Origin of the sequence: Leisingera sp. UBA4491 (assembly GCF_002388965.1) — a bacterium.
Classification (GTDB): domain Bacteria; phylum Pseudomonadota; class Alphaproteobacteria; order Rhodobacterales; family Rhodobacteraceae; genus Leisingera; species Leisingera aquaemixtae.
On the sequence record NZ_DGNN01000028.1, the window covers coordinates 1 to 54,803 of the forward strand.

The 54,803-nt window shown below is 65.5% G+C and carries 54 protein-coding genes and 1 tRNA gene (1 of these 55 running past the window's edge); 30 read left to right on the top strand and 25 right to left on the bottom strand.

All coding sequences use genetic code 11. The features are described 5' to 3' along the window. Positions 1-70: 70 nt before the first annotated feature. From B2P87_RS16330 to B2P87_RS16340, 3 genes are all read right to left on the bottom strand, one after another. Positions 71-147 (bottom strand) — tRNA-Arg (locus tag B2P87_RS16330). Between the two features lie 35 nt (positions 148-182). Continuing rightward, complete coding sequence (locus tag B2P87_RS16335) at positions 183-707, bottom strand: GNAT family N-acetyltransferase (RefSeq protein ID WP_141889520.1); 525 nt, start codon at positions 705-707, stop codon at positions 183-185. A 200-nt stretch (positions 708-907) separates the two neighbouring features. Next, complete coding sequence (locus B2P87_RS16340) at positions 908-1,846, bottom strand: PhzF family phenazine biosynthesis protein (RefSeq protein WP_141889519.1); 939 nt, start codon at positions 1,844-1,846, stop codon at positions 908-910. Positions 1,847-1,929: 83 nt separating this feature from the next. Here B2P87_RS16340 and B2P87_RS16345 point away from each other — a divergent pair, with 83 nt between their 5' ends. Next, the gene (locus B2P87_RS16345) at positions 1,930-2,868 is read left to right on the top strand and encodes a LysR family transcriptional regulator (RefSeq protein WP_141889518.1); all 939 of its coding nucleotides are present in this window, start codon (positions 1,930-1,932) and stop codon (positions 2,866-2,868) included. 31 nt (positions 2,869-2,899) lie between these two features. On the opposite strand, the gene B2P87_RS16350 is transcribed toward B2P87_RS16345, so the two are convergent. Together B2P87_RS16350 and B2P87_RS16355 are read right to left on the bottom strand one after the other, a co-directional pair. After that, complete coding sequence (locus tag B2P87_RS16350; RefSeq protein ID WP_141889517.1) at positions 2,900-3,541, bottom strand: alpha/beta fold hydrolase; 642 nt, start codon at positions 3,539-3,541, stop codon at positions 2,900-2,902. Positions 3,542-3,643: 102 nt separating this feature from the next. Then, positions 3,644-3,955, bottom strand: coding sequence for an ETC complex I subunit (locus tag B2P87_RS16355; RefSeq protein ID WP_058286387.1), 312 nt, complete (start codon positions 3,953-3,955; stop codon positions 3,644-3,646). 206 nt (positions 3,956-4,161) lie between these two features. On the opposite strand from B2P87_RS16355, the gene uvrB reads away from it, so the two are divergent. Continuing rightward, complete coding sequence (gene uvrB / locus B2P87_RS16360) at positions 4,162-6,360, top strand: excinuclease ABC subunit UvrB (protein ID WP_141889516.1); 2,199 nt, start codon at positions 4,162-4,164, stop codon at positions 6,358-6,360. Positions 6,361-6,389: 29 nt separating this feature from the next. Here the strand turns inward: uvrB and B2P87_RS16365 are convergent, their stop codons facing one another. After that, complete coding sequence (locus B2P87_RS16365; RefSeq protein ID WP_286852946.1) at positions 6,390-7,172, bottom strand: hypothetical protein; 783 nt, start codon at positions 7,170-7,172, stop codon at positions 6,390-6,392. Between the two features lie 480 nt (positions 7,173-7,652). Here B2P87_RS16365 and B2P87_RS16370 point away from each other — a divergent pair, with 480 nt between their 5' ends. Continuing rightward, positions 7,653-8,267: a nicotinate-nucleotide adenylyltransferase gene (locus B2P87_RS16370; protein ID WP_244940770.1), complete on the top strand. Its 615-nt coding sequence runs from the start codon at positions 7,653-7,655 to the stop codon at positions 8,265-8,267. Here the strand turns inward: B2P87_RS16370 and B2P87_RS16375 are convergent. Then, on the bottom strand, positions 8,247-9,074 hold the full coding sequence (locus B2P87_RS16375) for a DMT family transporter (RefSeq protein WP_141889513.1): 828 nt from the start codon (positions 9,072-9,074) through the stop codon (positions 8,247-8,249). The two genes, B2P87_RS16370 and B2P87_RS16375, sit on opposite strands and share 21 nt — an antisense overlap. A gap of 111 nt (positions 9,075-9,185) precedes the next feature. Here B2P87_RS16375 and dacB point away from each other — a divergent pair, with 111 nt between their 5' ends. After that, positions 9,186-10,670, top strand: coding sequence for a D-alanyl-D-alanine carboxypeptidase/D-alanyl-D-alanine endopeptidase (dacB, locus tag B2P87_RS16380; RefSeq protein ID WP_141892018.1), 1,485 nt, complete (start codon positions 9,186-9,188; stop codon positions 10,668-10,670). Positions 10,671-10,794: 124 nt separating this feature from the next. After that, positions 10,795-11,517 carry a GNAT family N-acetyltransferase gene (locus B2P87_RS16385; protein WP_141889512.1) on the top strand — a complete coding sequence of 241 codons (723 nt, stop codon included), beginning with the start codon at positions 10,795-10,797 and terminating at the stop codon, positions 11,515-11,517. A gap of 15 nt (positions 11,518-11,532) precedes the next feature. Here the strand turns inward: B2P87_RS16385 and B2P87_RS16390 are convergent, their stop codons facing one another. Further along, a complete protein-coding gene (locus B2P87_RS16390; protein ID WP_141889511.1) occupies positions 11,533-12,423 on the bottom strand; it encodes a LysR family transcriptional regulator in 891 nt (296 codons plus the stop codon). Between the two features lie 101 nt (positions 12,424-12,524). Between B2P87_RS16390 and B2P87_RS16395 the strand changes: the two genes are divergently transcribed. Further along, positions 12,525-13,022 carry a lactoylglutathione lyase family protein gene (locus B2P87_RS16395; protein WP_058286382.1) on the top strand — a complete coding sequence of 166 codons (498 nt, stop codon included), beginning with the start codon at positions 12,525-12,527 and terminating at the stop codon, positions 13,020-13,022. A 64-nt stretch (positions 13,023-13,086) separates the two neighbouring features. On the opposite strand, the gene B2P87_RS16400 is transcribed toward B2P87_RS16395, so the two are convergent. Beyond that, entirely contained in the window at positions 13,087-13,509 is a 423-nt protein-coding gene (locus B2P87_RS16400; protein WP_058286381.1) for a tellurite resistance TerB family protein, read from the bottom strand. A gap of 252 nt (positions 13,510-13,761) precedes the next feature. On the opposite strand from B2P87_RS16400, the gene B2P87_RS16405 reads away from it, so the two are divergent. From B2P87_RS16405 to B2P87_RS16415, 3 genes are all read left to right on the top strand, one after another. Beyond that, positions 13,762-15,405, top strand: coding sequence for a lysine--tRNA ligase (locus tag B2P87_RS16405; protein WP_141889510.1), 1,644 nt, complete (start codon positions 13,762-13,764; stop codon positions 15,403-15,405). 178 nt (positions 15,406-15,583) lie between these two features. After that, complete coding sequence (locus B2P87_RS16410; protein WP_141889509.1) at positions 15,584-15,940, top strand: DUF4864 domain-containing protein; 357 nt, start codon at positions 15,584-15,586, stop codon at positions 15,938-15,940. Between the two features lie 142 nt (positions 15,941-16,082). After that, entirely contained in the window at positions 16,083-18,368 is a 2,286-nt protein-coding gene (locus tag B2P87_RS16415) for a glycosyl hydrolase family 28-related protein (protein WP_141889508.1), read from the top strand. On the opposite strand, the gene B2P87_RS16420 is transcribed toward B2P87_RS16415, so the two are convergent. Together B2P87_RS16420 and B2P87_RS16425 are read right to left on the bottom strand one after the other, a co-directional pair. After that, on the bottom strand, positions 18,365-18,856 hold the full coding sequence (locus B2P87_RS16420; RefSeq protein ID WP_141889507.1) for a HugZ family protein: 492 nt from the start codon (positions 18,854-18,856) through the stop codon (positions 18,365-18,367). The two genes, B2P87_RS16415 and B2P87_RS16420, sit on opposite strands and share 4 nt — an antisense overlap. A gap of 27 nt (positions 18,857-18,883) precedes the next feature. Continuing rightward, positions 18,884-19,543, bottom strand: a complete 660-nt coding sequence (locus B2P87_RS16425; RefSeq protein ID WP_141889506.1) for a hypothetical protein — start codon at positions 19,541-19,543, stop codon at positions 18,884-18,886. A gap of 155 nt (positions 19,544-19,698) precedes the next feature. Here B2P87_RS16425 and B2P87_RS16430 point away from each other — a divergent pair, with 155 nt between their 5' ends. Then, the gene (locus B2P87_RS16430; RefSeq protein WP_027236446.1) at positions 19,699-20,022 is read left to right on the top strand and encodes an antibiotic biosynthesis monooxygenase family protein; all 324 of its coding nucleotides are present in this window, start codon (positions 19,699-19,701) and stop codon (positions 20,020-20,022) included. A 105-nt stretch (positions 20,023-20,127) separates the two neighbouring features. Continuing rightward, entirely contained in the window at positions 20,128-20,535 is a 408-nt protein-coding gene (locus B2P87_RS16435; RefSeq protein WP_058286377.1) for a universal stress protein, read from the top strand. A gap of 21 nt (positions 20,536-20,556) precedes the next feature. Here B2P87_RS16435 and B2P87_RS16440 read toward each other — a convergent pair whose 3' ends face one another. Beyond that, positions 20,557-21,162, bottom strand: coding sequence for a hypothetical protein (locus tag B2P87_RS16440; RefSeq protein WP_141889505.1), 606 nt, complete (start codon positions 21,160-21,162; stop codon positions 20,557-20,559). Positions 21,163-21,317: 155 nt separating this feature from the next. On the opposite strand from B2P87_RS16440, the gene B2P87_RS16445 reads away from it, so the two are divergent. Further along, entirely contained in the window at positions 21,318-21,578 is a 261-nt protein-coding gene (locus B2P87_RS16445) for a zf-TFIIB domain-containing protein (protein ID WP_141889504.1), read from the top strand. An 82-nt stretch (positions 21,579-21,660) separates the two neighbouring features. On the opposite strand, the gene B2P87_RS16450 is transcribed toward B2P87_RS16445, so the two are convergent. After that, complete coding sequence (locus B2P87_RS16450; RefSeq protein WP_008554365.1) at positions 21,661-22,128, bottom strand: aminoacyl-tRNA deacylase; 468 nt, start codon at positions 22,126-22,128, stop codon at positions 21,661-21,663. A gap of 313 nt (positions 22,129-22,441) precedes the next feature. Between B2P87_RS16450 and ettA the strand changes: the two genes are divergently transcribed. The 4 genes from ettA to B2P87_RS16470 all read left to right on the top strand — a co-directional run bounded on the left by ettA (position 22,442) and on the right by B2P87_RS16470 (position 26,029). Continuing rightward, on the top strand, positions 22,442-24,097 hold the full coding sequence (gene ettA / locus B2P87_RS16455) for an energy-dependent translational throttle protein EttA (RefSeq protein WP_141889503.1): 1,656 nt from the start codon (positions 22,442-22,444) through the stop codon (positions 24,095-24,097). A 283-nt stretch (positions 24,098-24,380) separates the two neighbouring features. Then, positions 24,381-25,217 (top strand): hypothetical protein, encoded by an 837-nt coding sequence (locus B2P87_RS16460; protein ID WP_141889502.1) that lies wholly within the window; start codon positions 24,381-24,383, stop codon positions 25,215-25,217. 183 nt (positions 25,218-25,400) lie between these two features. Further along, a complete protein-coding gene (locus B2P87_RS16465; RefSeq protein WP_141889501.1) occupies positions 25,401-25,622 on the top strand; it encodes a hypothetical protein in 222 nt (73 codons plus the stop codon). A 176-nt stretch (positions 25,623-25,798) separates the two neighbouring features. Further along, complete coding sequence (locus tag B2P87_RS16470) at positions 25,799-26,029, top strand: hypothetical protein (protein WP_141889500.1); 231 nt, start codon at positions 25,799-25,801, stop codon at positions 26,027-26,029. A 29-nt stretch (positions 26,030-26,058) separates the two neighbouring features. Here the strand turns inward: B2P87_RS16470 and B2P87_RS16475 are convergent, their stop codons facing one another. Then, complete coding sequence (locus tag B2P87_RS16475) at positions 26,059-26,484, bottom strand: thioredoxin domain-containing protein (RefSeq protein WP_058286369.1); 426 nt, start codon at positions 26,482-26,484, stop codon at positions 26,059-26,061. A gap of 222 nt (positions 26,485-26,706) precedes the next feature. Between B2P87_RS16475 and B2P87_RS16480 the strand changes: the two genes are divergently transcribed. Continuing rightward, complete coding sequence (locus B2P87_RS16480) at positions 26,707-27,279, top strand: L,D-transpeptidase (RefSeq protein ID WP_141889499.1); 573 nt, start codon at positions 26,707-26,709, stop codon at positions 27,277-27,279. A 208-nt stretch (positions 27,280-27,487) separates the two neighbouring features. Further along, the gene (locus tag B2P87_RS16485; protein WP_008557431.1) at positions 27,488-27,697 is read left to right on the top strand and encodes a cold-shock protein; all 210 of its coding nucleotides are present in this window, start codon (positions 27,488-27,490) and stop codon (positions 27,695-27,697) included. Between the two features lie 59 nt (positions 27,698-27,756). Here B2P87_RS16485 and B2P87_RS16490 read toward each other — a convergent pair whose 3' ends face one another. Beyond that, positions 27,757-28,398, bottom strand: coding sequence for an arylesterase (locus B2P87_RS16490; protein ID WP_058286420.1), 642 nt, complete (start codon positions 28,396-28,398; stop codon positions 27,757-27,759). A gap of 48 nt (positions 28,399-28,446) precedes the next feature. Here B2P87_RS16490 and B2P87_RS16495 point away from each other — a divergent pair, with 48 nt between their 5' ends. Together B2P87_RS16495 and B2P87_RS16500 are read left to right on the top strand one after the other, a co-directional pair. Then, on the top strand, positions 28,447-29,151 hold the full coding sequence (locus tag B2P87_RS16495) for an ABC transporter ATP-binding protein (RefSeq protein WP_141889498.1): 705 nt from the start codon (positions 28,447-28,449) through the stop codon (positions 29,149-29,151). Continuing rightward, positions 29,148-31,673 carry an ABC transporter permease gene (locus B2P87_RS16500; protein WP_141889497.1) on the top strand — a complete coding sequence of 842 codons (2,526 nt, stop codon included), beginning with the start codon at positions 29,148-29,150 and terminating at the stop codon, positions 31,671-31,673. The genes B2P87_RS16495 and B2P87_RS16500 overlap by 4 nt, the downstream gene beginning before the upstream one ends. A 20-nt stretch (positions 31,674-31,693) precedes the next feature. Here B2P87_RS16500 and B2P87_RS16505 read toward each other — a convergent pair whose 3' ends face one another. Continuing rightward, positions 31,694-32,143: an RrF2 family transcriptional regulator gene (locus tag B2P87_RS16505; RefSeq protein ID WP_058286366.1), complete on the bottom strand. Its 450-nt coding sequence runs from the start codon at positions 32,141-32,143 to the stop codon at positions 31,694-31,696. Between the two features lie 100 nt (positions 32,144-32,243). On the opposite strand from B2P87_RS16505, the gene B2P87_RS16510 reads away from it, so the two are divergent. Further along, positions 32,244-32,819, top strand: a complete 576-nt coding sequence (locus B2P87_RS16510; RefSeq protein ID WP_141889496.1) for a gamma-glutamylcyclotransferase family protein — start codon at positions 32,244-32,246, stop codon at positions 32,817-32,819. Next, on the top strand, positions 32,812-34,005 hold the full coding sequence (locus B2P87_RS16515; protein ID WP_141889495.1) for a DUF2254 domain-containing protein: 1,194 nt from the start codon (positions 32,812-32,814) through the stop codon (positions 34,003-34,005). The genes B2P87_RS16510 and B2P87_RS16515 overlap by 8 nt, the downstream gene beginning before the upstream one ends. A gap of 304 nt (positions 34,006-34,309) precedes the next feature. On the opposite strand, the gene gltX is transcribed toward B2P87_RS16515, so the two are convergent. Both gltX and B2P87_RS16525 read right to left on the bottom strand, forming a co-directional pair. Next, positions 34,310-35,635: a glutamate--tRNA ligase gene (gltX, locus tag B2P87_RS16520; RefSeq protein WP_141889494.1), complete on the bottom strand. Its 1,326-nt coding sequence runs from the start codon at positions 35,633-35,635 to the stop codon at positions 34,310-34,312. A gap of 127 nt (positions 35,636-35,762) precedes the next feature. After that, positions 35,763-36,191 carry a DUF1801 domain-containing protein gene (locus B2P87_RS16525; RefSeq protein WP_141889493.1) on the bottom strand — a complete coding sequence of 143 codons (429 nt, stop codon included), beginning with the start codon at positions 36,189-36,191 and terminating at the stop codon, positions 35,763-35,765. Positions 36,192-36,298: 107 nt separating this feature from the next. On the opposite strand from B2P87_RS16525, the gene B2P87_RS16530 reads away from it, so the two are divergent. Next, complete coding sequence (locus B2P87_RS16530) at positions 36,299-37,231, top strand: MBL fold metallo-hydrolase (RefSeq protein ID WP_141889492.1); 933 nt, start codon at positions 36,299-36,301, stop codon at positions 37,229-37,231. A 9-nt stretch (positions 37,232-37,240) separates the two neighbouring features. Here B2P87_RS16530 and B2P87_RS16535 read toward each other — a convergent pair whose 3' ends face one another. Both B2P87_RS16535 and B2P87_RS16540 read right to left on the bottom strand, forming a co-directional pair. Then, positions 37,241-38,572 (bottom strand): NAD(P)/FAD-dependent oxidoreductase, encoded by a 1,332-nt coding sequence (locus B2P87_RS16535; protein WP_141889491.1) that lies wholly within the window; start codon positions 38,570-38,572, stop codon positions 37,241-37,243. Positions 38,573-38,750: 178 nt separating this feature from the next. Further along, positions 38,751-40,409: an NAD+ synthase gene (locus tag B2P87_RS16540; protein ID WP_141889490.1), complete on the bottom strand. Its 1,659-nt coding sequence runs from the start codon at positions 40,407-40,409 to the stop codon at positions 38,751-38,753. Positions 40,410-40,591: 182 nt separating this feature from the next. On the opposite strand from B2P87_RS16540, the gene B2P87_RS16545 reads away from it, so the two are divergent. Continuing rightward, a complete protein-coding gene (locus B2P87_RS16545) occupies positions 40,592-42,013 on the top strand; it encodes an MORN repeat-containing protein (protein WP_141889489.1) in 1,422 nt (473 codons plus the stop codon). A gap of 47 nt (positions 42,014-42,060) precedes the next feature. Here B2P87_RS16545 and B2P87_RS16550 read toward each other — a convergent pair whose 3' ends face one another. Continuing rightward, positions 42,061-42,726, bottom strand: a complete 666-nt coding sequence (locus tag B2P87_RS16550) for a pyridoxamine 5'-phosphate oxidase family protein (protein ID WP_141889488.1) — start codon at positions 42,724-42,726, stop codon at positions 42,061-42,063. Between the two features lie 97 nt (positions 42,727-42,823). On the opposite strand from B2P87_RS16550, the gene B2P87_RS16555 reads away from it, so the two are divergent. Beyond that, positions 42,824-44,200 (top strand): PLP-dependent aminotransferase family protein, encoded by a 1,377-nt coding sequence (locus B2P87_RS16555; protein ID WP_141889487.1) that lies wholly within the window; start codon positions 42,824-42,826, stop codon positions 44,198-44,200. A gap of 90 nt (positions 44,201-44,290) precedes the next feature. Here B2P87_RS16555 and B2P87_RS16560 read toward each other — a convergent pair whose 3' ends face one another. Together B2P87_RS16560 and B2P87_RS16565 are read right to left on the bottom strand one after the other, a co-directional pair. Beyond that, positions 44,291-45,835 (bottom strand): alanine/glycine:cation symporter family protein, encoded by a 1,545-nt coding sequence (locus tag B2P87_RS16560; RefSeq protein ID WP_058286355.1) that lies wholly within the window; start codon positions 45,833-45,835, stop codon positions 44,291-44,293. 21 nt (positions 45,836-45,856) lie between these two features. Then, a complete protein-coding gene (locus B2P87_RS16565) occupies positions 45,857-46,291 on the bottom strand; it encodes a universal stress protein (RefSeq protein WP_141889486.1) in 435 nt (144 codons plus the stop codon). 487 nt (positions 46,292-46,778) lie between these two features. Here B2P87_RS16565 and B2P87_RS16570 point away from each other — a divergent pair, with 487 nt between their 5' ends. Continuing rightward, positions 46,779-48,365, top strand: a complete 1,587-nt coding sequence (locus tag B2P87_RS16570; RefSeq protein ID WP_141889485.1) for a 2-isopropylmalate synthase — start codon at positions 46,779-46,781, stop codon at positions 48,363-48,365. A 57-nt stretch (positions 48,366-48,422) separates the two neighbouring features. Here the strand turns inward: B2P87_RS16570 and B2P87_RS16575 are convergent, their stop codons facing one another. Both B2P87_RS16575 and B2P87_RS16580 read right to left on the bottom strand, forming a co-directional pair. Beyond that, on the bottom strand, positions 48,423-50,156 hold the full coding sequence (locus B2P87_RS16575) for an adenylate/guanylate cyclase domain-containing protein (RefSeq protein ID WP_141889484.1): 1,734 nt from the start codon (positions 50,154-50,156) through the stop codon (positions 48,423-48,425). 208 nt (positions 50,157-50,364) lie between these two features. After that, entirely contained in the window at positions 50,365-51,159 is a 795-nt protein-coding gene (locus B2P87_RS16580; RefSeq protein ID WP_141889483.1) for a 23S rRNA (adenine(2030)-N(6))-methyltransferase RlmJ, read from the bottom strand. A 132-nt stretch (positions 51,160-51,291) separates the two neighbouring features. On the opposite strand from B2P87_RS16580, the gene B2P87_RS16585 reads away from it, so the two are divergent. The 4 genes from B2P87_RS16585 to B2P87_RS16600 all read left to right on the top strand — a co-directional run. Continuing rightward, positions 51,292-52,062 carry a hypothetical protein gene (locus B2P87_RS16585; protein ID WP_208764516.1) on the top strand — a complete coding sequence of 257 codons (771 nt, stop codon included), beginning with the start codon at positions 51,292-51,294 and terminating at the stop codon, positions 52,060-52,062. A gap of 266 nt (positions 52,063-52,328) precedes the next feature. Then, positions 52,329-53,375, top strand: a complete 1,047-nt coding sequence (locus B2P87_RS16590) for a rod shape-determining protein (RefSeq protein WP_008554722.1) — start codon at positions 52,329-52,331, stop codon at positions 53,373-53,375. 65 nt (positions 53,376-53,440) lie between these two features. Continuing rightward, positions 53,441-54,382: a rod shape-determining protein MreC gene (gene mreC / locus B2P87_RS16595; protein ID WP_141889481.1), complete on the top strand. Its 942-nt coding sequence runs from the start codon at positions 53,441-53,443 to the stop codon at positions 54,380-54,382. Continuing rightward, a protein-coding gene (locus B2P87_RS16600) for a hypothetical protein (RefSeq protein WP_058286349.1) crosses the window boundary here: on the top strand, positions 54,375-54,803 show its 5' portion. 108 nt of this gene lie beyond the right edge of the window; only the first 429 of its 537 coding nucleotides appear in the window; it begins with the start codon at positions 54,375-54,377; the stop codon falls past the right edge of the window. Before mreC ends, B2P87_RS16600 begins: the two co-directional genes overlap by 8 nt.

A 54,803-nucleotide genomic window follows, 5' to 3' on the forward strand; every position in this document is an offset into this window, starting at 1 on the left:
ACCAGCGGGGGGCAGGTCACCCCCAAAGCGTGCAAGATTGTGCCTCATTGGCAGCAAAAAACTGTGAAGATGGCGATCCCTGAAGGACTCGAACCCTCAACCTGCTGATTAGAAGTCAGCTGCTCTATCCAGTTGAGCTAAGGGACCGCGTGGCGCCAGTTATGACAGGCTCGTGCCGGGGGTCAAGCCGCGGCGCGCAGGTCCAGGTGCATAAAGACCGACCAGGGATCTTCGCCATAGTCCGCAAACGGCCCGCATTGCACAAAGCCAAAGGATTCATACAGGCGGCGCGACGGCAGGTAGTCGTCCGTGGAGCCGGTTTCCAGATAGATTCCGGTGGCGTTTTCACGGCGGGCCAAGGCCAGCAGGAAATCCAGCATCGCCCGCCCTGCCCCGCTGCCGCGGGCCTCCGCCAGCGTGTGCATCGACTTCAGTTCCCGCGCGCCGCCGCCCAGGGATTTCAGCGCCCCCATGGCAACAGCCTGGCCGTCCCTGCGCGCCAGAAAAAACTGCACCCCGGGCTCTTCCAGCCCGCTGCCGTCAAGCGCATGGCAGCTGTCCTCCGGCGACTGCGCCGCCATTTGCGACAGATGCCGCCGGATCATCGCGGCGGCCTCCGGCTCTGCCGGGCTGGCCGGGCTGATTTCGATACCGGACACCGGAACGCTGGCGCCTTCCGGGCTAATTTGGTGCTGTGGGTCAGCCATTTCGCCTCAACATCTTGACCTGGATCATCGCAAGCAGACGGCGCAGCGCGCGCCAGCCTGACACGAACCCTATCCGCTGTTTACTATCGGGGAAAGAAATTTTCCCGGCGCTTAGCCGCTTAGAAACCGGACCGCCGCGCGGGGCCGCAATGGTCCGGAAAACCTGCGCATGAAACCCGAAAAGGCATCCGCCGCGGGCCTCAGGCCCGCTCTTGCAGGCTGATCTCCAGTTCCTGCATCACCGCGCCGGACCCGCCCGCCATCAGGCCGGTGATCCGCCCGGCCTCCAGCCCCAGCTCAACGGTGATTTCACTGGGGGACGCCGGCACCATGAAGTGGCCCTGCTCGATCATCAGCCTGGGCTTGCGAACGCCAAGATGATCATAAAGCGCGCAGGCCAGCGGCCCGGCGGCCATGCCGGTGGCCGACTCCTCAGCAATGCCATAGCGAGGCGCGAACATGCGCGTTGTGGCATCGGCAGCGGTTGCCGCGGGATCCGTTGTGAACACGTAAAACCCGATCAGATCCAGCGCCTCGCTGATCGCCTCGATCTGCGGCAGCCGGGGCCGGATGGCCGCCAGAACAGCGGCGTCCCTGACCGCCACCAGCACAAAACTGTTGCCGGTATTTGCAAGCACCGGGGCAAACCGCGGGTCCAGGCTGTCCTCGTCCAGACCAAGCGCGGCCAGCACATCCTCCGCCCGGACGCCGCGGTCTGCCCAATCGGCGGCCGCCTCATACCGCGGCGCCAGCTGCTCCATATAGGCCGCGCCATCGCGGATGATGATCTTGCGCGGGCCGTCGACGGTTTCCTTCGAGGTTTCCCCCTCCGCCACCCGGCCGAGTTCGGCCAGATAGCTGAAGGCTGCGATGGTCGCGTGGCCGCAATGGGCGATGCGCCGGGCCGGGGTAAAGAAATCCAGCTTGAAGCCTTCGCTGCGGGAGCGCGAGACAAAGGCGGTCTCCGACAGCCCGACCTTCTGCGCGATCTCAAGCATCTGCGCGCCGCTGAGGCCATCGGCGTCCAGAACAACCCCGGCCGGATTGCCGCCGGTTGCCTGCACGTGCGCGCCGGTGCCGCGGCGGGTGACAAAGCCATTGACGATACGGGCGGTGACGGATGCGGTATTGCGGGTCATGCTGCGAACTCCTTTTCATGAACTCTCATCAGCATGATCGAACTCTTGTGCCTGTTATACTGATATAACTATGATCAGTATTCATGAATGACCCTGACAGCCTTCTCCCCAGACTGCTGCAAAGCGCCCCCCTGCTGGAGGCCATTGCGGAAGAACAGAACTTCACCCGGGCTGCCCAGCGGCTGGGGGTGGAGCAATCCGCGGTCAGCCACCGGATCAAGGCGCTGGAGGCGGCCCTTGGGGTGCCCCTGTTCGACCGCACCACCCGCCGGATCACCCCGACGGAGGCCGGCCGCATCGTCTGCGGCGCGGCGCAGCAAAGCGGCGGGATCTGGCAAGCGGCGCTGTTGCGGCTGCAGGACCTCAAGACCAGCCGCAGCCTGCGGCTGTCGGTGCCGTCGTCGGTTGCCATGAAATGGATCGTGCCCGCCCTGCAGCGCGCGCAGGACAGCGGCCTGGATCTGCTGGTCGACGTGGATGACCGCCTGGCCGACCTGCACGCGGGCGAGGCCAAGGCCGCGATCCGCTATGGCATGGGCCCCTACCCCGGCCTGCATTCAGAGCCGCTGCTGCAGGCTATGCTGCTGCCGGTCTGCCGCCCGGGGTATCTGGGGCCGCAGGCCTTGCAAGACTATTGCCAGCAGCCCGGAGCGCGGCTGCTGGTCGACCGTTCCGGCGAAAGCGACGGCACCGGGTTCAGCTGGCAGGCCTATTTCACCGCCTGCGGCTGGGACTTCGGCTTTGAGCGGTCGATCAATCCCTTTGCCCGCGCCGACCTGGCCATTCAGGCCGCCATCAGCGGCATGGGCATTGCCCTGGGCCGCAGCCTGCTGGTGGAACATGACCTGGAGGCCGGGTTTCTGGAAGCCGCCGGTGCGCCGGTCAAATCCCGCGCCCGCTACTGGCTGGTCACCACACCGGCCAATGCCGCAACCGAGGGGTATCAGGCCTTGCGCGGCTGGCTGCAGGCCGAGATTGCAAAGATGCGCAAACAGCAGGCCGCCTTGTTCAAACTGCCGTAACGGCGCGCGCCCGCGGGCTGGTGCCAGGCGCTCAATCCGCCGCCTTGACCCAGCGGGCAATTTCCTCAGCCGCAGTCTCCAGGTGCTGGTCCTGCGTTAGCCCGGTCACCCTTTTGCGCGGCTTCAGGTCGTGGTCGCCGTCGCTCAGCCAGAAAAACGAGACCGCATCGGACAGGTCATAAGACGCGGCCTCCGCCTGGGTGCCGAACGGGTCGCGGGTGCCCTGGCAGATCAGCGCCGGGGTTTTCAGCCCGGCCAGATGCGCGGTCCTCAGCTGTTCGGGTTTGTTCGGCGGGTGAAACGGGTAGCCAAGGCAGACCAGGCCGCGGATCCGGTTCTGCGCCCAAAGATCATCTGCAATCAGGCTGGCAACCCGGCCGCCCATGGATTTGCCGCCGATGAACAGCGGACCGCCGCAGGCGAGCGCCTCGATGGCAGTGCGGAATTCCTCCTGCAGCAGCTCGATCTTCGGCGGCGGCCGCTTTGGCCCGCCGCTGCGCCGGCCCGCCATATAGGCAAACTCAAACCGGACAACCCGCAGCCCGCGGGCGGCAAGCGCCTCTGCCATCGCGGTCATGAAGGGCGTGTCCATCGCCGCCCCGGCCCCGTGGGCGAGCAGCAGCGTCGCGCCGCCCGGCGCATCACCGTTCAGCAGAAACTTGGGTTCAGACATCGCGCGCGCCCCCGCTGCCCCGAAGAAACAAGACCCACAGTCCCGGGCACCGGCCCAGCGCGTTTCCGCAGCCCGGCAGCCGCTTCAACTGCGGCGCTGGCCTCAGTGGGTCCAGGGGCCGCGGCGGTTGGTGGCGAAATTGTCGCCATAGCCGCCCGGGCGGATGTTGGGCTTGCGCTGCTTGGGCTCGACGACCAGCGCCTCGATGCCATGGTCCTTGGCATATTCCAGCGCCGCTTCCTTGCTGTCAAAGCGCAGCTTGACCTGGCTCTGGGTGTCGCTGGAGGAGGTCCAGCCCATCAGCGGATCCACCTCGCGGGCGCTGGCGGGCGCGAATTCCAGGACCCATCTCCGCGTCTTCGCCATGCCCGAGGTCATGGCATTGCGTGCTGGCCGGTAAATCCGCGCTTGCATGGGCTGTCTCCTGGTGTCTCAACCTGTGAATCTCGAAGTTGCGCATTTATGCGCCGGATATGCGGCTGCAGCAAGGGAGCAAATGCAGCGTATTTCGACGGTTTTGCCCTGCTGCCACAGGCGTTTGGCCGCATCAGGCCCTGATGCCCCCTTGAACAAGAACAAAAACAGACCAAAATCAGCGCGGTCCCAAACGGAGTCGCCCGATGCCCTATGCCCATTCCGACAAGTCCATGCCGATGATGACCCAGCGGGCGCCGCAGCAGCGGCCCAAGCTGGAGGGCGGCAAGCGGTTTGTCATGAACACCACCTTCGATCCGGCAGGCGACCAGCCGGCCGCGATCAAGGAACTGTCGCAGGGCGTCCTGGAGGGCGAGCGCAACCAGGTGCTCCTCGGCGCCACCGGCACCGGCAAGACCTTCACCATGGCCAAGGTGATCGAGGAGACCCAGCGCCCGGCGATCATCCTTGCCCCCAACAAGACGCTGGCGGCGCAATTGTACGGCGAATTCAAGGGCTTCTTCCCGGAGAACTCGGTCGAATACTTCGTCTCCTTCTACGACTACTACCAGCCGGAGGCCTATGTGCCGCGCTCCGACACCTATATCGAGAAGGAAAGCCAGATCAACGAGCAGATCGACCGGATGCGCCACTCCGCCACCCGTGCCCTGCTCGAACGCGATGACGTCATCATCATCGCGTCCGTGTCCTGCATCTACGGCATCGGCTCGGTCGAAACCTACTCCGCCATGACCCAGGACCTGAAAGCGGGCGAAATGTACGACCAGCGCCAGATCATGGCGGATCTGGTCGCCCAGCAGTACAAGCGCAACGACCAGGCCTTCCAGCGGGGCTCCTTCCGGGTCCGCGGCGACACGCTGGAAATCTTCCCCGCCCACCTGGAGGACCGCGCCTGGAAACTCTCCTTCTTTGGCGAGGAGCTGGAGCAGATCACCGAATTCGACCCGCTGACCGGCGAAAAGACCGGCAGCTTCGACCAGATCCGCATCTATGCGAATTCCCACTACGTGACGCCGAAGCCGACGCTGAATCAGGCCATCATCTCGATCAAGCAGGAGCTGAAGATGCGCCTCGACCAGCTGGTCGGCGAGGGCAAGCTGCTGGAAGCGCAGCGGCTGGAACAGCGCTGCAATTTCGACCTGGAGATGCTGGAGGCGACCGGCCATTGCAACGGGATCGAGAACTACTCCCGCTACCTGACGGGCCGCGCCCCCGGCGAGCCGCCCCCGACCCTGTTCGAATTCATCCCCGACAACGCCATCGTGTTCGCCGACGAATCCCACGTCTCCGTCCCCCAGATCGGCGGCATGTACAAGGGCGACCACCGGCGCAAGTTCACCCTCGCCGAACACGGCTTCCGCCTGCCCTCCTGCATGGACAACCGCCCGCTTAAGTTCGAGGAATGGGACGCCATGCGCCCGCAGTCGGTCTTCGTCTCCGCCACCCCGGCGGCGTGGGAATTGGAGCAGGCGGGCGGCGTCTTCACCGAACAGGTGATCCGCCCCACCGGTCTCTTGGACCCGCAGGTCGAAATCCGTCCGGTCTCGATGCAGGTGGATGACCTGCTGGATGAGGTGCGCAAGGTCACCGCCGACGGCTTCCGCACCCTTGTGACCACGCTGACCAAACGCATGGCAGAGGACCTGACCGAATACCTGCACGAACAGGGCATCAAGGTCCGCTACATGCACTCCGACATCGACACGCTGGAGCGGATCGAGATCCTGCGCGACCTGCGCCTTGGCGCCTTCGACGTGCTCATCGGCATCAACCTCCTGCGCGAGGGGCTCGACATCCCCGAATGCGGCCTCGTCGCCATTCTGGATGCGGACAAGGAGGGTTTCCTGCGCTCAGAGACCTCGCTGATCCAGACCATCGGCCGCGCCGCCCGCAACGCCGAGGGCCGCGTCATCATGTATGCCGACAAGATCACCGGCTCGATGGAGCGCGCCCTGGGCGAGACCAACCGCCGCCGGGAAAAGCAGATCGCCTACAACCTCGAACACGGAATCACGCCGGAGACGGTGAAGAAAAACGTCGAAGACGTGCTTGCCGGCCTCTACGAGGGCGACGTGGACATGAACCGCGTCACCGCCCAGATCGGCAAGCCGATGCACGGCGCCAACCTGGAGGCGCATCTGAACGGCCTGCGCGACGAGATGCGCAAGGCGGCGGAGAACCTGGAATTCGAGGAAGCCGCACGCCTGCGCGACGAGATCAAACGGCTGGAGGCGGTGGACCTCGCCATCTCCGACGACCCGCTGGCGCGGCAGTCGGCGGTGGAGGCCGCGTCCGAGGCCGCCGTCAAATCACGGGGGCGGTCAACGGCGGGCAAGGCGGGGACGCGGGCGTACCGGGGCAAATCGCAGAAGAAGTTTTCTTGATTCATTGGGGAGGGAAGAGCACCCTCCCCTCAATCAGGCAACCTTTCATCAGCTGACTGGGCAAATGCTCGCCTTTGAATCGGGAATTGTGTCCCAGCGTTTCCGCGAACTAAGTATTGATCCCCCAACAGCCAGTGGTACAAATTTGCATAGATATAATCCGGATGGATTTTCAAACCCGTTCCTCCAATTTGCCCTCGGCGATTTTGCAGGAACCCTGCTCTAATAGTTTCGAAATGATTGTCTGCATATCGAACTTGCCCAGCCACCATCGATACAGTGATTGCAGCCACTAAGTCTGCACATTGCAGAACTCGTGACAATCTAAATGGAATTGTCACAACATTCATAGCTAAGCTTTCGAAGTCAACGAAGCCCGTGCCATTTCTCCGAAGTTCCACGCAATCCGCCAACAATCTTTCCTCATCAGCGGGCCCTCCAGATGGCTTAGCTACGAACACCACACCATGCTCGTCACCCAAAAATGTGTCAAAGCGTTCAAGTGCGAGGTTCAATGCATCTGTCTCATGATCTTCGGCATTTTCCGTGGCGAATCGCCTTTCTGTTTCAACGACAGCAACCAGAAAGTTTGCCTCTGCTTGAAGACAAAGCTCCAAAGCTGCGTTCACAAATTGTGTTCGGTCGTTACCCTGTAAATTTTCGTACATCCAATCTGTACGGCGTGGAGACCACTTGAAAATTGCTCCATCAGGGAACCCGCTTTCCCTCATAAGTGCTTCTAAATTTGCCTCAAGTGTGCGTAGTGCTTCCGCATCGATTACTACTCCGCCAACACCAATTAGGTCGTTCATACCTTCGCGTGGGCATCGGCGTTGTTTAGTATCATCAAGAAAGAGGAATTTCATAAGCTTGGGCCTTATAATGGTTTTCCCAATGCGTAGCTTCGCTCCCGAAGACCTGCAAGCCAAAGGAGATTAAAAATCTGAAAACTCCCCCGCCGAGAAAGTCCCCAACACCCGCCCAAGGGGCGGGAGAAGCGTGCGCGAAGCGCGGTTTTGCCGTGCGACAGGCTCCACAAAGCCAGGGAAACCGAATTAACCATCTATCAATAAACAAAGTTTCTCAGCGAAACCCCTTTTCATTCACACCTCCAAAACCAAACCCGGCCAAAAGTCCATCCGCGCCTCCTGCGCACCGGAGAATCCGTCTCCGCAGGCCGGTTTAGAATCCGTCTCCGCCGGCCGGTTTCACCCAATCCGCCACCCGCCGCAGGCCCTCTGCACACATCCGGCAATTGAACTCCCCGGAAATTTATGCGCATCAAGCTCCTCATGATTTGCAAGCTGCCGCATATCCGCCCGGGCCAGAGCGTCGGGCTGTTGGGCGGGTCCTTTGACCCGCCGCACCGGGGCCACGCGGCGATTTCCCATGCCGCGCTCAAGCGCTTCGGGCTGGACCACCTGTTCTGGCTGGTCTCCCCGGGCAACCCGCTGAAGGCGCGCCAGCCTGCCCCGCTGGAGCGGCGGATCAGCGCCAGCCGCGGCCTCATACAGCACCCGCGCATCCATGTCAGCGGCATCGAGGCGGACCTCGGCACCCGCTATACCGCCCAGACCCTGCGCCACCTGCGCCGCCGCCATCCCGGCGTGCGCTTCGTCTGGCTGATGGGGGCCGACAATCTCACCCATTTCCACCGCTGGAAGGACTGGCAGCAGATCCTGGACACGGTGCCGGTGGGGGTGCTGGCCCGGCCCGGCGACCGGATCTCGGCCCGGTTTTCGCCCGCGGCCCGGATCTACCGCCACGCGATGCTGAAAGGCAGCGAAAGCCAGCTGCTGGCGCGGGCGGACAGCCCGGCCTGGTGTTTCGTCAACCTGCCGATGGTGGATGTCAGCTCGACCGCCTTGCGCGCCCGCGGCGAATGGTCAGCGGCGCAGCAGGGCTGAGGCCAGACCGGCGCTCAGCACCACCGCCAGCCCGGCCCAGGTCCAGGCATCCGGCAGCTGGCGGAACACCGCCCAGCCCAGCCCGACGGCCGCCACCAGCTGGAAATAGACCATCGGCGCCAGCTTGACCGCCTGCACCCGCCCGTAGGCAAACAGCAGCAGCAGGTTGCCCAGCATCGAAAACGCGGCACTCCCCACCGTCAGCGCCGCAGTCGGGGCTGAGAACTCCGGCAGGCTGGCAAGGCCCAAGGGCAGCATCAGGCAGGCCGACAGCAGCAATTGCGTCAGGCTCAGTTCCAGCGGCGAGCCCACCCCCGCCAGCCAGCGCGAGCTGGTCAGGAACCCGCCGTAGAAACAGCCCGCCAGCACCGCCCACAACAGGTTGACCGACCCGCCGGCCCCCGGCCGCACCACCATCAGCACGCCGAGAAATCCCAGCGCCATCAGCAGGCTGCGCGGCACCGTCGCCTGCTCCCGCAGCAGCAGCACCGACAGCACATAGCTGACCACCGGACCGATGAAGAAGGCGGCAAAGACATTGGCCAGCGGCTCTGTCATCAGCGCCATCTGGATCGAAAAGATGCCGCCGCTCAGCAGCCCGGCCCGCAGCCACAGCCGCCAGTCGCCCAGCAGCGTGAACGCCCGGCGCGGCACAAAGGGCAGGATCAGCGCGGCACCGATCGAAAACCGCGACCAGGCCACAAAAGCCGGCGTCGCCAGCCCGCTGCCGGTCAGCAGCTTCCCGCACAGATCGCCCGCCGGGATCATTGACATGGCCGCAAACATGAGGATGACTGCCTGAAACATGGCTGCCAGCGGTAGCAGGACTTTTGATGGGGCAAAACCCCGGACCTTGCGGCGCAGCGGCGGGGATCGGGTATTGAGGAAGAGCGGGTCCGCACCTTAAATATGAGCACGATGACTTCACGCCGGACGTTCCTTCTTTCCGGGCTTGCCGCACTGGCGGGCTCTTCTGCCCTGGCCAATGCGCCTGCCGTGTCGCTGCGCCCCGTTGCGCGCAAGGTCAGCTCTCTGGCGGCCGGCGCCGACGGGCTGCAGGCGCTGCTGTCTCGGGCCAAACTGCCGGGCCATGCGGTCTGTGCGGTTGCGGATGTGAAAACCGGCAAGCTGCTGGAGGCGTCCGGCAGCGGCGAGGCCCTGCCGCCGGCCAGCGTCGCCAAGGCGCTGACGGCGCTTTATGCGCTGGATGTGCTGGGGGCGGGCCACCGGTTCGACACCCGCCTTCTGGCCACCGGCGGCGTCGCCGGCGGCGTGGTGGGCGGCGATCTGATCCTGGCAGGCGGCGGCGATCCGATGCTGAACACAGACCATCTGGCGCTGCTGGCCAAGGCGCTGAAAACCGCCGGCGTGCGCGAGGTGCGGGGCAGGTTCCTGGTCTGGGACGGCGCGCTGCCGCAGGTGCCCGCCATCGACCCGGAGCAGCCCGATCACGTGGGCTATTCGCCTGCGGTCTCCGGCATTGCGCTGAACTTCAACCGGGTCCATTTCGAGTGGAAACGCGCCGCCAGCGGCTGGGCTGTCACCATGGACGCCCGCACCGAGAAATACCGCCCCGAGGTCGCCACCTCGCAAATGCAGATCGCCTCCCGCGCGGTGCCGGTCTACACCTATGCCGAAAAATCCGGCACCGACCACTGGACCGTGGCCAGCAAGGCCCTGGGCAAGGGCGGCTCGCGCTGGCTGCCGGTGCGCAATCCGGGCGCCTACGCAGGCGACGTGTTCCGCACCCTGGCGCGGGCCAACGGCATCGCCCTGCCCCAGGCGAAACCCGCCAGATCGCTGCCCCAGGCGCAGCTGCTGGCGCAGCATCACAGCCCGCCGATGGACGTGATGCTGAAGGCGATGCTGAAATTCTCCAACAACCTGATGGCCGAGATGATCGGCATGGCCGCCAGCACCGCGCGCAGCGGGCGGCCGGCGTCGCTCAAGGCCTCCGCCGCGGAGATGAACCGCTGGGCGGGGGAAAAATACGGCATGTCCGGCACCCGGCTGGTGGATCACTCCGGCCTGGGTGAAGAGTCCAGGATGACCCCGGCAGACCTCACGGGCGCGCTGGTGGCGGCCTACAAGGCCGGCCATTTGAAACCGCTTCTGAAATCATTCCAGTTGCGCGATGCCAACGGCCGCCCGGTCAAAAACCACCCGATCAAGGTCGCCGCCAAGACCGGCACGCTGAACTTCGTCTCGGGCCTCGGCGGCTTCATGACCGCGGCCGACGGCACCGAACTGGCCTTCACCATCTTCACCGCGGATCTGAAAAAGCGCGCCCGCATCCCCCGCGCCGAGCGCGAACGCCCCCAGGGCGCCCGCGGCTGGAACCGGCGCGCCAAGCAGCTGCAGCAGCAGCTGATCGAGCGCTGGAGCGCCGTTTACGGCAGCTGACAGCCGGAACTGGTCTGGGAAAATTACCCGTTACTGGACGTTCCGCCCAGACCAGCAGCATGGCAGATCCAGGCAAGGCGGCGGTGCGCGGACACCGCGGCAGAGCTTTGCAAAGGACGCCCTGATGACGGATTTCTTCAACGGACACGGCCAGCCCATTGGCGCGCCGCTGCCGAACTGGACCGGTGCCCGCGCGCCCGGACACACCGGCATGGCAGGGCGCTATTGCCGGGTTGAGCCGCTGGAGGCGGACCGCCACAGCGCCGATCTGTTCGCGGCGTTCCGGCAGGACCGCAGCGATGCGGTCTGGACCTATATGCCCTATGGCCCCTTTGCCGGCCCCGAGGCGCTGCTCACTTGGGTCGAGGCCAACAGCGGCGCGGATACGCAGCCCTGCTTTGCCATCGTGAACGGCGCCAGCGGCAAGGCAGAGGGCGTCGCCAGCTATATGCGCCTTCAGCCGGAACACGGCGTCATCGAGGTGGGCGGCATCACCCTCGCCCCACCGCTGCAGCAAACGCGCGCCGCGACCGAGGCGATGTATCTGATGATGGCGCGGGTGTTCAACGACCTGGGCTACCGCCGCTATGAATGGAAATGCGACGCGCTGAACGCCCCCTCCCGCCGCGCGGCGGAGCGGCTTGGCTTCACCTATGAGGGGCTGTTCCGCCAGGCCATCGTCTATAAGGGCCGCAACCGCGACACCGCCTGGTATTCAATTTTGGACAGCGAGTGGCCGCAGCTGGAGGCGGCTTTCACGGCCTGGCTCGATCCCGCAAATTTCGATGCAGACGGCCGGCAGAAGCAGTCTCTGGCCCGGCTCAGGGCGGCGCAGGCCGGGACCTGAGCGGCAAGGGCGCCGCTACCCCAGCGCCGCCGCCACCTCCTGCGCCAGCCGCTGCATCCGCTTCAGCCGCGCGCTCAGCGGGCGGCCTTTGCGGCAGGTAAGCCAAAGCCCGTGACGGCGCGGCCTCTGGAGCGGGACCACCGCCAGCAGGCCCCGCTGCGCATAGGCCTCAACCCCGCTGCGCGGCAGCAGCGTATAGCCGATGCCGCGCGCGACAGGGTCCAGGATCTGGCCGATCTGGTTGACATAGGTCCGCACACGCAGCCGGTCAGCGCCCTGATAGGCCTCCGGAAAGTTCAGCGGCAGCAGCTCATCCGCATGGGCAAAGCCATCGGGATGGGCGACAAAGCCGCGCGCCTCCAAAGCGTCGAACGTGATCTCCGCACCCGCATCCCGGACAGGCAGCACAAGGCAAAGCTCCTCCTCCCCCAGATGCTCCGCCTCCAGCCGGGGGTGGCCCGGGTCGTGGTCCAGAATGCCCAGATCGAACGCCCCCTCCAGAAGACCGCGCTTTATCGCCGCTTGCGGCGCCGCTTCCAGATGCGCGGTGAGGTCCGGCGCGGTCTCCAGCAGCGCCAGGATGCGGGGGTACAGCAGCGTTGCAAAGCTGCCGGAACAGGCGATCCGCACCTCTCCGGCATCGGGGCTGTCGGTGGCGATCGCCTCTCGCAAGCGCCGTTCCTCATCGCGGCGCGCCTGCCCCAGCGCCCGCACCGCCTCCCCCGCCGGGGTCAGCGAAAAGCTTTTGCCGTCTTGTGCAATCAGGCTCTGGCCCAGCTGCGCCTCCAGCTTGCGCAGATGCTGCGAGACACCCGGCTGGGTCATGTTCAGCCGCTGCGCCGCGCGGGTGAAATGGCCGGTCTCAGCCAGCGTCGTGAAGGTTTCGAGCCAGGTGGCGTTCAGCACGGACCATTACGCCATATTATCATTTCCATATGAAATGATAATTTCACAGGAGAGGGGCGAGTGTCTACCTTTCTGTCATCCCAAGCATGAGGAGACCAAAGATGACCACCACGCCCAGAACCTTCTCGCACATCGGCCTGTCGGTGCCGGACCTTGACGCGGCCGTGAAGTTTTACGCGGACGTCATGGGGTTCTACGTGCTGATGCAGCCCAGCGAAGTGACCGAGGACGACAGCGCCATCGGGCAGATGTGCACCGATGTGTTCGGCCCCGGCTGGACCCGCCTGCGCATCGCGCATCTGTCCACCGCGGACGGCATCGGCATCGAACTGTTCGAATTTGACGGCAACGAAGCGCCGCAGGACAACTTCCAGTACCGCAAGCACGGCACCTTTCATTTTGCCGTGCAGGACCCGGACGTCGAAGGGCTGCTGGAAAAGATCGTCGCCGCCGGCGGCAAGCAGCGGATGCCGGTGCGGGAATATTTCCCCGGCGAAAAGCCCTACCGCATGGTCTATGTGGAGGATCCGTTCGGGATCATCTTCGAGCTCTACAGCCACAGCTATGAGCTGACCTATTCAGCCGGCGCCTACAGCTGACGCCACGCATTGCCCGGGTCCCTGCCCCGGGCAACGCCGCTCTGTCTGAAGCCTCAGGCGGCACTCAGACCATATGGCGGGCACGCGCACCGCGCTCGATCGCGGCGGCGTGCAGCCGGTCGATGTTCAGCTCATAGCGGACCTCGGCCAGAAACTCGAGCTCGGTCTCGCCCAGGATGCCATCGGCAGCGGCGACATCGCAGGCCAGCGCATAGGCAGTCTCGAACAGCCGCTCCGGCAGGTCATCGCGGACCAGGCCGAACAGCGCCTCCAGCCCGTCCTCCTGCTCGAACAGGTCCAGCACGGTGCGCGACACCCGGCTCACCCGGTCGATGTCATAGTCGGCAAAGACCGGCAGCATGTTGACCGCCGACTGGATCTTGACCAGCTCCGCGGTGCGGATGTTTTCGTCCGAGGCCGAGACCGCCACCATCAGGGCCACAAGGCAGTCCTGCGGGGTCATCGGATGCGGGGTTTGCTCACTCATGGACGAAATCCTTATTTGCGCAGTATTCACTCCGACAGGATAGGTACGCCCGCGGGGAGGTTCAATAACAGGCTGTGCCCAAGCGCCGGTTTTTGCGCGGCGCAACGCCGCAAATCCCGGCTGTGGCGGGGCTGGCATTATTGACTCATGCTGCATCGGCACAATAGAGGGAAGGGCCGGATACATAGGGTATCCGGGCAGATCATGCGGCACCCCGAAGAACTGACGCAACCGCCGCCGATGGAGAACATGATGTCTGATGTGCGCGAAGAAGCTCTGAAGAGCAAAGCCTGGCCGTTTGAAGAAGCCCGCCGGGTTCTCAAACGTTATGCCAAGGGCGCGCCGGAAAAGGGCTATGTCCTCTTCGAGACCGGCTATGGCCCCTCCGGCCTGCCGCACATCGGCACCTTCGGCGAGGTCGCCCGCACCACCATGATCAAGAAGGCGTTCGAGACCATCTCGGACATCCCGACCCGGCTGATCTGCTTCTCGGACGATCTGGACGGGATGCGCAAGGTGCCCGGCAACGTGCCCAACCAGGAGGCGCTGGCCGAACACCTGCAAAAGCCGCTCACCTCGGTGCCGGACCCGTTCGGCACGCACGAAAGCTTCGGCCATCACAACAACGCCATGCTGCGCCGGTTCCTGGACACGTTCGGGTTCGAGTATGAGTTCTACTCGGCCACCGAATTCTACCGTTCCGGCCAGTTCGACGAGATCCTGAAGCGCGCCGTCGACAAATACGACGACATCATGGCGATCATGCTGAAGTCCCTGCGCGAGGAGCGCCGCCAGACCTATTCGATCTTCCTGCCGATCCACCCGGAAACCGGCCGCGTGCTCTATGTGCCGATGAAGAAGGTCTGCACCGAGACCTACACCGTCACCTTCGACGACGAGGACGGCAAGGAATGGACCCTGCCCGTGACCGGCGGCAACGTGAAGCTGCAGTGGAAGCCCGATTTCGGCGCCCGCTGGGCCGCGCTGGAAGTCGATTTCGAGATGTACGGCAAGGACCACTCCACCAACACGCCGATCTATGACGGCATCTGCCGGGTGCTGGGCGTGCCCGCGCCGGAGCATTTCACCTATGAGCTGTTCCTCGATGAAAACGGCCAGAAGATCTCCAAATCCTCCGGCAACGGCGTCTCGATCGACGAATGGCTGACCTACGCCTCGACCGAGAGCCTGGCGTATTTCATGTACCAGAAGCCCAAGACCGCCAAGCGGATGCATTTCGACGTGATCCCCAAGGCGGTGGACGAATACCACCAGCAGCTGCGCGCCTACCGCACCCAGGACCTGAAGACGCAGCTGAACAACCCGGTTTGGCACATCCACGGCGGCGACGTTCCGCAGTCAGATATGGTGGTGCCGTTCTCGATGCTCTTGAACCTCGCCTCCGCCTCCAGCGCCGAGGACAAGGCGACCCTGTGGGGCTTCATCAACAAATACGCCCCCAACGCCACCCCCGACACCCATCCGGGCATGGATCAGGCCGCGGGCTTTGCGGTGCGGTACTTCAACGACTTCGTGAAACCGGCAAAAACCTTCCGCCTGCCCACCGATCAGGAGCGCGCGGCGCTGCAGGATCTGGCGGATGCGCTGAAATCGCCGGAAGCCGCGCTGGCCGCGATTGCCAAGAAGAACGAGATCGCAGGCAGCACCGACCCGCTGCCCGAGGCCAATTTCGCGGATGAGGAATTCCTGCAGTCCGTGGTCTTCGCCATCGGCAAGATCCACGGATTCGAGCCGCTGCGCGCCTGGTTCTCGGCAATCTACGAGGTGCTGCTGGGCGCCTCCCAAGGCCCCCGCTTCGGCGGTTTCATCGCACTTTACGGGGTCGAGGACACCATCGCCCTGATCGAAAAGGCGCTGGCGGGCGAGCTGGCCTGAGCCTGCAATAAATAACAATCAGTTAGGGCGCGGTTTTCCGCGCCCTTTATTGTTTTCAGCCCCGCCGCGCACAGCGGCCTGCGGCCTTTCTTTGCGCAATAAAATTATCAGATCGCAAAAAACGTTTTGACGCAGCGTCACCTTGTCCTAACATTAAGAAACGGTCCGGGTCTGGCAGATGCGCAGTGTTCTGTTTGCGGGGGTAAGTGTTTTTCTTCTGACCTTCCCGGTCTTAGCCCAGAGAGAGCCGGTCGCAGCCGTGACCGGCTCTCAGTTTGAGATCCTCCTGATCAATGATGCTGAGACGGCGCTCACTTACGCCTGCCCGAACATCCGGCGGATTTCCGGCCCCCCGGAACGGGTCGCCCGGATGGTGCGCCGGGGCGCTCCAATGGTCTGCCGCCCGGCCGGGGCACGCTATCCTGCCCAGCGCGCGGCGGCGGGCTGCCTGTGGCGGCGGCCGATGGTCCCCGGCCGAAACGGCGCCGTGCACCCCCTTTATTACCAAATGGTTAATCTGAAAATCTCTCGGTAAATCAACGCGCTACACCTTCTTTAAGGACAGGATGAACGCGCCTGGCGGCAGGGCAGCGTACGCACCGCTTGGCAGGTTTTAACGCCGCTCCTGTACTTCCTTTTCCCCGAACGCGAGATGCGCAGCAGGAAAGGGTACTTCCATGAACAAGGCAATCACCGACGGTCTGCAGCTGATGCCCCCCGCCTTTGCGGAGGGTCTCAATGTCTGGTCCAGCGGCAACGGCACCCCCGGCTCGGACACCTATGACGGCGCCGCCAACGCGGTCTTTGTGGCGGCGGATGCGGACTTCGGCGGCTGTCTGGAGATCCAGAAGACCGAGAACATCCAGAAGCTGCGCTTCATGGGCCAGACGCCGCTGGAGCCGGGCTGCTACCTGCAGATCAAGGTGCGAATCAAGGCCGTCAGCGGCGCGCTGCCCGCGGTCCGCGTGGCCGGCTGGGCCGCGGCGGCGGGCGGCAGCCACATCGGCGGCGTGTCCGAATCCGGGATGCAGTATGCGCTCAGCCAATACGGCAGGGTGCTCGAAGTCACCGGCATCGTCGGCAGCGGCGACCGCCCCGGCGTGGATATGCCTTGGGGCCGCACCGCCGCCTATGGCCATTTCGGGCTCGACCTCACTGGCGCCAACGGCGGTGTCGTGCGGATCGACGATATCGAGATCACCGACATCACCAGCGCCTTCCTGCGTAAAATGCTGAGCGTGGTGGACGTGACCGACTATGGCGCGGTGGGCGATGGCAGCACCGACTGCACCGCAGCGTTCGAGGCCGCCGATGCCGCCGCCGCCGGGCGCCGCATCCTGGTCCCCGCGGGGGACTTCCACCTCGCCAGCACCGTGTCGCTGAGCCACGAAGCGGTGTTTGAAGGCACCGTGTCGATGCCCGCCAGCCAGATGCTGCTGCTGACGAAGAACTTCGATTTCCCCTCTTACGCGGCGGCCTTCGGCGACGAGGAACTGGGCTTCAAGAAGGCGTTTCAGGCGCTGCTCAACAACGTGGACCATGAATCGCTGGACCTGAAGGGCCGCAAAATCACCGTGACCGCGCCGCTGGACATGCAGGCGGCGGTGCCGAACAAGACCTCCTATGCCACCCGCCGGATCATCCGCAACGGCCAGCTGGAGGCCGCCAGCAGCGCCGCCTGGGACACCGGCACCGTCACCTCCCAGGCGACCTACAGCCCCTCGCGGTCCACCAGGCTGACCAATGTCGCCAATATCGCCAACATCAAGGTCGGCTCCCTGGTGGAGGGCGCCGGGGTCGGCCGCGAGATCTATGTAAAGTCCAAGAACACCGGCGCCGGCGAGCTGACGCTGACCGCACCGCTGTTTGATGCGGCGGGCACCCAGACCTTCACCTTCCGCGACTTCAAGTATCTGGTGGATTTCAGCGGCTTCAGCGCGCTCAGCAAATTCGGCATGGAAGGCATCGAGTTCCAGTGCAATGCCCGCTGCAGCGCCCTGCGGCTGGCGCCCTCGGGCTCGGTGTTCTCGCTGGACGGCTGCTTTTTCTCGCGGCCCAAGGACCGCGGCATCACCTCGACCGGGACCGGCTGCCAGGGGATTCTGGTCGACAACTGCCAGTTCCTGTCGGCAGAAGATCCGCTGGATGTGGAAGACCGCGTCAGCATCGGCCTGAACGTGAACGCCAATGATGCCAAGCTGCGCAGCAACCGGGCCACCAAGTTCCGCCATTTCGCCCTGCTGGCAGGCGCCAACAACACGGTAACGGGCAATCATTTCTTTCAGGGCGACAACGTGGCGAACGGGGTCCGCTCTGCCGGGCTGGTGCTGGCTGCCAACAACTGCACCACCACCGTGTCGGACAATTACATCGACAACTGCTTTATCGAATGGACCAACGAGCGCGACCCGGCGCCGGACTTCACCACCGGCTTCTCCTTCAGCGCGCTGTCGGTGACCGCGAATGTGTTCCTGTCCGGCGACGTGGCGCCCTGGTTCAGCTATATCGTGATCAAACCCTACGGCAGCGGCCATTACCTGAACGGGCTGTCGGTGACCGGCAACAAGTTCCGCTCGCTCAACGGCAGTATCGACCGGGCGGAACGGGTTGATACCAGTTTTTCGGACCTGAATTTCTCCCGCGCCAATGATGTGGTGTTCGAGGGCAACATGTACCACAACGTCACCACCCATACAGCCAACCCCCTGCGGGTACGGCACAATCAGTCCTCGGCGTCGTCGTCCTGGGCGGTCAGGGCCAATGGGCAGCTGCCGTTTCAGGGCTACGCGCGCTATGTCGACAGCGTGGTGCCGCAGGGGCCGGTGCGCACCGGCGGCAACAGCACCCGCTACAGCATGCCCTACTGCGATACCCAGCAGGGCGCCAATAACGACGAAATCCGCCTGCGCTGGCAGGAGGCGCTGAAGGGCGAGGTTCAGGTGCTGCTGAGGATGGACGCCTAGGGCCGGGGCGGCGGCTGCAGATCGGCGGCGTCAAGATGGAAGGCTTTGCCGAAACCGCCATTCAGATAGGCCGCCGTCACCCGGAACCGGACAAAGCTGAAATCGGCCAGCTGCAGATACAGCTTGGCCTTGGGCTGGCGGCGCAGGTAATGCGCGGCCAGCGGGCCGTACTCCGGGCTTTGGCGGCCGAGGAAGTCCGCCCGGCAGATCAGGCTGAGGCGGGGATGGCTGAGCGCATCGCCCTTGCCGCCCGGCTCCCCCACCAGCAGCGAGCAGGCCGGGGTCTGGCGCAGCGCGCGGGTGTGCTGGGCCAGGTCCGAGATCAGGCTGACCGGCCCGCCCTGCGGATCCAGGCCGAACGCCACCCTTGTGACCAGCGGGGTGCCCTCCTCCAGCAGCACCCCAAGCGCGGCAAAGCGGGCCTCTGCCATCAGGCTTTGCGCCAGCTGGCGGGCATCGTCATCGGCGGGGCGGACGGGCGCGGGCATGGGCACCTCCTGAGTTTGGCGCAGGGTTCAGAACTTCTGCCACAAGCCCAGTTTCAGGCCAAGGCTGCGCTGGCCTGCCTGGCGGTATTCCAAGCCCACAATCAGCTCCCGCTTCTGCTTCAGCGGGTAGCGCAGCGAGGAGGTCAGCGCATAGGTAAGCTGCCCGCCCTCCGGCTTGGACAGCTCGGCCTGCAGCATCGGCGCGGCCTTGCCGGGACGGTTCAGCCCGATGGTGGCGTCCAGCTTCCAGATCGCGTCCAACCCGCTGTTGCGCAGCTCATACGCGGCATCAATGGCCAGCCAGCCGGATCCGCGGCCGGTCTCGATACCGCGCCCGTAGGACAGGGTGGTTCTTTGCATCAGCTGCCACAGGCCCCGGTCATGATTGCCGCCCGCCGCGGTCTCCACCGCCAGCCGGGAACGCTCGCCGGTGTGCAAGGGCAGCCGGGCAAAGAGCAGCGCATGGCCCGACACATCCGCGTTCCGGTTCAGATCAACCCCCAGGGTCAGCTTGGGCGTGACCCCAAAGGCGCCGTAATAGCCCAGCTCATACGCGGCGGCGCGGCCGCTGTGCCGCCAGGCGGCGCTGGCGGCTGCGAAACCGTGGCCCGGCTGTTCCAGCCACGCCCCGCCAGCCGCCGGCTGGGCCAGCGCCAGGGCAAGAGCGGCAGCAAAGGCAGGTTTCATCCCGGAGCCTCAGGGTTGGCGTGCGCCAACGGTTCCGCGTTATGGTTAAGGTTGTGTTAACTGCCCCCAAAGACCTCTATGCGCGCACGCCCGAAAAAACCCGTGCGCTTTCGCCGCGAACAGGCGTAGGCTGGAGGCAGTCAACGGAGGAGCCAATGCCGAAAATCGCAAAAACCGCTGATATCCAGACCGTTATCACCACCTTCGAGATGACGCCCGGGACCTGCCAGGACCTGCTGGAGGCGCTGGAGGATGCCTATCGCGAGTTCATCTCCAAGCAGCCCGGCTTCATTTCGGCCGGTCTGCACGTGAATGACGCCCAGACCCGCATCGCCAACTATTCGCAGTGGCGCCGCCGGGAGGATTTCATGGCGATGCTGCGCAGCGCGGAAATGCGCGAGCGCAACCGCAAGATCAATGAGCTGTGCCGCAGCTTTGAGCCGGTGATGTACGATGTGGCGGAGGTCTTTGGCTCGTAACCCTCTGCCCCGCCCCGCGGGCCGGCGGCTGCCTTGACGCGGGTCAAGGCAGGGCGCTGCGGGCCCCGCTACTCTGACTCAGGTTTCAAGCAATGGAGGCGACCTATGTATCATAACGTTCTGGTGCCGATTTCCTTTGATCCGGAGCGCGATATCACCGGGCCGCTAAAAGTGGCACGGCTGCTTTCGGCGCCTGGGGCCAAGGTGACGCTGCTGCATGTGATCGAACAGGTCCCGGCCTATGCGATCTCCTATGTGCCGGCGGATTTCATGGAAGACACCCGCCAGGCGCTGCAGGCGGAGCTGGACGGGCTGGCGCAGACCCTGCCCAACGCCGAGGGCGTGCTGGTGGAGGGCCATTCCGGCCGCACCATCCTGGACTGGGCCGAGCAGAACAAGCCGGACCTGATCATCCTCGCCTCGCACCGCCCGTCGATGCAGGACTTTCTCTGGGGGTCGACGTCGGGCCATGTGGTGCGCCACGCGGCCTGCGCGGTGCATGTGGTGCGCTGACGCGGCGTCGGCGGCGCAGGATCAGGCCGGCACCGCCTTTTTCAGGAGGTGCCAGGCCAGCCGCACCGCGGCGCCCGGCAGCATCGCGGAGCGCAGCAGCACCTTGTTGGAATTCACCGCCTCGGCGATGCGGGCATAGTGAACCTGTTTGTCCGCGGGCGAGCGCAGCAGGACCGTTTCAGCCTGCTGCATCGCCCGCTCCGCCTGCCGTTTGACCTGCGGCACCGCGGCCGGCTTGACCGCGCGGTAGTAATTCAGCCCCTTGCGCACCGGCGCTTGCGCCGGGTCGAGGTTCTGTTTCACGGCCTGCGTCAGGGTGTCTTCGACCTGCACCAGCGCCTTTGCCGCCTCGGCATAGGACTGGTTGCTGTCCAGTTTCTGCGCCGCCAGCTTGTAGGTGTGGCGGTAACAGTCGAATTTGTAGACTTGCGGCAGCTCGCCGCAGCGGTCGAAGCCGCGGGTCAAGGTGGTGACAACCGCCCGCGTGGTTTGCGCACTGAGCCCGCTGCTTTGGCCGCCGCCGCCTTCTCCGCCGCCGCCGCCACCGCCTTCGCCGCCCCTGGCATGGGCCGGGGCCGCCGCGAGGATCAGGGTCAGCACCCCTGCCTGGATGGTCTTTCTGCTCATCTTCCGCCTCCGTGATTTTCCGGCCAGCTTATCATGGGTGAGTTGCGCAAAAATGGGCGGAAAGCCGCAAATTCTCCTTTTTTGCGCTGCCTTTGTCTTGCGCAGCACAGCCGCACTGCCCACGTGAAGGGCAGGAGTTGAGGAAGGAGACGCAGATGCAGTGCCCGATTGACGGAACCACATTGGTCATGGCCGACCGTGCCGGGGTGGAGATCGACTATTGCCCGCAGTGCCGCGGAGTGTGGCTGGACCGGGGCGAGCTGGACAAGATCATCGAACGCTCTGCCCAGCCCGCGCAGGCCGCGCCGAAGCCGCCGCGCCATGAGGAGCGGGGCGGGCATCACGATCCGCGCTACAACAAGCCCTACAAGAAGAAGAGCAAGAAGAACTTCCTGGAAGATCTGTTCGATTTCTGACGCACCGGCAGGCGCCGCCCCGGCGATCGGGGCAGCTGGCCGGCGGGGCAGATCAGCGGGCCGCTGGCGCGCGTGTCAGTGGTCAGTGGACCGTGCAGAAAGAGCCGTGCTTGGCGTCCTTCATCAGGGTGTCGAAATCGTCCCCCTTCATTTCGATCAGCGTCTTGTGGTCGCCGGCCTCGAACCAGACCTTGTCCAGGCCGGTCAGGCTGTCGTCGATGACGGTGGGCACGTGGTAGGCCGCGCCGACGCAGGGCGCCGCGCCCGGGTCGCAATCGTCAAAGACCTGGTTCAGCTCATGTTCCGGCGCCAGCCCCAGGCGGCGGTCCATGATCGTTTGCAGCGCGTGCAGGTCAACCGTCTGGTTGGACGGCACGACGGCCAGGACCGGGCCTTCCTCCATATGGATCAGCACGGATTTGGCCAGGTGATCCCCTGGCACATGCGCCGATTCCGCGCATTCTGCCGCAGTGGCGGTATAGGGATGGCGGACGGTGCCGAACGGCAGGCCCTGTGCCTCGAGATGATGTTTCAGGCGTGAGGCGATCATCGTGGGGTCCTCCTGTGCTGTGAAGGCCCCCGGGCCGCTCTGGCTCAGGTCTGGGCTGCCTACGGGCCGGGTCGGTCCGTATTCCGGCGGCGTCGTCAGGTCTGGGCGCGGCAAACGGCAATCCGGGGCGCCCTCGTGTTTCTGGTGCCCCCCACTTTGCGCCCGATGGGGTGAGTCGGGCAAGGGCGGCTTGCCGGCGCCCTGTCTGCCCTTCGCACCCAGGCCGCCGCAGAGCCCGCATCCCTCATTGCCCCCCGTCCCCCCTTCGGCTATCACACCAGCCAGCAAATTCCCCCCTTAACGGAGCAATCAGATGGCCTCCTACCAGTACGTCTACCACATGCAGGGTGTCTCCAAGACCTACCCGGGTGGCAAGAAATGCTTTGAAAATATCCACCTCTCCTTCCTGCCCGGCGTGAAGATCGGTGTGGTCGGCGTCAACGGCGCCGGTAAGTCCACGCTGATGAAGATCATGGCGGGCCTCGACAAGGATTACACCGGCGAGGCCTGGGCCGCCGAGGGCGCCAAGGTCGGCTACCTGCCGCAGGAGCCGAAGCTGGACGAGAGCCTGACCGTGCGCGAGAACGTCATGCTGGGCGTCAAGGCCAAGAAGGACATCCTCGACCGCTACAACGAGCTGGCGATGAACTACTCGGACGAGACCGCCGAGGAGATGGCCAAGCTGCAGGACGAGATCGACGCCCAGAACCTGTGGGACCTGGACAGCCAGGTGGACGTCTCCATGGAGGCGCTGCGCTGCCCGCCGGACGATGCGATGCCCGCCAACCTTTCGGGCGGTGAGCGCCGCCGGGTGGCGCTGTGCAAGCTGCTGCTCGAAGCCCCCGACATGCTGCTGCTTGACGAACCGACCAACCACCTGGACGCCGAGACCATCGCCTGGCTGCAGCAGCACCTGATCGACTACAAGGGCACCATCCTGTGTGTCACCCACGACCGCTACTTCCTGGATGATATTACGGGCTGGATCCTGGAGCTCGACCGCGGCCGCGGCATTCCCTACGAGGGCAACTATTCCAGCTGGCTGGAGCAGAAGGCGAAACGCCTGAGCCAGGAAGCCCGCGAGGACAAAGCCAAGCAGAAGACGCTGGAACGCGAGCTGGAGTGGATGCGCCAGGGCCAGAAAGCCCGCCAGGCGAAATCCAAGGCCCGTATCCAGGCCTATAACGAGATGGCCAGCCAGTCCGAGCGCGAGAAGGTCGGCCGCGCCCAGATCGTCATTCCGAACGGCCCGCGCCTGGGGTCGAAGGTGATCGAGGTGAACGGCCTCGCCAAGCACTATGGCGACAAGCAGCTGATCGAAGGCCTTGAGTTCTCGCTGCCGCCGGGCGGCATTGTCGGCGTGATCGGCCCCAACGGCGCCGGTAAATCGACCCTGTTCCGGATGCTGACCGGCCAGGAGCAGCCCGACGAGGGCTCCGTCGAGTACGGCGATACCGTGAAGCTCAGCTATGTCGACCAGTCGCGCGACGATCTGAACGACAACGACACCGTGTGGGAAGCGATCTCCGGCGGCGCCGAGATCATCGAGCTGGGCGACGCGCAGGTCAATTCCCGCGCCTATTGCTCGTCCTTCAACTTCAAGGGCGGCGACCAGCAGAAGAAACTGTCGCTGCTGTCGGGCGGTGAGCGCAACCGGGTTCACATGGCGCGGCTGCTGAAAGAGGGCGGCAACGTGCTGCTGCTTGACGAACCGACCAACGACCTGGACGTGGAAACCCTGCGGGCGCTGGAAGACGCGCTGGTGGATTTCGCCGGCTGCGCCGTGGTGATCTCGCACGACCGTTTCTTCCTCGACCGGATCTGTACCCACATCCTGGCCTTCGAGGGCGACGCCCATGTGGAGTGGTTCGAGGGCAACTTCGAGGACTACGAGGAGGACAAGAAGCGCCGCCTGGGTCCCGACGCGCTGGAGCCCAAGCGGTTGAAGCACAAGAAGTTTGTGCGGTGAACTGACATCAGTCAAATATGTGCCAGGGGAAACTCTGGCACATTTTTTTTGCGTTTTCCCAGGTCGTTCCGGGGCAGCGCAGACGCGCGGAAAATCTAACGGCGGCCGTGCGCCCGCCGGGCAGAACGTAAGCGTTATTTTCGCCTTCAGGACTCAAATGCCCTCGGGTCCGAATGCAGGGGTGTCAGCGAGGCGGGACTGGCATGCCTGACCGGCGGCGCTAAACTAAGGAGGATTACGAAGCACGCAAGGGCGAGCAGCGGTGCCAGTTTGAGGTTAGTGTATGTTCCTATCCGACGAGTTTGTTTACGTTGACTTGAACAAGACGGGTAGTGTGTCTGTTTTGAATTGGCTGCACGCGCTCGAATTTCCGCCGCGACAGGTGACACACCACTTGAAGCCTGATGAGGCTATCGTCTCAAGCGGCATTCTGAAATTTGCGACGATCCGAAACCCTTGGGATTATTACCTTTCTCTCTGGTCTTACGGCGTAAAGCAAAAAAGGAAATCGGGGCCCTACCTGGCTCTGACACAGTTCCGGCCATTGAAGAGCCGTGGTTACACACAGAACCCGTTCCGCGCGGTCTGCGGGTTTGTCCCGGCCCTTCTTGCTGCAGCACGCCAGGACTGGACAGCAAATCTGCACCTCTATGCCGATCCGAACAATCCCGACGCTTTTCGGACATGGCTTCGCAAAGTAATGGATCCCAAGCTGGCGCCCTTGCTGTCTGGCGCATATTATTCCTCGCGCCTTCACAGCCACAGCGGCCTTTACAGCTACCGGTTTTGCAACCTCTACTGCGCCGGCAGCAAAACCCTGCACTCGGGACATCTGCGAGATCCCCAGTCTCTTGCGGATTGGGCCGAAGAAAACTGTTATATTGACCGTTTTCTGCATACCGAGAGCCTTGCGGCCGATTTCCGGTCGGTCATGCTCGACCACAGGCTGGCAAGGGCCGAAACGCTGGATTGCGTGATTGGCGCGGGCAAGCCCATGAACGCATCGCGCTCGGCAGCCGCGAAAAGATCGGATTTTTACGATATGGAAACCCGGCAGCTCGTCGCGGACCGCGAGAGCCTGATCATCAACCGGTTTGGCTATGAGTTCATGGAAGAGTGAGCCCCGCCAGGGGCGTTGCGCGACAAAGCCGCTCTGACCGCGAAACAGCGCCCGCCCGCCAATTATTTACGCTGGTTTCTATACACTTCCGGAATCTTAACGCTTTGATAACCTTCTTGGCCGGATGATGGCCGCAGAAGCAGACGGGCAATGGGGCCGTGCTGCGCGGATCGGGGAGGCATCATGGCTTGGGCAGGCATTTTCCTTGGAGTGATCGCGGGGCTGTTCGCTGCGGTTTACGGATATGCGGCATTTGGGCTGCCGGTCTGGCTCTGCCTGCTGATGTACCCGGCGGCGGGCACGGCGGTGACCCTTGCGGCGACCGCGCTGCTGGCCTGGCGCAGCTTTCCCCCCGGCCCTGCGGGCGGAGCAGGCGTCTGCCAGAGAGAGGCAGCCGCCGCCTGACACGGCCAGCGCAGCGCGGCGGCGGGATACGGCAGAGGCCGGAATTACCACCAAAGGCATAGCTGAAAGCTGATATTTCCACTTATGAGGCGGAAAGCCTCCTCTTTTGCACAGTTGTTTCGCGGTACTCCTGTTCTACCTTTCTGTAAGCGATCAAGGCGCATTGGAGACCAAGCATGGCCTGGGTGAGTTCTGTCATAGGGGCGGTTGGCGCCTTGGGCCTGTTGCTTGCCGCTGTGTTCCTTGGCGGCTGGCCCGTTTGGCTCGCCCTCCTGCTTTATCCTTTTGAGGCCGCGCTTCTGGCATTTGCCGTGATCGCTTCGCTGGCCTGGCGCAGCAGCCGCAGCAGCGCAAAAGCCAGCCAGAGGCCGGACAAACCGCAGGGGCTGGGTCAGCGGCCGTTCTGAGCGCGCGCGGGGCCGGCCGGAAGCCTGCCTCAGCCGCGCAGCCAGCTGACGATCTGACCCTGCCGCATGGCGCCGGCCTGGCGCTTTTTCTCCTTGCCGCGCTCAAAGGCGATGAGGGCGGGAATGCCGCGGATCCGGTAGCGGGCGGCTGCGGACGGGTGATCCTGGGTGTTGAGCTTGACCAGCCGGGCCTGCACGCCCAGCGTCTTGGCCGCCTTGGCAAATTCCGGCGCCATGGACCGGCAGGGCCCGCACCAGGGTGCCCAGAAATCCGCCACCAGCGGCAGGTCATCGTTCTGCACGGCTTTCTGCAGGATCGCCGGATCCACGTCTGCCGGCGTGCCCGGCAGCAGCGCCGCACCGCAGGTTGCGCATTTCGGGCCGCGGCCCAGCTTGTCCTCCGGCACCCGGTTCAGCTGGGCGCAGGACAGGCAGGTCAGGGTCTTGGCTCCCATGGGTTCGCCTCCTCAAGCAGTCGCATGGCCTTGGTATAGCCGCCCGGCGCGGCGGCGCAAGGCTGCAGGCAGCCGCCCGCTGCCGGGGGCGCGGCGGCGGGGTCTGCCGCCTTGGGCGGCGCTGCATGCAACACTTGCCCGCGCGGGTGCGGAAAGCCGTTGACCGGCCGCCGTTCCAACCGGAAGATGAGGGGACCTGCAACAGACTACGGGGATATGGCCATGATTTCACGCCGGAAGATTCTGAGTTCGGGCACCGCAGCCGCCGCAGCCACTTTGCTGCCGCTGCCTGCCCTGGCCCGCACAAAAGACCCAGTGGTGTTTGACCCGGCCCCGCAGGAAGTGCGGATCAGGAAGGATTTCGCCCCGGGCCAGATCCTGGTGCTGCCGCGCTCCTATTACCTGTATTTCGTGACCGATAAGCGCAAGGCGATCCGCTATGGCGTGGGCGTCGGCAAGGCCGGGCTGGAATTCACCGGCCAGGCGGTGATCCAGCGCAAGAAGGTATGGCCCACCTGGCGCCCCACCGACGAGATGATCGAACGCGACCCCAGAGCCTATGCCAAATTTGTCGACAATGAATACATCCAGCCCGGCGGGCCGGACAACCCGCTGGGCGCGCGGGCGCTCTATCTGTTCCAGAACGGAGTCGACACCTACTTCCGCATCCACGGCACCAACCAGCCGCAGACCATCGGCCACTCGGTGTCGAACGGCTGCATCCGGATGATGAACGAGCATGTGGTGGACCTGTACGAGCGGGTGCCGCTGGGCACGGTTGTAACGGTGCTTTAGGCTCTGACCTGCGGAAATTTGCCGCGAACCCCTGTTTTACACCGCATTTTTCTTGCACCAGAGGGGATTCGCACCCAATTCTGTCACGGCAATGTTACGCGAATGCTATCACTGTGCCTCACCCGGCGCGGTCATGAGCATCTGCTAACCTTGCCGGACTGCCGCATAAGCGGGCAGGGAACTGAAGACGACTTAGGAGAAATCGACGATGGCCACCGGCACCGTCAAATGGTTCAACACCACCAAAGGCTATGGCTTTATTGCACCCGAAGACGGCGGCAAGGACATTTTTGTCCATATTTCCGCTGTTGAGCGTTCCGGGCTGACCGGCCTCGCGGACAATCAGAAAGTGACCTATGAGCTGCGCGCAGGCCGCGACGGCCGTGAATCCGCAGTGGATATCGCGCTGGTCTCCTGATCCGGATCTTCCGATCTGCTTTGAAAATTCCAAAACAGCCCTGACGGCCGGGGCTGTTTTCAGCTGCCGATCGCGGCGATCAGCTGCAGGGCCGCCGGCCCGATGGCAGCGGCATTCAGCGCCACCCCCCGAGCGTTGGGGTGGATGCCGTCGTCCTGCATGAGGGCCTGCGCCGCCGCCGGGTCCCCGCCCGCTTCTGCTGCCATGCCCGCAAAGGCATCCGGGTGCAGCACCGCGCCGAACTCTGCCGCCAGCTCCGGGTAGATCGCGTCAAACGCCTGCTTGTACTCCGGCCCGTAGTTGCGCGGGGCTTTCATGCCGATCAGCAGGACCTCAACCCCCTTGTCCTGCGCCGTCTGCAGGATGCGGGTCAGGTTGGCGCGCGCCTCCTGCGGCTCAAGCCCGCGCAGCATGTCATTGCCGCCCAGGAGCACGATCAGCCCGTCGGGGTTGTCTGACAGGGTCCACTCGGCGCGCTCTGCCCCGCCGGCGGTGGTGTCGCCGGAAACGCCCGCATTCTGCAACACGGCCTCGGCGCCGTTTTCGTTCAGCCAGCGTTCCAGCTGCGGCACCAGCCCCTGCCCCTGCGGCAGCCCGTAGCCCTGCACCAGGCTGTCGCCCAGGGCGGTGATCCGCAGCGGATCCGCCCAGGCGGGGGCGGTGAAAAGCAGCAAACTCAGCAGTGCCAATGTCTTGCGCATGGCGGCAAACACTCCATATCCGTTAGGTGCACCCAACAGGCAGGCCCGATGACCGATCAAAAAAGCCCCGTTCTTCATCTCTTAGATGCGAGTTTGACCCTGAATAGCAATACCGGCCCGGTGGAGATCTTGCACGAAATCTCGCTGGACGTGCGGCAGGGGGAAACCTTGGGGCTGGTGGGGCCGTCCGGATCGGGCAAGTCGTCGCTGCTGATGCTGATGGGCGGGCTGGAGCAGGCCACCGGCGGCCGGGTGACGGCCCTGGGGGCGGATCTGACCGCGATGGATGAGGACGCGCTGGCCCGGTTCCGCCGCAACAACATGGGCGTGGTGTTCCAGAGCTTTCACCTGATCCCGACCATGACCGCGCTGGAAAACGTGGCAACGCCGCTGGAGCTGGCGGGCGTCAAGGATGCCTTCCCCCGCGCCCAGGCAGAGCTGGAGGCGGTGGGGCTGGGCCACCGGGCGGGCCATTTCCCGGCGCAGATGTCGGGCGGCGAGCAGCAGCGGGTGGCGCTGGCGCGCGCCCTGGCGCCGCGGCCTGCGATCCTGCTGGCGGATGAGCCGACCGGCAACCTGGACGAGGCCAACGGCCACGCGGTGATGGACCTGCTGTTTGGCTTGCGCGACCGCTATGGCGCGACGCTGGTGATGGTCACTCACGCGCCGGAGCTGGCGGCGCGCTGCGACCGGGTGGTGCGGCTGCGCGACGGGCGCATCGATGGGGACGCCGCGCGCGAAGCGGCCGAATGAGCGGCTCCGCCCTCCGCCTGGCCTGGCGCTTTGCCCTGCGGGAGCTGCGCGGCGGGCTGAAGGGCTTTCGCATCTTCCTCGCCTGCCTGGCGCTGGGGGTCGGGGTGATCGCCGCCATCGGCTCCATCCGCGCGTCGATCGAGACCGGGCTGGAGCGCGAAGGCGCCACGATCCTGGGCGGCGATGCGGAGCTGAACTTCACCTACCGGTTTGCCAACGAGGATGAGCTGGCTTGGCTGCAACGGACCGCGCTGCGCTATTCCGGGATTGCCGAGTTCCGTTCCATGGCCACGGTGGGCGAGGAGCGCGGGCTGACCCAGGTGAAGGCGGTGGATGGGCTATACCCCTTGAAGGGGGAGATGAAGCTGGCGCCGGAGATGCCGCTCGATGCCGCGCTGGCCGGTGCGGACGGCCTGCCCGGCGCGGTGATGGACCGGGTGCTGGCCGACCGTCTGGGCTTGCAGCCCGGCGACAGCTTCCGGTTGGGCACGCAGGATTTCGCCCTGATGGCGATGATCGCGCTGGAACCGGATGCCGCCGCCTCCGGCTTTGAGCTGGGGCCGCGCACCATGGTGCGGCCGGAGGATCTGGGGGAGTCCGGCCTGCTGGAGCCGGGCACGCTGTTTGACACCAAATACCGGATGGAGCTGCCGCCGGGCAGCGATCTGGCCGCCTTGCAGGCCGAGGCCGAAGGGCTGTTTGAGAGCACCGGCATGCGCTGGCGCGATGCCAGGAACGGCGCGCCGGGGATCACCGCCTTTGTCGAGCGGCTGGGCGGGTTCCTGGTGCTGGTGGGCCTCTCGGGCCTGGCGGTGGGCGGGGTCGGCGTCTCTGCCGCTGTGCGCGCCTATCTGGCGACCAAGACTGCAACCATTGCCACCCTGCGCACGCTGGGGGCGGAGCGGCAGACGATTTTCCTCACCTACTTCCTGCAGATCGGCGCGCTGACGCTGGTCGGCGTGGGCATCGGGCTGGTGCTGGGCGGGCTGGGACCGCTGCTGCTGGGGCCGCTGATTGCGGCGCAGCTGCCGTTTCCGGCGGTGTTCTCGTTCTACCCCTCGGCGCTGGCGGAGGCCGCGGTCTATGGCGTGCTGACCGCCTTCATCTTTGCGCTCTGGCCCTTGGCGCGGGCCGAACGCATCCGCGCGGCCTCGCTGTTCCGGGATGCCTTTGCCAGCCGCACCCGGCTGCCCGCGCCGCGCTACCTGCTGGCGACCGCGCTGGCACTGGCGGCGCTGGTGGGGCTGGCGGCGTGGTTCAGCGGCTCGGCTCAGCTGACGCTGTGGACCGCGGGCGGGCTGATGGGGGCGCTGCTGGTGCTGCTGGTTGCCGCGCTCGGCATCGGCTTTGCGGCGCGGCGCGGCGCCGGGGCTGCGCGCGGGCGCCCTGCCCTGCGGTGGGCGCTGTCCTCCATCGGCAGCGCGCGCGACGGGGCGGTGCCTGCGGTGCTGGCGCTGGGGCTGGGCCTGACGGTGCTGGCGGCCATCGGCCAGATCGACGGCAACATGCGCCGTGCGATTGCCGGCAACCTGCCGGATGTGGCGCCCTCGTATTTCTTCGTCGACATCCAGCGCAGCCAGATGCCTGCCTTCCTGGAGCGGGTGGAGAACGATCCCTCCGTCACCCGGGTGGAAAACGCGCCGATGCTGCGCGGGGTGCTGACCCGGATCAACGGCCAGCCCGCGGCAGAGGTTGCGGGTGATCACTGGGTGGTGCGCGGCGACCGCGGCATCACCTATGCCGCGGCCCGGCCCGACAGCACCGAGGTCACCGCCGGCAAGTGGTGGCCCGCGGACTATTCAGGTGATCCGCAGATCAGCTTTGCCGCCGAGGAGGCCGAGGAACTGGGGCTTAGCCTGGGCGACACGCTGACGCTGAACATTCTGGGGCGTGATATCACCGGCACCATCACCAGCTTCCGCAACGTGGATTTCTCCACCGCGGGGATGGGGTTTGTGATGGTGCTGAACGAGGCTGCGCTGGCCGGTGCGCCGCACAGTTTCATCGCCACCGTCTATGCCGAGGAGCAGGCGGAGGCGGCGATCCTGCGCGATCTGGCCCGCGAGATGCCGAATATCACCGCCATCCGGATGCGGGATGCCATCGACCGGGTGTCCGACATCCTGCGCCAGCTGGCCGCCGCCACTGCCTATGGCGCCGCAGCGACGCTGCTGACCGGGTTTCTGGTGCTGCTGGGCACCGCGGCCGCCGGAGAGCCCGCCCGCCGCTATGAGGCGGCACTGCTGAAAACACTGGGCGCGCCGCGCAGGCAGATCCTGGCCAGTTTCGCGCTGCGCTCGGCGCTTTTGGGGGCGGCCGCCGGGCTGGTGGCGCTGGCGGCAGGCATTGCCGGGGCCTGGGCCATCAACGCCTATGTGTTTGAGACAGGATACACGGTGATCTGGCCGAACGCGGTGATGGTCATTTCCGGCGGGGTGCTGACCACGCTGCTGGCCGGGCTGGCCTTTGCGCTGCGGCCGCTGGCAGCCAAACCGGCCCGCATCCTGCGGGCCCGCGAATGATCAGCGCTGCGGCGGCGGCCTCAGCGGGCGCCGCAGGACACCGGCTGCAGGATGCGCAGCAGATCGTGGTTGTCGCAGACCAGCGATTCCAGGGAAATGTCGTCCAGCGAGGCATAGAAGGCCTGCGCGGCGTCGGCCAGCGCCACCTTCAGGCGGCAGGCCCCCGCCAGCGGGCAGGTGTTGTCCGCATCGGCAAAGCATTCCACCATCGGCAGGTTGCCCTCGACATCCCGGAACACGTCGCCGATCCGGATCTCCGCCGCGGGCCTGCCAAGGTTCATGCCGCCGTTGCGGCCGCGCTGGGTCGCCAGGTAGCCCAGCTGGCTCAGCTGGTTGATCACCTGCGCCAGGTGGTTTTCCGAGATGTTGCAGCATTCGGCAATCTCGGCCTTGGTCACCAGGCGGTCTTCATGGGCGGCGCAATACATCAGCAGCCGCACCGCAATGTTGGTCCTTTTGGTAATCCGCATGGGTCGCTCCCGCAGCTATGGTGCATCGCTTATTGCACATGGCGCGAAAAAGCGGTTTGACATACATCAATAACCGGAATTGCGGCGGAAAGGCGCGCGGATGACGGCTCCTTACTTCTTTGGATACGGCAGCCTGGTGAACACGGCGACGCATGGCTATGGCGGCGCGCAGCCCGCCCGGCTGCGCGGCTGGCGGCGGGCCTGGGTGCATACGGACCTGCGCGAGGTGGCGTTTCTGTCGGCGGTGCCCTGCGCCGCCAGCACCATCGGCGGGCTGATCGCCGAGGTGCCGGGCGCCGACTGGGCGGCGCTGGACGCCCGCGAATTCGCCTATGAGCGGCTGCCCGCATCGGACAAGGTGCAGCACGCGCTGGCGGGATCGCCGGAGATTTCCGTCTATGCGGTGGCGGCGGACAAGCAGAATGGCGCCACCGAGCAGCACCCGATTCTGCTGAGCTATCTGGATGTGGTGCTGCAGGGCTATCTGCAGGTGTTCGGCGAGGCGGGCGTGCAGGAATTCATCGCCACCACCGACGGCTGGAACGCCCCCCTCCTGGATGACCGGGCGGCGCCCCGCTATCCGCGCCACCAGCACCTGAGCCGGGCGGAGCGCGCGCTGTTCGACGATCTGATCGACAGCACCGGCGCGCGCAGGATAAGCTCCGCTCATGATTGAGCAGTTCCTTTTGTACCTCAGGCGGATTGCCCGCAAGCTCTGGTTCCGGGTGGTTCTGATTTCCGTGCTGTCGCTGCTGGCGCTGCTGCTGGCGCCGCTGGCCAAGCCGCTGCTGCCCGACAGCCTGAGCGAGGACTTCGGGCGCGAGGCGGTGCTGCCGGTGCTGACGATCCTGGCGTCGGGCATGCTGGCCGTCACCACGTTTTCGCTGAACGTGATGGTCAGCGCCTACCGCACCGCGGCCTCGATGGCGACGCCGCGGGTGTACCGGCTGCTGCTGGAAGATACCGTGACCCACCGGGTGCTGGCGACCTTTGTGGGCGGGTTCATCTTTTCGCTCAGCGGGGTGATCCTGTTCCGGGCGCGCTATTACACGCCCGAAGGCGCCCTGGTGGTGTTCGGCATCACCATCGTGGTCGTTGTCCTGATCGTCGGTGCCATCCTGCGCTGGATAGATCACCTGTCCGGGCTGGGCAGCATGGACCATACGCTGCGGCTGATCGAATCCCGGACCCGCGACAGCATGCGCGCGCGCCTTGACATGCCCTGCCTGGGCGGCCAGCGCTCTGACAGCAGCGATGTTCCCGCCGATGCGGTGGCCATCCCGGCCTCCCGCAGCGGCTTTGTGCGCTTTGCCGGGATGGCCCAGCTGAATGAACTGGCAGAGGAAGCCGGCACCGAAATCACCCTGGCAAAGGCGCCCGGCGAATACATCCTGCGCGGCCAGCCGGTGGCCTGGGCCGCTGCCGGAGACAACGACTTCTGCAAGGCGGCCTCGAAGGCGATCGACATCGGCGACGTGCGCAGTTTCGATCAGGACCCGTCCTTTGGCCTCACCCTGCTGGCGGAGACGGCGCAGCGGGCGCTGTCGCCCGGCATCAACGATCCGGGCACCGCGGTCGAGGTGATGGGACGGCTGGGGCGGCTGCTGTGGGAGACCATGCCTGCCGATGAGATCAGCAGCACCCGGAAGCCGGAGTTTCCCAACGTGAAGGTGCCGCCGGTGACGGCGCGCCACCTGCTGCGCTGCGCCTTCCCGCCGATAGCCCGCAGCGGCAGCGATTCGCCCTCGGTGATGGGCTGGATGCAGAAGACCCTGCAGGAGCTGGAAAGCCACTCCAACCCGGAAATGGCCAAGGCGGCGGCGGAGATGCGCAAGGAGCTTGGCGAGGGCGGCAGCGGCTGATCCGCGGGCCGCGGCCCACCGGGCGGTCCGCTGTTTTGCTGCGGTCCTGCGGCGCGCTCCCGCCTGTTCAGGCGCAGGCAGGCTGCCCCTCTCTCAGTTGGGCATGGCACCGCGCCAAGGCGCGGTGCCGCGCCGCGCGTCCGCGCGGCGCCCGGCCCAACCGCAGGGGATGCATCTGCGATGCAGCTCCGGCGGACGGGAGCGCCGCCGTGCCGCCCCTTGACGGAACCGCACGAAAAAAGGGCGGCCCCTGCGGCGCCGCCCCGGATCTGTGTCTGACCGGCTTTTTCCGCCGCGAACCGCCTCAGCCGCGGGCGCGGACGGTGTCCATCAGCGCCAGCAGCGCGGACATGTCGGGGCCGCGCTCCATGCCGGTCACGGCCTTCCTGAGCGGCATGAACAGCCCCTTGCCCTTGCGGCCCGTCGCTTCCTTGACGGCGGCGGTCCACTTGCCCCAGCTGTCGCTGTCATAGGGGCCTTCAGGCAGCAGCGCCATCGCCTCGGCGATGAAGTCCTTGTCCTCATCGGCCACCAGCGGCTCGGCACCGTCGCGGCACAGCTCCCACCAGCCCGCGAGATCCTTGAGTGTAGTGATGTTTTCCTTGGCCATGTCCCAGAACGCCGACTGTTTCTCCGCCGGGACGCCCAGCGCGTCCACATGGGCTTGCACCGCCGCCAGCGGCAGCGACTGCAGGTAGCGGGCGGTCAGCGGATAGAGATCCTCGACATCGAACTTGGTCGGCGCGGCGCCGAAGCGGCTGATGTCGAAACCGTCGATCAGCTCCGCCAGCTCCGACCGCAGCTCCACCGGGTCGGAGGAGCCCAGGCGCGCCATCAGACTGAGGAGCGCCATCGGCTGCACACCGGCTTCGCGCAGGTCGCGCAGCGCCAGCGTGCCAAGACGCTTGGACAGTGCTTCGCCCTGCGGGCCGGTCAGCAGCGAGTGGTGCGCGAAAGACGGCACGGTGCCGCCCAGCGCCTCGATGATCTGGATCTGGGTGGCGGTGTTGGTCACGTGGTCAGAGCCGCGCACCACATGGGTCACGCCCATTTCGGTGTCGTCCACAACCGAGGCCAAGGTGTAGAGGAACTGGCCGTCGCCGCGGATCAGCACCGGGTCGGAGACCGAAGCCGCGTCGATGGAGATATCGCCCAGGATGCCGTCGGTCCACTCGATCCGTTCCTGATCCAGCTTGAAGCGCCAGACGCCGTCGCCGCGCTCGGCGCGCAGCTTGGCCTTCTCCTCCTCCGGCAGCGCAAGTGCTGCGCGGTCATAGACCGGCGGCTTGCCCATGTTCAGCTGCTTCTTGCGCTTCAGGTCCAGTTCGGTCGGAGTCTCGAACGCCTCGTAGAAGCGGCCGATCTCGCGCAGCTTGTCCGCCGCAGCGACATAGCGGTCGAGCCGCTCGGACTGGCGCTCCACCTTGTCCCAGGTCAGGCCCAGCCATTCCAGGTCCTGCTTGATGGCATCGACATATTCTTCCTTGGACCGCTCCGGGTCGGTGTCGTCGATGCGCAGGATGAAGGTGCCGCCGGCCTTGCGGGCGATCAGATAGTTCATCAGCGCGGTGCGCAGGTTGCCGACGTGGATATAGCCGGTCGGCGACGGGGCAAAACGGGTGGTGGTCATCACGAGTCTCCTGTTGCCTTGCCCCTTGTCACATGGGCCGCGGTTTGTCCAGTTTCGGCAGCGGGCGCGCGCTTGGCGCGCGGGCCTCCGGCGGGAGTATTTCCGGAAAGATGAAAGCCGCGGCCCGTCAGTCCGGCTGCACCGGCCAGATTGCATTCAGGTCCTTCAGCCCGGTGCGGATCAGTTCGGCGAGCACCTCCAGGTCGATGTCGGCGAGCTTGTTCACATAGAGGCAGCTTTTGCCAAGCTTGTGCTTGCCGAGGCGGGAGAGGATGGCGCCGTAGTCCTGATAGCCCGGCATGATGTAGATCGAGTGGCGTGCTTTTCGCGGCGAGAAGCCGGTGGCGAGGAAGTCCCCCTCGCGCCCCGAGGCATAGCGGAAATGGTAGCGGCCGTAGCCGACGAGTGACGGCCCCCACATTTGCGGCCTGTAGCCGGTCACCCGGCGGAACAGCGCATCCAGCTGCTGCGCTTCCGCCGCTTTGCGGTCCGGTTCAACACCTGCGATAAACGCCTCGACGCTTACCCCGGTCGGAACGGTCTTGTTCTGGCTCATCACGCTGCCTCCTGACCGCATCCTAACCCGCCTCACGGGATTGTTTACAGCCCTCTGCCGCCGGAGCGCTAGGGTAAGGCCAGTCCAACTCCACCGGAGGTTATGCCATGACTGTTTCCCTCTCCCGCCGCGCTGCCCTGGCCGGGGCCGCCGCCCTGCCCCTGGCCGGTGCCGCAACGCCGCTGCTGGCCGGCGCCCATGGCGGCCGCGCCGAAGCGCCGGTTGCCCATTCGTTCAAACTGGCGGAGATGCCGGTCACCACTCTGCTGGATGCTTCGGCGCAGCGGGAGGAGCCGAAAGCCATCTTTGGCGGCAATGCAAGCGATGAGGAGTTTGCGCAGGTGTCGCAGGAGAATTTCATCTCTGCCGGCACCGTTCAGTTCTATTTCACCCCAACGCTCGTCGATACCGGCGGGGAGCTGGTGCTGTTTGACACCGGGCTGGGCAATGGCGGCATTGCCAGGGCGCTGGCCGCCGCTGGGGTGACGCCGGACCAGATCAACGTGGTGGTGATCACCCATATGCATCCCGATCACATCGGCGGCCTGATGACCGATGGCGCGCCAACCTTCCCGAACGCCCGCTATGTGACAGGGGCGGAGGAATACAATTTCTGGTCCAAACGGGATCCGGGCGACCGGGTGGGCGATCTGGTGGCCCAGAACATGACGCCGCTGGCGGAGAAAACCACCTTTGTCGACGATGGCGCCAGCGTGGCGCCGGGGATCACCGCAATGGCCAGCTTTGGCCATACCCCGGGGCATATGTGCTATATGCTGGAGAGCGGCAACCGCCAGCTGGTGCTGACGGCGGATCTGGCCAACCACTATGTCTGGAGCTTTGCCCGGCCCGACTGGGAAGTGAAATTCGACATGGACAAGGCGGCGGCAACGGAGTCGCGCCGCCGGGTGCTGGGGATGCTGGCGGCGGACAAGCTGCCGATGATCGGCTATCACATGCCGTTCCCGGCGGCGGGCTTTGTCGAACCCCGCGGCGAGGGGTTCCGCTATGTGCCGGTGAGCTATCAGCTGATGGGGTAAGGGAAGCGGTCAGTAGCCGCTTTGCGGCCCGTATCTGCTGCCGTCGGTAAAGCGCGACAGGCGGAAGTCATGCGGATCCACCACGGGGGTGTCGCCGGTCACCAGATCGGCGGCCAGTTTGCCCGCGGCCGGGCCGATGCCAAAGCCGTGGCCGGAAAACCCGGTGGCGATGAACAGGCCCGGCAGCTCGTCGGCCTGCGAGATCACTGGGATCGCGTCCGGGGTCACGTCGATCAGCCCGCCCCAGCTTTGCACCACATCGGCGCCCTGCAGCACCGGAAAGGCCTTTTGCGCCGCCGCCCAGCCGCTTTTCAGCGCCTTCTGCGACGGCGCCGGGTCCAGCACCCGGCACAGCTCGAACGGGGTTGTCTGCAGCGGCTGCCAGCGGCGGGCCTGCGCCGCCTCCTCGCGCCAGCGGCTGGTGACGCGGAATTGCAGCGCGCGCCATTCGTGGCGGAGGCTGGGCAGAAACGTCCAGCCCAGGCGGAAGCTGTCGGGCACGATATCGACCATGTTCTCCAGCGCGTCCGAGACCGTGTAGCCGCAATCGGCCCGCTTGCGCAGGCCCAGGTTTCCGGTGCGCACCGCGATGTCCGGCCCGCCCTGCACCGGCGAGGTGCGCAGGACCGAGTTCAGGACCTTCAATTGCGGCAGGCTGATGCCCGCATTGCCGAGAAACAGCCGCGACCAGGCGCCGCCCGCCACCACCACCGCCGAACAGGCGACGCGGCCGCGTTCCGTCATCACGCCGCTGATGCGCCCGGCCGATGTTTCGACGCTGCGCACCGCGCATTCGGTCATGATCTTGGCGCCCGCGGCCTGGGCGGCAGTGGCAATTGCGTGGGTGGCCATCTGCGGCTCGGCCCGCCCGTCCATCGGCGTCAGCAGGGCGCTGCGGGTTTTGGTCTGATGGCCCGGCATCAGCTGCGCCAGCTGCGGCCCGCGCACCATCCGGGCCGCCTGCCCCCAGCCGTCGAGGTTGCGCAGCCAGCGCTCCAGCTGCGCCTCGCGCTTGGCTGTGTCCGCGGTGTAGAGAATGCCGGAGCGGGTGAACCCGGTGTCCTGCCCGGTGCGCGCCGCCAGCCCTTCCCAAAGCCGCAGCGATTCCGCCATCAGCGGGATTTCCCGCGGATCGCGGCAGGAGATCCGCACCCACCCCCAGTTGCGCGAGCTTTGCTCGCCCGCGATCTGCCCCTTTTCGCACAACAGCACAGAGTGGCCGCGCTCAGCCAGTTCCAGCGCGGTGGCCGCGCCAATGATGCCGCCGCCGATCACCACGGCGTCGACAGCCTTGGGCAAGGCCAGATTGGATTGGAAATGAGGCAGTCTCGGTCCAGGCATGAGGCCTCTATGCCCGCTGCGGATTCGGCGGTCCAGCGTCCACGCGGCCGCCTCTGCCGCGCATTGCGGTATTGTGTTTTTTTCGCCGCATATCAGGACTTTACCGTTACGGAAGCTGCCCGGAGAAAGGGCCGAAAGCGCGGAAAAGACCCGCGCCTTCAAGGGGTTAACGCGCGCCTCAGGTAGGGTCGCGCCAGCGGTTCACAATCGGGTACCGGCGGTCCAGCCAGAACGCCCGCGGCGTCAGCCGGGCGCCGGGCGCGGACTGGAAGCGTTTGTATTCGCTGATATAAAGCAGATGCTCGACCCGTTTGGCCACATCCCGGGAAAAGCCCGCCGCGACACAATCCGCGATTGAACCCTCCAAATCGACCAGAATTTCCAGAATGGCGTCCAGTTCCGGGTAGTCCGGCAGGCTGTCGCTGTCCTTCTGATCTTCGCGCAGTTCCGCCGAGGGCGGCTTGTCGATCACATTGGGGCGGATCACCTCGCCCGCCGGACCCTTCATCCAGGGGCGGTGGTTGGCGTTGCGCCAGCGGCAGGTCTCGAACACGCGGGTTTTGTAGAGGTCCTTGATCGGATTGTACCCGCCGTTCATGTCGCCATAGATGGTGGCATAGCCCACGGCGACTTCGGACTTGTTGCCGGTGGTCAGAAGCATCTCGCCGAACTTGTTGGACATTGCCATCAGCAGCAGGCCGCGCAGGCGGGACTGGATGTTTTCCTCGGTGATATCCGCATCGAGGCCGGCAAACAGCGGCGCCAGGGTATTTGTGATGGCTTCGCGCCCTTCGCTGATCGGAACAAAGTCGTAGCGGACGCCCAGCGCCTTGGCGACGGCTTCGGCATCGTCGAGCGATTCCCGGCTGGTGTATTCCGACGGCAGCATCACGCAGCGGACATTCTCAGCCCCCAGCGCATCCACCGCGATGGCCGCGACAATCGCCGAGTCGACGCCGCCGGACAGACCCAAAAGCACCTTCTTGAAGCCGGTCTTGCCCATGTAGTCGCGCAGGGATTCCACCATCACCCGGTAGTCCTGCTCCCATTCGTCCGGCAGATGCGCCTTTTCGCCTTCCTCCACGCGCCAGCCGTCCCCGGTGCGGATGAGGTCGAGCTGGGTGATGCACTCGTCGAACAGCGGCATCTGCACCGCCAGCGCGCCGCCCGGGTTCAAGGCGAAGGAACCGCCGTCGAACACCTGGTCGTCCTGGCCGCCCACCATGTTCAGGTAGATCACCGGCAGATGGGTTTCGACCGCCCGCGCCACCATCATGTTGAAGCGCACTTCCATCTTGTTGCGGAAATAAGGCGAGCCGTTGGGGATCAGCAGGAACTCGGCGCCGGTCTCGGCCAGGGTTTCCGCCACATCCTCATGCCAGCCGTCCTCGCAGATGGGGGAGCCGATGCGGGTGTTGCTGACGGAATAGGGGCCGCCCAGCGGCCCGGCCTCGAACAGGCGGACCTCGTCAAACACGGTCTCGTTCGGCAGGTGATGCTTGAGGCTGCGCGAGGCGATCTTGCCGTCCTTCAGGATCAGATAGGCATTGTAGAGCCGGCCGCCCTCGACCCACGGCCCGCCAATCGCCAGCGCCGGGCCGCCGGTGCAGTCCGCCGCCAGCTTTTCAACCTCGGCGATGGCGGCCTGGTGGAACACCGGCTTCATCACCAGATCCTGGGTATTGTAGCCGGTGATGAACATTTCCGGCAGCGCCACCAGATCGGCGCCGGCCTCGCGGCCTGCCTCCCAGGCGGCGCGGGCCTTGGCGGCGTTGCCTGCCAGATCGCCCACCGTGGGGTTCAGCTGCGCCAGTGTCACGCGGAAACGGTCTGCCATGCTGCATCGGCCCTTTGCAAAAATCCTTCTTCAGCCATTTACCAGATTGACGGCCAAGGAAAAGAGCAAGGGCCTGGTGCCGGGGAAAAGACATTGCGGCCCCGCCTGCGGTAGCTTAGTTTCCGGGCGAGCAACCCAATATGGCAGCAGCACCGTAATTCCTGGGCAGGCAGAGGTTTTGAATGACCCGTTTCGGCACCGCAATCGCGCTTTCCACGATCCTGGCACTGGCCGCGCCGGCCTTTGCCCAGGAGGGGGAGATCATCACCACGCAGGATGAGATCGGCGGCGTCTACGAGGGCACCTTCAAAGGCGGGCTGCAGCATGGCACAGGCACTTACAAGCTGCCGAACGGCTATGAATACACCGGCGAGTGGGTCGAGGGCGAGGTCCGCGGCCAGGGGGTGGCACGGTTCCCGGACGGCTCAATCTATGAAGGCGAGTTCGCCCAGGGCAAGCCGCACGGTCTGGGCAAGCTGACCCGCGCTGACGGCAGCACCTATGAGGGCGAATGGCAGGACGGCCAGATCCACGGCGACGGGGTATCGGTCTATGCCAGCGGCGTGCGCTATCAGGGCAGCTTTGCCAATGGCAAGCGGCACGGCAAGGGCGTGATGCAATCGCCGGACGGCTATACCTATGACGGCGACTGGGCCGAAGGGCGCCAGCAGGGCCAGGCCAAGATCACCTATGCCGAGGGCACCGTCTATGCAGGCAGCGTGGCGGATGGCCAGCTGCAGGGGCAAGGCCGGCTGGAGACCTCGGACGGGCTGGTCTACGAAGGCGAATGGATGACCAGCCAGATGCATGGCACCGGCCGCCTGGTGCAGCCCAATGGCGACATCTATGAAGGCGCGCTGCAAGAAGGCCGCCGCCACGGCACCGGCACGCAGACCTACGCCAATGGCGATGTCTACACGGGCGACTTCCTGGACGATCAGCGCCACGGCACCGGCACCTTCACCGAGAAGGACGGCTACAGCTACACCGGCGCCTGGGTGAAGGGGCAGATCGAAGGCAAGGGCAAGGCTGTTTATCCTGACGGATCGGTCTATGAGGGCGATTTCCGCGATGATCTGGCCGAAGGCCAGGGCAAGATCACCTATCCCGACGGCTCCACCTACGAAGGCGAATGGGTGGCCGGGGTGATCGAGGGCAAAGGCACCGCCACCTACCCCAGCGGGATCAGCTATACCGGCGGCTTCAAGAACGCCAAGAACCACGGCCAGGGGGTGATGACCTATGCCGACGGCTACCGCTACGACGGCGGCTGGCAGAACGGGCAGCGCCACGGCGAAGCGGTGGTCACCTATGCCGACGGCTCGGTCTACACTGGCGCATTTGCCGACAGCCAGCGCCACGGGCAGGGCAAGATCGTGATGCCCGACGGCTTCACCTATGAAGGCGAATGGCAGGAAGGCAAGATCTATGGCCAGGGCGTGGCGACCTATGCCAATGGCGACGTCTACGAGGGCAGTTTTGTCAACGGCAAGCGCCAGGGGCCCGGCACGATGAAATATGCCAGCGGCCAGAAGGCGGACGGCACCTGGGAGAACGGCGCGCTGGTCAGCACCGGGGCAGAGGGCGCCAGCCAGACAGAATAGGCCCCGATGAATAAAGGGCGCGCCAGGGCGGCGCGCCTTTTTCGTTTTCAGCCGATGCGGATGCGGCTCAGGTGATCCGGCATCGCGACGCCCTCCAGATTGGCAGGATCCGGCTGCGGCGGCTTCAGCTCCATCGCCATCGGCACCACGCCCGCCCAGATCGGCAGGGCGTAATCCTCCTCGTCGTCCTTGGGCGCTCCGGAGCGGATCTTGGCCGCCCCCTCCTCGATCGGCATCCGCATCAGGGCGGTGGCCTTCAGCTCCTTCCGGGTCATCGGCCGCAAGGCGTCCCAGCGGCCGGGGAAGATGTGGTCGACCATCGCCTTGAGGCTGGCCGCCTTGGCCTCCTCATCCGTGACTTTCTCCGCCATCCCGAACAGCATCGCGGAGCGGAAGTTGACCGAGTGATGGAAGGCGGAGCGGGCCAGAACGTAGCCGTCCATGCAGGTGACCGTCAGGCAGACCTCCGCCCCCTCCATCGCGCGGATCGCCCGGCTGGCGGCGGAGCCGTGCCAATAGACATGATCGCCCTCGCGCCATTGCAGCGTCGGCAGCACCGATGGGGCGCCATTGATCTGATAGCCGATATGGGCCAGCGGCATGGCGTCGAGCACCTGATACACCGTCTCGCGGTCATAGAGCCCGCGTTCATGGGCGCGGCGCAGGCGGCTGCGCTCGGTTTTCAGGGCGGTTTCGGTATCGGGCTGGCGCATTTGCGGACCTCGTGAATTCTTGTTGTGTCAGGGGGAGTGCTATGCGCAAACTGGACTGTAATTAACTTCCAGTTTCAGACAAAAAGAGCAGTCCAGTATGATTGACCTGTCCGGACTGCTGTCCAAGGCCAGCGCCGAGCCCATCTATCTGCAAATCGTCAGCGCGCTGCGCCGCCAGATCAGCAGCGGCAGCCTGGCCATCGGCACCCGGCTGCCGTCCTCCCGGGCGCTGGCGCAGGATCTGGGGGTGGCGCGCTCCACCGTGGTGACGGCCTATGAGCAGCTGGTGGCCGAAGGCTTTGCCGAGGCGCGGCGCGGTGCGGGGATCTTTGTCTGCGACGTGGCGCCGATCCAGCCGCCCGAAGCACCGCCGCGGCCGCAGCCTGCGGCGGTCCCGCCCGCGCCGGGGATGCTGCAGCCCGGCGCGCCGGACCCGGCGGTGTTTCCGGCCCGGTCCTGGGCACGCTGTGTTTCACGTGTGGCACGGATGGATCCGCTCAGCCTGAGCCACCAGGAAGATTCCTTTGGCGATCCGGAACTGCGGCGCGAGATTGCCGCCTATGCCGCGCGCTGGCGCGGGATAGACTGCAGCGCGGATCAGGTGCTGGTCACCAGCGGCGCGCGCGAGGCGCTGGAGCTGGCGATGGATTTCCTGGTGGAGGGCGAGGATATTGCGCTGGAAGCCCCCGGGTTCACTCCGACGCAGCGCTTTGCCGGGGCGCGCGGCTGGCCGGTGCGCTGGCTGCGGGCCGGGGAGCGCGGTGCGGAGGTGCCGCGGCAGATGGCCAAGGTCACGCTGCTGACGCCGTCGCACCAGTTTCCACTGGGCGGCACCCTGCCGGTGCCGCAGCGGCAGGCCTTCCTGCAGGCGGCCAGGGAGCGCGGCGGCTGGATCATCGAGGATGATTTCGACAGCGAGTTCCGTTATGCCGGCCAGCCGGTGCCCGCGATGGCCGCGCTCGACCGGGAGGGGCGCTGCATCTATGTGGGCACCTTCTCCAAGACGTTCTCGCATGCGCTGCGGCTGGGCTACGCGATCCTGCCGCCGGCGCTGGTGCCGCGGTTCCGGGCCCGGTTTTTTCAGCCCAGCGCCGGCGCCGCGATCACCGCGCAGCGGCCGCTGGCGGAATTCATGGCCTCCGGCCAGTACGACCGGCACATCCGCCGCGCCCGCAGGCTTTATTCCGAACGCTATGCGGCGGCGGCAGATGCGCTGGCGCAGTGGCCCGAAGCCCTGGGGTCCTTCAGGCGGCACAACGCCGGGATGCAGATTGCCTTTCACTTGGCGGGCGGGCTGGCGGACGTCCGGATCTGCCGCCGCGCCGCAAGTGCGGGCTACGGGGTCCAGCCGCTGTCGCCGCACGACCCCGAAGGCCGGTCCCGGGGGCTGCTGACCGGCTTCTGCCAGTCAAGCGCCGCGGATCTGCCCGGCCAGATTGCCGGGCTGCGCCGGATCGTGGAACAGGGCGGCTGAAGCCGCCCCTGCCCTCTCATCAAAAAAGCCTCCCCGGCGAACCGGAGAGGCTTGGGTCTGAAAGCCGTCTGATTACCAGGCTAGAGCCGGTCAGACGTACTTCTTGATCTCGCCTGCTTTCAGCCGCGACATGTAGCTGTTCAGCTCGCGCTTGACGATCGGCATCAGGAAGTAGAGCGCGATGATGTTGACCACCGCCATGGCAAAGATCGCCGCGTCGGAGAAGTCGATCACCGGGCCGAGGTTGGCGGCGGCACCAATCACCACGAAGATGCAGAAGATCACCTTGAACACCAGTTCCTTGGTTTCGCCTTCGCCGAACAGGAAGGTCCAGGCCTTGAGGCCGTAGTAGGACCAGCTGATCATGGTGGAGAAGGCAAACAGGATCACCGCCAGCGCCAGCACGTACTGGAACCAGCCGAAGGCCGAGGAGAAGGCCGCCGAAGTCAGCGCCACGCCCTTGTTGCCGTCGACGGTCTGGATCGTGGCTGCGCCCTCGTCCAGCAGGTAGAGGCCGGTGTTCGGGTCCTGCACCAGCTGGCCGGTAATGATGATCACCAGCGCGGTCATGGTGCAGATCACCACGGTGTCGATGAACGGCTCCAGCAGCGACACGAAGCCTTCGGTGATCGGCTCCTTGGTGCGCACGGCGGAGTGGGCAATGGCTGCCGAGCCGACGCCGGCCTCGTTCGAGAAGGCCGCCCGCTTGAAGCCCTGGATCAGCGCGCCGACCATGCCGCCGGCAACGCCGAGACCGGTGAAGGCGCCGTCAAAGATCTGGCCGAAGGCCCAGCCGATCTGGTCGGCATTCATCGCCAGGATGACCAGCGCGGTTGCGACATACATGACCCCCATGAACGGAACGACCTTTTCGGTCACCCGCGCAATGGATTTCAGGCCGCCCACGATCACGGCGAACACAACCCCTGCAAACACCACGCCGGTGATCCAGCCGGGGTATTCGCCGACAACACCGGAAATCTGCGCATGCGCCTGGTTGGCCTGGAACATGTTGCCGCCGCCCAGCGCGCCGAGGATGCAGAAGATCGAGAACAGTACCGCCAGGAATTTGCCCATCGGCAGGCCGCGTTCTGCAAAGCCCTTGGTCATATAGTACATCGGGCCGCCCGACACGTGGCCGTCCGGGAACTCGTTGCGGTATTTGACGCCCAGCGTGCATTCGGTGAATTTCGAGGCCATGCCCATCAGGCCTGCCAGGATCATCCAGAAGGTCGCGCCGGGGCCGCCGATGCCGACGGCAACGGCAACGCCTGCGATGTTGCCCAGGCCGACGGTGCCCGACAGCGCGGTTGCCAGCGCCTGGAAGTGGCTGACTTCGCCCGCGTCATTGGGGTCGGAATAATCGCCCCTGACCAGCGAGATCGAGTGCGGGAAGGCGCGGAACTGGATCAAGCCGAAGTAGACGGTGAACACGGTGGCCGCGACCACCAGCCAGGCAACGATCCAGGGAAAGCTGGTGCCCGGGAACGGGCTGAAGATCAGGTTGACGAACCAGCCGGTCGAATTGGCGAAAATCTCATTGACGCGCTCGTCGACGGTTTGTGCCATCGCCGGGGCGGTTGCCGCCAGCAGCAGCGGCGCAGACAGGGCTGCCGCCTTAATTGAATTACTCATGACTGTCCTCTGAGTTTATCTTTACGGAACAATGGTGACCGGAACCGGCGCGGCCTGCGCCAGAGTGCCCGCGACCGAGCCGAACAGCCGCGATGACAGCCCGGAATGGCCGGTGCGGCCGATGATCAGGTGGCTGGCGCCATGCTTTTTGATCACATCAATCAGGGTTTCCGCGATATGGCCGTATTTCAGCTCTGCCACAACGGTGACACCGTCATCTTCCAGGCTTTTGCACACGGGCTTCAGCAAGGCATCTTCTGCGCGCTTCAATTCCTCCTCGCGGCGCTTATGGCGCTGCTCGATCTCCTCCGGGGTGAGGAAGGAATAGGGCGACCACTCCAGCACATGCGCGATCACCAGCTCTGCCCCTTGTGCTTTGGCAAGGCTGACGGCAAAAGCAAGCGCCGATTTGGCAGCCTCGCTGTCGTCATATCCAAGGACAATTTTTTTCGACACTGTTTCCTCCTATCGATGGCGTCTCTTCTAATCAGGACGCCGGATCCCGGCTGCAGGAGCCAGGAATTCTCCCAACGCGAAGCTGTCTGCCGTATCTGACCTTAGGGCTGATACAGCGCAGACAAACTGTCGCATTGAAACTGGCTACGGCCCTTAATTATATTATACACTTTTTTCAACATTGTCTTGAAATTACCGGGCAAGGTTTTACGGAGGTTTGCTGCTGCCGGCACACCGCCATGCCGCAAGGTCAAAATCCCCCTTCCCATTCGGCTGCACCTCTGTATAAATCCGTGCCATGAGCATTTGCGCAGATATTCCCTTTGCCGCCGCCGCATTCCGCGGTGCAGCCCTGCGCGCCCTACTGATCCTAGCCCGCCTCTGAGCGTGCCCTTCCGGCGCGCCCGCTCAGAGGATTGCCGCACGCGCGCCATCGAAGGCTAATGATGCCCTGGAAGGGCCTAGGACAGAGACAAGAGATACCGATATGACCAACGCATCCCCGATTTCCGGCGACAAATCCCGTGTATTGATTTTTGACACCACCCTGCGCGACGGCGAGCAGAGCCCCGGCGCCACGATGACCCATAACGAGAAGCTGGAGATTGCGGAGCTTCTGGACGAGATGGGTGTGGACATTATTGAGGCCGGCTTCCCGATTGCCTCCGAAGGCGACTTTGCCGCCGTGTCGGAGATTGCCGAGCGCTCGAAGAACGCGGTGATCTGCGGGCTGGCGCGCGCCAACTTCAAGGATATCGACCGCTGCGCCGAAGCGGTGCGCAAGGCCGCGCAGCCGCGCATCCACACCTTTATCGGCACCTCGCCGCTGCACCGCGCCATCCCGAACCTCACGATGGACGAAATGGCCGACAAGATCCACGAGACCGTGACCCACGCCCGCAACCTGGTGGACAACGTGCAGTGGTCGCCGATGGATGCGACCCGGACCGAGTGGGATTACCTGTGCCGGGTGATCGAGATCGCCATCAAGGCCGGCGCCACCACCATCAACATCCCCGACACCGTGGGCTACACCGCGCCCGCGGAAAGCGCCGACCTGATCAAACGCCTGATCGAGACCGTGCCGGGCGCCGATGAGGTGGTCTTTGCCACCCACTGCCACAACGACCTCGGGATGGCGACCGCCAACGCGCTGGCTGCCGTCGCAGGCGGTGCGCGCCAGATCGAATGCACCATCAACGGCCTTGGTGAGCGCGCAGGCAACACCGCGCTTGAAGAAGTGGTGATGGCGCTGAAGACGCGCAATGACATCATGCCCTGGTCCACCGGCATCGACACCACCAAGATCATGCATATCTCGCGCCGGGTCTCGACCGTTTCCGGTTTCGTGGTGCAGCCGAACAAGGCGATTGTCGGCAAGAACGCCTTTGCCCATGAAAGCGGCATCCACCAGGACGGGATGCTGAAGAACCGCGAGAACTTCGAGATCATGCGGCCCGAGGACATCGGCCTTTCCGGCACTTCGCTGCCCTTGGGCAAACACTCCGGCCGCGCCGCCCTGCGCGACAAGCTGGAGCACTTGGGCTACGAGGTGGGCGACAACCAGCTGAAGGACGTCTTTGTCCGCTTCAAGGAGCTGGCCGACCGCAAGAAGGAAGTGTTCGACGACGACCTCATCGCGCTGATGCGCACCGGCACGGACGCGGAGAACGATCACCTCAAGATCGTCTCGATGAAGGTGGTCTGCGGCACCGGCGGCCCGGCGGAAGCCACCGTGGAGATGGAGATCGACGGCAAGGATGTGACCGAGACCGCCGAGGGCGACGGGCCTGTGGACGCGACCTTCAAGGCGATCCGCAAGATCTATCCGAACACCGCCCGGCTGCAGCTTTACCAAGTGCATGCGGTGACCGAGGGCACCGACGCGCAGGCGACCGTCTCCGTGCGGCTGGAAGAGGACGGCAATATCGCCACCGGCGAAAGCGCCAACACCGATACGGTGGTGGCCTCGGCCAAGGCCTATGTGAACGCGCTGAACCGCCTGATCGTGCGCCGCGGCCGGGTGGGTGAAGGCGCCGACACCAAGGAGATTTCCTATAAGGATCTGGCCTGAGCCAGGCTTCCTTCAGGACCAAAGGGCGCCCGCTGCGGCGCCCTTTTTCGGTGCTGCCTAGGCCAGCCCCGCCTTGCGCAGACCATCGGTGAAATGCGCGGCGTCTTCCTTGCGCCCGTAGTGCAGCCCGGCCAGCAAGCCCTCTGCCGTGGCCTCCGGCTGCATCGCGCGGATCTGCGCCACGCAGTCCTGCGCCTGCTGCGTGTTGCCCAGCCAGCTGTGGCAGGCCGCCGCCAGCGCGGTCTGCACGGCGTCCATTGACGGCAGGCGTTTGAAATCGGTCAGCGCCTCTTCGTACAGGCGGGCGGTGAAATGCGCCTTCCCCAAGTGGCTCCAGAAGCGGACCGGAAAATGCGGGTTGAGGCGCATCGCCTTCCGGATCCATTCCGCGCCTTCCTCGGGCCTGCCCTGCCAGGTCAGAAGCTCGCCCATCTGCACCACAACCAGATCGTAGTTCGGGTTCAGGGACAGAGCGCGCTCCTGATGGTACTGCGCCTGATCGAGGTTTTCCTGCAGGATGGACACCGCCGCCATCAGCCGGTGCACGTCCGCATCATTGTCATCCATCGACGCGGCTTTCTGGATCGACTCCAGCGCCAGTTGCAGCATCGCCTCGGGATCGTCACACCAGCCATAGCCCCAGGCCTGCCCGCGGATACAGCCGCGCCAGGCGTGGGCGTGGGCAAACTCCGGATCCAGCTCCACCGCGCGGTCGATGAGGTCCATCGCCTTGGCATTGTCCTCCGCCGTGCTGCGGTGATGCAGGACCTTGGCCGCCAGCACGCATTCATAGGCCGCGAGGCTCGCGGGTTTCTTGCGCGAGACCTCATCCTGCTGGGCCGCTTCGATCCGCCCCGGCAGGGTGGCGACAATCGCCGATGTCACCTCATCCTGGATCTCGAAGATATCGTCGAGGGTGCGGTCGTACCTCTCCGCCCAGATATGGGAATCGTTGCAGCTGTCGATCAGCTGCACAGTGATCCGCAGCCGACTGCCGCCTTTTCGCACGCTGCCCTCGACGATGTAGCGGGCGCCAAGCTTCTCTGCCACTTCGCGGATGTTCACCGCCTGCCCCTTGTAGACGAAGGTCGAGTTGCGGGAGATCACGAACAGCTCATGGCGGCGGCTGAGTTCGGTCAGGATGTCCTCAGTCAGCCCATCGGCAAAGAACTCCTGCTCGGGATCGCCACTCATGTTGGCGAATGGCAGCACGGCGAGGGTGGGCTTCATCACCGGCGCCGGCCCGCTGGCGTCTTCTGCCGCCACGGGCGCGCCCTCATCCAGCAACAGGCGGTAGACGCGCACCGGTTCTGAGATATTTTTCAGGGACTGCTCTCCCTGATCCTCGAACAGAAACCCGCAGGAGCCGCGCACCTGGCCGTAGACCGCCCCGGACACGCAGATCTCCCCCACCCCCGCCGCCTGCTCCAGCCGGGCCGCCACGTTGACGCCGCTGCCGTAGATGTCGCCGTCTTCATAGATGATGTCGCCAAGGTTGATCCCGACCCTGAACTGGATGCGCTGGTCCGGCGGCACATCGCTGTTTCGCCGCCGCATCCGGCCCTGAATCTCCGCGGCGCAGGCCACGGCATCAGACACGCTGGCAAATTCCACCAGCATGCCGTCGCCCGTGGTCTTGATGATGGAGCCCCGGTTCTTGGCAATCGAGGGGTCGATCAGTTCAATCCTGTGGGTGCGCAGCCGGGCAAGCGTGCCTTGCTCATCCGCTTCCATCAGGCGGCTGTAGCCCACCATATCCGCCGCCAGCACGGCGGCCAGCCTGCGTTCCATCCGGCAGTCCTCCCCGGCGGAAAGCGTAGCGGGAAAGTCCCGCCTTTCAAAGGTCTTTACATAATACCACCCGTGCAGCCGCCCGCCCGGTCCCGCGGGAGGCACGCGGCGTTGTGGCCATTGCCAAGGGTATGATCCATTCAGCCGCCCTGAACGGCGAAGCAGGCGGCGCGGCGCTGGCCCTGCGGGTGGAGCGCGCGATCCGGGGCTACTTGCGGGAAACCGCCTTGAACAGCGCCGAAATCCGGGCCGCTTCCTCTGCCGCGCCATAGGGCGCGTTGACCACGAACATGCCGCTGCCGACCATCCGGTGGCCTTCGCGCACCGGCGGAAAGGTCACCTCGTGGCGCAGGACATCCGGCAGCCCCTGTGCCTCCAGCGCCTTCAGCATCGGCTTGTGGGTGCCGTCCTTGAGGATCGGGTACCACAGGGCAATGACGCCGACGTTCCATTTCTTGTGCAGCTGGCCGATGATGCCGGGGATGCGGGCATAATCGGATTTGATCTCGTAGCTCGGGTCGATCAGCAGCAGCCCGCGGCGCGGGTCTGGCGGTGCCAGCGACATGGCGAGTTCGAACCCGTCCTGCTGGTGCACCTTGGCCTTCCAGGGTTTCAGAGCGGCGCGCAGGGCCGCGTTTTCCTGCGGGTGCAGCTCCGCGAAATGCAGCGAGTCGCCCGGCCGCAGCAGCGATGCCGCAATCAGCGGCGAACCGGAATAGGCGGCCGCGCCATGCGCCTTGCGGGTTTCCGACAGCGCGCGGTGCAGCGGGTGGTCTGCCGCCAGCCCCTGCTCTGCCAGAACCTTGGTGATGCCCTGCGCCGCCTCGCCGGTCTTCACGGCCTCGGGCGCGTCCAGCTGGTAGAGGCCGCGGCCCGCGTGGGTCTCGATATAGCTGAGCGGTTTGTCCTTGCGGGTGAGGTAGGCCAGCATCCAGGCCAGCAGCGCGTGCTTCTGGACATCGGCCAGATTCCCGGCGTGGTATATGTGCTGATACGAGAGCATGCGCCCCCTCTACCGGCAATCGCCAAGCGGCGGAAGGGGCAGCGTGCGGCGGATAAACGGAATCTCAACACCGCTGCGGCAGACTGCACCCCGACAAGACACCGCAGAATGCAGGTTCCCATGCCCCTTAGAATGAGCGCCCTTGCCCTGATCCTGACCTTTCTGGCCCTGCTGCTGTGGACCGCAGCGGCTGTCAGCGCGCAAGGGTATTCTCTGGTGGGCAACAATTTCTTCCTGCAAAAGGCCTCTGCCCCGATGCCCGGATCTGCGCCCTCCGCAGCCCCGGCGCCGCAGGCCGTTGCCAGCTTGCTGCCCGACACCCTGCCCGGCCCAGGCCGCGGGGCGGTGTCGCTCAATCCCGGCGCGGCCAGCCTGTTCCGCGGCCGCAGCGGCGGCGGGATGTTTGCCCCGGTCCTGAAGGCACCGCCCAGCGTCAAACGCCTGCTGGACCTGATCGCCAGCGCCGAGGCCGGCAAGGCGCAGTATGATGCGGTGCAATATGGCGCCACACGCAAGCCGCCGAAGAAGCCGACGCAGATGACGATCGCTGAGATCAACGCCTGGATCGACGCCACCCCGGGCCAGCCCCACGCCATCGGCCGCTATCAGATGATCCCGGCAACGCTGCGCCGCCTGGTGCGGCATCAGGGGGTCAAGCCGCAGGCCCGTTTCACACCCGAGCTGCAGGACCAGCTGGCGCACCAGCTGATCGAGGAGGCAGGCTACAGCGCCTTCCTGGCGTCGGAAATGCCTCGAAAGACCTTCATGCTGAACCTGGCAAAGATCTGGGCCGGGCTGCCGGTGTCCAGCGGCAAATCCTATTACGAGGGTTATGCCGGCAACAGCGCCAGCCTGACCTGGGCGCATTTCAACTCGGAGATGCAGCGGATTTTTCCAAGCTGATCCGCAGGATGCCGGATCCGGGGCCGCCGCCGCGGCCCGCCGCCCCCGGGCGCCCGCGGCAAGGCCGGCGCGGCCCGGCTGGCCGCCCGGCCGCCGCTGCCTGCGCCCTTTTGCCCGGTGCGCCGGTCCGGCGACTTGGCGGAAACGCGCTGTTTCACCATAATACGCCCTTTCGCGGCTCACCCGCGCGGCATATAAGGTGGGGACAGGCGGCTCCCCGGGAGTCGCCCAAGGTATAATGGCAGCACTCACAGGATCCCTTCTACATGGCGCTTTTCGGAAACTTGGGCGGTCTGTTCTCCTCGGACATGGCCATTGACCTCGGCACGGCGAACACCCTGGTTTACGTGAAGGGCCGCGGCGTGATCCTGTCCGAGCCCTCGGTGGTGGCTTACCACGTCAAGGACGGCGTCAAGAAAGTGCTGGCCGTGGGCGAGGACGCCAAGCTGATGCTGGGCCGCACCCCCGGCTCGATCGAGGCGATCCGGCCGATGCGCGAAGGCGTGATTGCCGACTTCGACACCGCGGAGGAGATGATCAAGCACTTCATCCGCAAGGTTCACAAGCGCTCGACCTTCTCCAAGCCCAAGATCATCGTCTGCGTGCCGCATGGCGCCACCCCTGTTGAAAAGCGCGCGATCCGCCAGTCGGTTCTGTCTGCAGGCGCCCGCCGCGCCGGGCTGATCGCCGAGCCGATTGCTGCCGCCATCGGGGCTGGCATGCCGATCACCGATCCAACCGGCAACATGGTTGTCGACATCGGCGGCGGCACCACCGAGGTGGCGGTCCTGTCGCTGGGCGACATCGTCTATGCCCGCTCTGTCCGCGTCGGCGGCGACCGCATGGATGAGGCGATCATCAGCTACCTGCGCCGCCAGCAGAACCTCCTGGTGGGCGAATCCACCGCCGAGCGCATCAAGACCTCCATCGGCACCGCCCGGATGCCCGACGACGGCCGCGGCCAGTCGATGCAAATCCGCGGCCGCGACCTCTTGAACGGCGTCCCGAAGGAAATCGAGATTTCCCAGGCCCAGGTGGCCGAGGCGCTGGCCGAACCGGTGCAGCAGATCTGCGAAGCTGTGATGACCGCGCTGGAAACCACCCCGCCGGATCTGGCCGCCGACATTGTCGACCGCGGCGTGATGCTGACCGGCGGCGGCGCGCTGCTGGGCGATCTGGACCTCGCCCTGCGCGAACAAACCGGCCTGGCGGTCTCCATCGCGGACGAAAGCCTCAACTGCGTGGCCCTGGGCACCGGCAAGGCGCTCGAATACGAAAAACAGCTGGCCCACGCCATCGACTACGACAGCTAACAGACCCTGACCGCCGGAACGGCGCCGGCCGGTGAGCGGCTGGAGGGGCGGCTGGAAGGAGAGACGTGGCGAAGGACAAGTCACAGCGCGACGATTACGCAACCCCGCTGCGGCGTCTGCTGACAGCGGTTTTGTGCCTGTGCCTGGCCGCGGTCTTTGTCGTCTGGCGGATCGACAGCCCGCGGGTGGAACGCTTCCGCGCCCAGGTGGCGGACAGGGTGGTGCCCAGCATGGACTGGGCGATGGTGCCGGTGACTGCCACCATCAACCTGATCCGCGATTTCCAAAGCTATCAGCGGCTGTCTGAGCAGAACCGCGAGCTGCGCAGCGAGCTGCGGCAGATGCGGGCCTGGAAAGAGGCGGCGCTGCAGCTGGAGCAGGAGAACGCCCGCCTTCTGGATCTCAACAACGTGCGGCTGGACCCGCAGCTGACCTATATCACCGGGGTGGTGATGGCCGACAGCGGCTCCCCCTTCCGGCAGTCGGTGCTGCTGAACGTGGGCAGCCGCGACGGGGTGCATGACGGCTGGGCGGCGATGGACGGGATCGGGCTGGTGGGCCGGATCTCCGGCACCGGGCGCAACACCGCGCGGGTGATCCTGCTGACCGATGCCGCCAGCGCGGTGCCGGCGACCATCCAGCCCTCCGGCCAGACCGCACTGGTCACTGGCGACAACAGCGCCGCGCCGGTGCTGAGCTTTCTGGAAAACCCCGACCAGGTGCGCCCCGGCGACCGGGTGATTTCCTCCGGCGACGGCTCCGTCTTTCCGGCGGGCCTGCTGATCGGCCAGGTGGCCAAGGACCGGTCCGGGCGGATGCGGGTGCGCCTGTCCGCGGATTACGGGCGGCTGGAGTTCCTGCGGGTGCTGCGCCACCACGGCACCGAAGTGATCCAGGACCCGGGCGGGCTGGTCGGGGCGCCGCCAGGCGATCCGGTGCCGCAGCCGCGGCCCGAGGGTTTGGGGGCAGAGAGCGCAGACGGCACGGCTGAGGCGGGCAATGGCTAACACCTCGCCCGCCCGGATCTGGACCATGCGCGCGGCGTTTGCGGCGCTGGCACTGCTGATCATGTTCTTCCACCTGCTGCCGCTGGAGACCGAGCCGCGGTTCTGGGCGCCGCCGGACCTGCTCCTGGCGCTGGCGATGGCCTGGAGCCTGCGCCGCCCGGATTATGTGCCTGCCCTCTCCATCGGGCTGGTGATGCTGCTGGCGGATCTGCTGTTCCACCGCCCGCCGGGTCTGCTGGCGCTGCTGACGGTGCTAGGCTGCGGTTTCCTCAAGGGCCGCGCAGCGCCCCATCGCGAGAGCACCTTTGCCAGCGAATGGCTGTCGGTTGCGCTGGTGCTTACCGGGATTGCCACCCTGAACCGGCTGATCCTGACCCTGTTCGGGGTTGCGCAGGCGCAGCTGAGCCTGACCGTGATCCAG

Bases quoted from the DNA above. Each gene is read 5' to 3' on its own strand.
- B2P87_RS16440 (WP_141889505.1), bottom strand. From the start codon at position 21,162: ATGAGCAGAAAGACCATCCAGGCAGGGGTGCTGACCCTGATCCTCGCG.
- B2P87_RS16475 (WP_058286369.1), bottom strand. From the start codon at position 26,484: ATGGGAGCCAAGACCCTGACCTGCCTGTCCTGCGCCCAGCTGAACCGG.
- B2P87_RS16435 (WP_058286377.1), top strand. From the start codon at position 20,128: ATGTATCATAACGTTCTGGTGCCGATTTCCTTTGATCCGGAGCGCGAT.
- B2P87_RS16580 (WP_141889483.1), bottom strand. From the start codon at position 51,159: ATGCTCTCGTATCAGCACATATACCACGCCGGGAATCTGGCCGATGTC.
- B2P87_RS16460 (WP_141889502.1), top strand. From the start codon at position 24,381: ATGTTCCTATCCGACGAGTTTGTTTACGTTGACTTGAACAAGACGGGT.
- B2P87_RS16445 (WP_141889504.1), top strand. From the start codon at position 21,318: ATGCAGTGCCCGATTGACGGAACCACATTGGTCATGGCCGACCGTGCC.
- B2P87_RS16530 (WP_141889492.1), top strand. From the start codon at position 36,299: ATGACTGTTTCCCTCTCCCGCCGCGCTGCCCTGGCCGGGGCCGCCGCC.
- B2P87_RS16540 (WP_141889490.1), bottom strand. From the start codon at position 40,409: ATGGCAGACCGTTTCCGCGTGACACTGGCGCAGCTGAACCCCACGGTG.
- B2P87_RS16585 (WP_208764516.1), top strand. From the start codon at position 51,292: ATGAGCGCCCTTGCCCTGATCCTGACCTTTCTGGCCCTGCTGCTGTGG.
- B2P87_RS16370 (WP_244940770.1), top strand. From the start codon at position 7,653: ATGATTTGCAAGCTGCCGCATATCCGCCCGGGCCAGAGCGTCGGGCTG.
- B2P87_RS16410 (WP_141889509.1), top strand. From the start codon at position 15,584: ATGCGCAGTGTTCTGTTTGCGGGGGTAAGTGTTTTTCTTCTGACCTTC.
- B2P87_RS16430 (WP_027236446.1), top strand. From the start codon at position 19,699: ATGCCGAAAATCGCAAAAACCGCTGATATCCAGACCGTTATCACCACC.
- B2P87_RS16450 (WP_008554365.1), bottom strand. From the start codon at position 22,128: ATGATCGCCTCACGCCTGAAACATCATCTCGAGGCACAGGGCCTGCCG.
- B2P87_RS16400 (WP_058286381.1), bottom strand. From the start codon at position 13,509: ATGAGTGAGCAAACCCCGCATCCGATGACCCCGCAGGACTGCCTTGTG.
- B2P87_RS16570 (WP_141889485.1), top strand. From the start codon at position 46,779: ATGACCAACGCATCCCCGATTTCCGGCGACAAATCCCGTGTATTGATT.
- B2P87_RS16470 (WP_141889500.1), top strand. From the start codon at position 25,799: ATGGCCTGGGTGAGTTCTGTCATAGGGGCGGTTGGCGCCTTGGGCCTG.
- B2P87_RS16590 (WP_008554722.1), top strand. From the start codon at position 52,329: ATGGCGCTTTTCGGAAACTTGGGCGGTCTGTTCTCCTCGGACATGGCC.
- B2P87_RS16545 (WP_141889489.1), top strand. From the start codon at position 40,592: ATGACCCGTTTCGGCACCGCAATCGCGCTTTCCACGATCCTGGCACTG.
- B2P87_RS16420 (WP_141889507.1), bottom strand. From the start codon at position 18,856: ATGCCCGCGCCCGTCCGCCCCGCCGATGACGATGCCCGCCAGCTGGCG.
- B2P87_RS16355 (WP_058286387.1), bottom strand. From the start codon at position 3,955: ATGCAAGCGCGGATTTACCGGCCAGCACGCAATGCCATGACCTCGGGC.
- B2P87_RS16340 (WP_141889519.1), bottom strand. From the start codon at position 1,846: ATGACCCGCAATACCGCATCCGTCACCGCCCGTATCGTCAATGGCTTT.
- B2P87_RS16490 (WP_058286420.1), bottom strand. From the start codon at position 28,398: ATGCGCAAGACATTGGCACTGCTGAGTTTGCTGCTTTTCACCGCCCCC.
- dacB (WP_141892018.1), top strand. From the start codon at position 9,186: ATGACTTCACGCCGGACGTTCCTTCTTTCCGGGCTTGCCGCACTGGCG.
- B2P87_RS16560 (WP_058286355.1), bottom strand. From the start codon at position 45,835: ATGAGTAATTCAATTAAGGCGGCAGCCCTGTCTGCGCCGCTGCTGCTG.
- B2P87_RS16395 (WP_058286382.1), top strand. From the start codon at position 12,525: ATGACCACCACGCCCAGAACCTTCTCGCACATCGGCCTGTCGGTGCCG.
- B2P87_RS16335 (WP_141889520.1), bottom strand. From the start codon at position 707: ATGGCTGACCCACAGCACCAAATTAGCCCGGAAGGCGCCAGCGTTCCG.
- B2P87_RS16425 (WP_141889506.1), bottom strand. From the start codon at position 19,543: ATGAAACCTGCCTTTGCTGCCGCTCTTGCCCTGGCGCTGGCCCAGCCG.
- B2P87_RS16525 (WP_141889493.1), bottom strand. From the start codon at position 36,191: ATGAGCCAGAACAAGACCGTTCCGACCGGGGTAAGCGTCGAGGCGTTT.
- B2P87_RS16505 (WP_058286366.1), bottom strand. From the start codon at position 32,143: ATGCGGATTACCAAAAGGACCAACATTGCGGTGCGGCTGCTGATGTAT.
- gltX (WP_141889494.1), bottom strand. From the start codon at position 35,635: ATGACCACCACCCGTTTTGCCCCGTCGCCGACCGGCTATATCCACGTC.
- ettA (WP_141889503.1), top strand. From the start codon at position 22,442: ATGGCCTCCTACCAGTACGTCTACCACATGCAGGGTGTCTCCAAGACC.
- uvrB (WP_141889516.1), top strand. From the start codon at position 4,162: ATGCCCTATGCCCATTCCGACAAGTCCATGCCGATGATGACCCAGCGG.
- B2P87_RS16575 (WP_141889484.1), bottom strand. From the start codon at position 50,156: ATGGAACGCAGGCTGGCCGCCGTGCTGGCGGCGGATATGGTGGGCTAC.
- B2P87_RS16510 (WP_141889496.1), top strand. From the start codon at position 32,244: ATGACGGCTCCTTACTTCTTTGGATACGGCAGCCTGGTGAACACGGCG.
- B2P87_RS16555 (WP_141889487.1), top strand. From the start codon at position 42,824: ATGATTGACCTGTCCGGACTGCTGTCCAAGGCCAGCGCCGAGCCCATC.
- B2P87_RS16465 (WP_141889501.1), top strand. From the start codon at position 25,401: ATGGCTTGGGCAGGCATTTTCCTTGGAGTGATCGCGGGGCTGTTCGCT.
- B2P87_RS16375 (WP_141889513.1), bottom strand. From the start codon at position 9,074: ATGTTTCAGGCAGTCATCCTCATGTTTGCGGCCATGTCAATGATCCCG.
- B2P87_RS16415 (WP_141889508.1), top strand. From the start codon at position 16,083: ATGAACAAGGCAATCACCGACGGTCTGCAGCTGATGCCCCCCGCCTTT.
- B2P87_RS16365 (WP_286852946.1), bottom strand. From the start codon at position 7,172: ATGAACGACCTAATTGGTGTTGGCGGAGTAGTAATCGATGCGGAAGCA.
- B2P87_RS16515 (WP_141889495.1), top strand. From the start codon at position 32,812: ATGATTGAGCAGTTCCTTTTGTACCTCAGGCGGATTGCCCGCAAGCTC.
- B2P87_RS16385 (WP_141889512.1), top strand. From the start codon at position 10,795: ATGACGGATTTCTTCAACGGACACGGCCAGCCCATTGGCGCGCCGCTG.
- B2P87_RS16495 (WP_141889498.1), top strand. From the start codon at position 28,447: ATGACCGATCAAAAAAGCCCCGTTCTTCATCTCTTAGATGCGAGTTTG.
- B2P87_RS16535 (WP_141889491.1), bottom strand. From the start codon at position 38,572: ATGCCTGGACCGAGACTGCCTCATTTCCAATCCAATCTGGCCTTGCCC.
- B2P87_RS16500 (WP_141889497.1), top strand. From the start codon at position 29,148: ATGAGCGGCTCCGCCCTCCGCCTGGCCTGGCGCTTTGCCCTGCGGGAG.
- B2P87_RS16405 (WP_141889510.1), top strand. From the start codon at position 13,762: ATGTCTGATGTGCGCGAAGAAGCTCTGAAGAGCAAAGCCTGGCCGTTT.
- B2P87_RS16550 (WP_141889488.1), bottom strand. From the start codon at position 42,726: ATGCGCCAGCCCGATACCGAAACCGCCCTGAAAACCGAGCGCAGCCGC.
- B2P87_RS16480 (WP_141889499.1), top strand. From the start codon at position 26,707: ATGATTTCACGCCGGAAGATTCTGAGTTCGGGCACCGCAGCCGCCGCA.
- B2P87_RS16485 (WP_008557431.1), top strand. From the start codon at position 27,488: ATGGCCACCGGCACCGTCAAATGGTTCAACACCACCAAAGGCTATGGC.
- B2P87_RS16345 (WP_141889518.1), top strand. From the start codon at position 1,930: ATGAATGACCCTGACAGCCTTCTCCCCAGACTGCTGCAAAGCGCCCCC.
- B2P87_RS16350 (WP_141889517.1), bottom strand. From the start codon at position 3,541: ATGTCTGAACCCAAGTTTCTGCTGAACGGTGATGCGCCGGGCGGCGCG.